This window comes from Janibacter sp. RAF52 (genome assembly GCF_052114035.1).
Lineage (GTDB): Bacteria > Actinomycetota > Actinomycetes > Actinomycetales > Dermatophilaceae > Janibacter > Janibacter hoylei.
Genome location: NZ_JBFRDY010000013.1, coordinates 1 through 55,370, shown reverse-complemented (window position 1 = coordinate 55,370; position 55,370 = coordinate 1). Strand labels below are relative to the sequence as shown.

53 protein-coding genes and 1 tRNA gene are annotated in these 55,370 nt (G+C 71.2%); 25 read left to right on the top strand and 29 right to left on the bottom strand.

Annotated features, from left to right (window positions below):
• Window positions 1-18 precede the first annotated feature (18 nt).
• Both AB4Y78_RS14480 and AB4Y78_RS14475 read left to right on the top strand, forming a co-directional pair.
• Window positions 19-2,124, top strand: coding sequence for an MMPL family transporter (locus AB4Y78_RS14480; RefSeq protein WP_441715225.1), 2,106 nt, complete (start codon window positions 19-21; stop codon window positions 2,122-2,124).
• A gap of 162 nt (window positions 2,125-2,286) precedes the next feature.
• Complete coding sequence (locus AB4Y78_RS14475; protein ID WP_441715223.1) at window positions 2,287-3,366, top strand: SGNH/GDSL hydrolase family protein; 1,080 nt, start codon at window positions 2,287-2,289, stop codon at window positions 3,364-3,366.
• A gap of 19 nt (window positions 3,367-3,385) precedes the next feature.
• Here AB4Y78_RS14475 and purB read toward each other — a convergent pair whose 3' ends face one another.
• The 9 genes from purB to AB4Y78_RS14430 form a co-directional block, all read right to left on the bottom strand.
• Window positions 3,386-4,795, bottom strand: a complete 1,410-nt coding sequence (purB, locus tag AB4Y78_RS14470; RefSeq protein ID WP_007924548.1) for an adenylosuccinate lyase — start codon at window positions 4,793-4,795, stop codon at window positions 3,386-3,388.
• Between the two features lie 71 nt (window positions 4,796-4,866).
• The gene (locus AB4Y78_RS14465; RefSeq protein WP_007924549.1) at window positions 4,867-5,502 is read right to left on the bottom strand and encodes a hypothetical protein; all 636 of its coding nucleotides are present in this window, start codon (window positions 5,500-5,502) and stop codon (window positions 4,867-4,869) included.
• 4 nt (window positions 5,503-5,506) lie between these two features.
• Entirely contained in the window at window positions 5,507-6,007 is a 501-nt protein-coding gene (locus AB4Y78_RS14460; RefSeq protein ID WP_007924551.1) for a low molecular weight protein-tyrosine-phosphatase, read from the bottom strand.
• Entirely contained in the window at window positions 6,004-6,477 is a 474-nt protein-coding gene (locus AB4Y78_RS14455; RefSeq protein WP_128277214.1) for a hypothetical protein, read from the bottom strand. Before AB4Y78_RS14455 ends, AB4Y78_RS14460 begins: the two co-directional genes overlap by 4 nt.
• Window positions 6,474-7,511 (bottom strand): 2-dehydropantoate 2-reductase, encoded by a 1,038-nt coding sequence (locus AB4Y78_RS14450; RefSeq protein WP_202865237.1) that lies wholly within the window; start codon window positions 7,509-7,511, stop codon window positions 6,474-6,476. The genes AB4Y78_RS14455 and AB4Y78_RS14450 overlap by 4 nt, the downstream gene beginning before the upstream one ends.
• Window positions 7,512-7,584: 73 nt before the next feature.
• Entirely contained in the window at window positions 7,585-7,944 is a 360-nt protein-coding gene (locus AB4Y78_RS14445; RefSeq protein ID WP_007924557.1) for a hypothetical protein, read from the bottom strand.
• 133 nt (window positions 7,945-8,077) lie between these two features.
• Complete coding sequence (locus AB4Y78_RS14440) at window positions 8,078-10,381, bottom strand: MMPL family transporter (protein WP_128277213.1); 2,304 nt, start codon at window positions 10,379-10,381, stop codon at window positions 8,078-8,080.
• Between the two features lie 70 nt (window positions 10,382-10,451).
• Window positions 10,452-11,018 (bottom strand): TetR/AcrR family transcriptional regulator, encoded by a 567-nt coding sequence (locus AB4Y78_RS14435; RefSeq protein WP_441715219.1) that lies wholly within the window; start codon window positions 11,016-11,018, stop codon window positions 10,452-10,454.
• A gap of 130 nt (window positions 11,019-11,148) precedes the next feature.
• Window positions 11,149-11,688, bottom strand: coding sequence for an NADPH-dependent FMN reductase (locus AB4Y78_RS14430; RefSeq protein ID WP_007924563.1), 540 nt, complete (start codon window positions 11,686-11,688; stop codon window positions 11,149-11,151).
• 98 nt (window positions 11,689-11,786) lie between these two features.
• Here AB4Y78_RS14430 and AB4Y78_RS14425 point away from each other — a divergent pair, with 98 nt between their 5' ends.
• Window positions 11,787-12,260 carry a MarR family winged helix-turn-helix transcriptional regulator gene (locus AB4Y78_RS14425; RefSeq protein ID WP_128277211.1) on the top strand — a complete coding sequence of 158 codons (474 nt, stop codon included), beginning with the start codon at window positions 11,787-11,789 and terminating at the stop codon, window positions 12,258-12,260.
• Between the two features lie 4 nt (window positions 12,261-12,264).
• Here AB4Y78_RS14425 and bsaP read toward each other — a convergent pair whose 3' ends face one another.
• Window positions 12,265-12,537, bottom strand: coding sequence for a biotin synthase auxiliary protein BsaP (gene bsaP, locus AB4Y78_RS14420; RefSeq protein WP_007924566.1), 273 nt, complete (start codon window positions 12,535-12,537; stop codon window positions 12,265-12,267).
• Window positions 12,538-12,701: 164 nt separating this feature from the next.
• Here bsaP and AB4Y78_RS14415 point away from each other — a divergent pair, with 164 nt between their 5' ends.
• The gene (locus AB4Y78_RS14415; protein ID WP_083853590.1) at window positions 12,702-13,508 is read left to right on the top strand and encodes a L,D-transpeptidase family protein; all 807 of its coding nucleotides are present in this window, start codon (window positions 12,702-12,704) and stop codon (window positions 13,506-13,508) included.
• A gap of 33 nt (window positions 13,509-13,541) precedes the next feature.
• Here AB4Y78_RS14415 and AB4Y78_RS14410 read toward each other — a convergent pair whose 3' ends face one another.
• Both AB4Y78_RS14410 and AB4Y78_RS14405 read right to left on the bottom strand, forming a co-directional pair.
• Window positions 13,542-13,934, bottom strand: coding sequence for a hypothetical protein (locus AB4Y78_RS14410; RefSeq protein ID WP_007924570.1), 393 nt, complete (start codon window positions 13,932-13,934; stop codon window positions 13,542-13,544).
• Complete coding sequence (locus AB4Y78_RS14405; RefSeq protein ID WP_007924571.1) at window positions 13,927-14,652, bottom strand: AIM24 family protein; 726 nt, start codon at window positions 14,650-14,652, stop codon at window positions 13,927-13,929. The genes AB4Y78_RS14410 and AB4Y78_RS14405 overlap by 8 nt, the downstream gene beginning before the upstream one ends.
• A gap of 214 nt (window positions 14,653-14,866) precedes the next feature.
• On the opposite strand from AB4Y78_RS14405, the gene AB4Y78_RS14400 reads away from it, so the two are divergent.
• Window positions 14,867-15,409, top strand: a complete 543-nt coding sequence (locus AB4Y78_RS14400; protein ID WP_040880559.1) for a hypothetical protein — start codon at window positions 14,867-14,869, stop codon at window positions 15,407-15,409.
• A 7-nt stretch (window positions 15,410-15,416) separates the two neighbouring features.
• On the opposite strand, the gene AB4Y78_RS14395 is transcribed toward AB4Y78_RS14400, so the two are convergent.
• The 7 genes from AB4Y78_RS14395 to AB4Y78_RS14365 all read right to left on the bottom strand — a co-directional run bounded on the left by AB4Y78_RS14395 (window position 15,417) and on the right by AB4Y78_RS14365 (window position 22,803).
• Window positions 15,417-16,265, bottom strand: a complete 849-nt coding sequence (locus tag AB4Y78_RS14395) for a M56 family metallopeptidase (RefSeq protein WP_007924573.1) — start codon at window positions 16,263-16,265, stop codon at window positions 15,417-15,419.
• Window positions 16,262-16,684: a BlaI/MecI/CopY family transcriptional regulator gene (locus AB4Y78_RS14390; protein ID WP_007924574.1), complete on the bottom strand. Its 423-nt coding sequence runs from the start codon at window positions 16,682-16,684 to the stop codon at window positions 16,262-16,264. Before AB4Y78_RS14390 ends, AB4Y78_RS14395 begins: the two co-directional genes overlap by 4 nt.
• Entirely contained in the window at window positions 16,659-18,329 is a 1,671-nt protein-coding gene (cydC, locus tag AB4Y78_RS14385; protein ID WP_007924575.1) for a thiol reductant ABC exporter subunit CydC, read from the bottom strand. Before cydC ends, AB4Y78_RS14390 begins: the two co-directional genes overlap by 26 nt.
• Window positions 18,326-19,936, bottom strand: coding sequence for a thiol reductant ABC exporter subunit CydD (cydD, locus tag AB4Y78_RS14380; RefSeq protein WP_007924576.1), 1,611 nt, complete (start codon window positions 19,934-19,936; stop codon window positions 18,326-18,328). The genes cydC and cydD overlap by 4 nt, the downstream gene beginning before the upstream one ends.
• 1 nt (window position 19,937) lies before the next feature.
• Entirely contained in the window at window positions 19,938-21,002 is a 1,065-nt protein-coding gene (gene cydB, locus AB4Y78_RS14375; protein WP_441715210.1) for a cytochrome d ubiquinol oxidase subunit II, read from the bottom strand.
• A gap of 14 nt (window positions 21,003-21,016) precedes the next feature.
• Window positions 21,017-22,456: a cytochrome ubiquinol oxidase subunit I gene (locus AB4Y78_RS14370; RefSeq protein WP_441715208.1), complete on the bottom strand. Its 1,440-nt coding sequence runs from the start codon at window positions 22,454-22,456 to the stop codon at window positions 21,017-21,019.
• Between the two features lie 212 nt (window positions 22,457-22,668).
• Entirely contained in the window at window positions 22,669-22,803 is a 135-nt protein-coding gene (locus AB4Y78_RS14365; protein ID WP_441715206.1) for a hypothetical protein, read from the bottom strand.
• A 305-nt stretch (window positions 22,804-23,108) separates the two neighbouring features.
• Between AB4Y78_RS14365 and AB4Y78_RS14360 the strand changes: the two genes are divergently transcribed.
• Complete coding sequence (locus AB4Y78_RS14360) at window positions 23,109-24,317, top strand: IS110 family transposase (protein ID WP_441715204.1); 1,209 nt, start codon at window positions 23,109-23,111, stop codon at window positions 24,315-24,317.
• 69 nt (window positions 24,318-24,386) lie between these two features.
• Here AB4Y78_RS14360 and AB4Y78_RS14355 read toward each other — a convergent pair whose 3' ends face one another.
• The 5 genes from AB4Y78_RS14355 to AB4Y78_RS14335 all read right to left on the bottom strand — a co-directional run bounded on the left by AB4Y78_RS14355 (window position 24,387) and on the right by AB4Y78_RS14335 (window position 30,984).
• On the bottom strand, window positions 24,387-25,658 hold the full coding sequence (locus tag AB4Y78_RS14355; protein WP_441715202.1) for an MFS transporter: 1,272 nt from the start codon (window positions 25,656-25,658) through the stop codon (window positions 24,387-24,389).
• Window positions 25,659-26,351: 693 nt separating this feature from the next.
• Window positions 26,352-27,170, bottom strand: coding sequence for an amino acid ABC transporter ATP-binding protein (locus tag AB4Y78_RS14350; RefSeq protein WP_306511970.1), 819 nt, complete (start codon window positions 27,168-27,170; stop codon window positions 26,352-26,354).
• Window positions 27,167-28,183, bottom strand: coding sequence for an amino acid ABC transporter permease (locus AB4Y78_RS14345; RefSeq protein ID WP_441737259.1), 1,017 nt, complete (start codon window positions 28,181-28,183; stop codon window positions 27,167-27,169). Before AB4Y78_RS14345 ends, AB4Y78_RS14350 begins: the two co-directional genes overlap by 4 nt.
• Window positions 28,183-29,073, bottom strand: a complete 891-nt coding sequence (locus AB4Y78_RS14340; protein ID WP_441715570.1) for an ABC transporter substrate-binding protein — start codon at window positions 29,071-29,073, stop codon at window positions 28,183-28,185. Before AB4Y78_RS14340 ends, AB4Y78_RS14345 begins: the two co-directional genes overlap by 1 nt.
• Window positions 29,074-29,199: 126 nt before the next feature.
• Window positions 29,200-30,984, bottom strand: coding sequence for a substrate-binding and VWA domain-containing protein (locus tag AB4Y78_RS14335; protein ID WP_128277208.1), 1,785 nt, complete (start codon window positions 30,982-30,984; stop codon window positions 29,200-29,202).
• Between the two features lie 129 nt (window positions 30,985-31,113).
• On the opposite strand from AB4Y78_RS14335, the gene AB4Y78_RS14330 reads away from it, so the two are divergent.
• Window positions 31,114-31,512, top strand: a complete 399-nt coding sequence (locus AB4Y78_RS14330) for a phage holin family protein (RefSeq protein ID WP_040880562.1) — start codon at window positions 31,114-31,116, stop codon at window positions 31,510-31,512.
• 217 nt (window positions 31,513-31,729) lie between these two features.
• Entirely contained in the window at window positions 31,730-32,668 is a 939-nt protein-coding gene (locus tag AB4Y78_RS14325) for a hypothetical protein (protein ID WP_441715567.1), read from the top strand.
• 206 nt (window positions 32,669-32,874) lie between these two features.
• Here the strand turns inward: AB4Y78_RS14325 and hisC are convergent, their stop codons facing one another.
• Window positions 32,875-33,948: a histidinol-phosphate transaminase gene (gene hisC, locus AB4Y78_RS14320; RefSeq protein WP_259912215.1), complete on the bottom strand. Its 1,074-nt coding sequence runs from the start codon at window positions 33,946-33,948 to the stop codon at window positions 32,875-32,877.
• Window positions 33,949-34,143: 195 nt separating this feature from the next.
• Here hisC and pdhA point away from each other — a divergent pair, with 195 nt between their 5' ends.
• Genes pdhA through AB4Y78_RS14305 form a run of 3 tightly spaced genes read left to right on the top strand, consistent with a single transcriptional unit; the run spans window position 34,144 to window position 37,755 of the window.
• Window positions 34,144-35,385: a pyruvate dehydrogenase (acetyl-transferring) E1 component subunit alpha gene (gene pdhA, locus AB4Y78_RS14315; protein WP_387357194.1), complete on the top strand. Its 1,242-nt coding sequence runs from the start codon at window positions 34,144-34,146 to the stop codon at window positions 35,383-35,385.
• On the top strand, window positions 35,382-36,371 hold the full coding sequence (locus AB4Y78_RS14310; protein ID WP_128277207.1) for an alpha-ketoacid dehydrogenase subunit beta: 990 nt from the start codon (window positions 35,382-35,384) through the stop codon (window positions 36,369-36,371). The genes pdhA and AB4Y78_RS14310 overlap by 4 nt, the downstream gene beginning before the upstream one ends.
• A 13-nt stretch (window positions 36,372-36,384) precedes the next feature.
• On the top strand, window positions 36,385-37,755 hold the full coding sequence (locus AB4Y78_RS14305) for a dihydrolipoamide acetyltransferase family protein (protein WP_441737256.1): 1,371 nt from the start codon (window positions 36,385-36,387) through the stop codon (window positions 37,753-37,755).
• A 60-nt stretch (window positions 37,756-37,815) separates the two neighbouring features.
• Here the strand turns inward: AB4Y78_RS14305 and AB4Y78_RS14300 are convergent, their stop codons facing one another.
• Window positions 37,816-39,786 carry an FG-GAP-like repeat-containing protein gene (locus AB4Y78_RS14300; protein WP_441715562.1) on the bottom strand — a complete coding sequence of 657 codons (1,971 nt, stop codon included), beginning with the start codon at window positions 39,784-39,786 and terminating at the stop codon, window positions 37,816-37,818.
• Between the two features lie 78 nt (window positions 39,787-39,864).
• A complete protein-coding gene (locus AB4Y78_RS14295) occupies window positions 39,865-40,308 on the bottom strand; it encodes a MarR family winged helix-turn-helix transcriptional regulator (protein ID WP_007924597.1) in 444 nt (147 codons plus the stop codon).
• Window positions 40,309-40,373: 65 nt separating this feature from the next.
• Here AB4Y78_RS14295 and AB4Y78_RS14290 point away from each other — a divergent pair, with 65 nt between their 5' ends.
• The 3 genes from AB4Y78_RS14290 to AB4Y78_RS14280 are packed head-to-tail and all read left to right on the top strand — an operon-like array spanning window position 40,374 to window position 42,849.
• On the top strand, window positions 40,374-42,371 hold the full coding sequence (locus AB4Y78_RS14290) for a cytochrome c oxidase assembly protein (protein ID WP_441715560.1): 1,998 nt from the start codon (window positions 40,374-40,376) through the stop codon (window positions 42,369-42,371).
• A gap of 51 nt (window positions 42,372-42,422) precedes the next feature.
• Window positions 42,423-42,623 (top strand): hypothetical protein, encoded by a 201-nt coding sequence (locus AB4Y78_RS14285; protein WP_441715558.1) that lies wholly within the window; start codon window positions 42,423-42,425, stop codon window positions 42,621-42,623.
• Window positions 42,624-42,645: 22 nt separating this feature from the next.
• Entirely contained in the window at window positions 42,646-42,849 is a 204-nt protein-coding gene (locus AB4Y78_RS14280; protein WP_007924605.1) for a DUF6458 family protein, read from the top strand.
• A 75-nt stretch (window positions 42,850-42,924) separates the two neighbouring features.
• Here the strand turns inward: AB4Y78_RS14280 and AB4Y78_RS14275 are convergent, their stop codons facing one another.
• Complete coding sequence (locus AB4Y78_RS14275; protein WP_441715556.1) at window positions 42,925-44,796, bottom strand: acyl-CoA dehydrogenase; 1,872 nt, start codon at window positions 44,794-44,796, stop codon at window positions 42,925-42,927.
• A 393-nt stretch (window positions 44,797-45,189) separates the two neighbouring features.
• On the opposite strand from AB4Y78_RS14275, the gene AB4Y78_RS14270 reads away from it, so the two are divergent.
• The 5 genes from AB4Y78_RS14270 (at window position 45,190) to AB4Y78_RS14250 (ending at window position 48,938) form a co-directional block, all read left to right on the top strand.
• Window positions 45,190-45,260, top strand: a tRNA-Gly gene (locus AB4Y78_RS14270).
• A 139-nt stretch (window positions 45,261-45,399) separates the two neighbouring features.
• Window positions 45,400-45,966 carry an RNA polymerase sigma factor gene (locus AB4Y78_RS14265; RefSeq protein ID WP_441715554.1) on the top strand — a complete coding sequence of 189 codons (567 nt, stop codon included), beginning with the start codon at window positions 45,400-45,402 and terminating at the stop codon, window positions 45,964-45,966.
• Window positions 45,956-46,657 (top strand): hypothetical protein, encoded by a 702-nt coding sequence (locus tag AB4Y78_RS14260; protein WP_441715552.1) that lies wholly within the window; start codon window positions 45,956-45,958, stop codon window positions 46,655-46,657. Before AB4Y78_RS14265 ends, AB4Y78_RS14260 begins: the two co-directional genes overlap by 11 nt.
• Window positions 46,658-46,684: 27 nt before the next feature.
• Window positions 46,685-47,260 carry a dCTP deaminase gene (gene dcd / locus AB4Y78_RS14255; protein ID WP_441715550.1) on the top strand — a complete coding sequence of 192 codons (576 nt, stop codon included), beginning with the start codon at window positions 46,685-46,687 and terminating at the stop codon, window positions 47,258-47,260.
• Between the two features lie 202 nt (window positions 47,261-47,462).
• Complete coding sequence (locus AB4Y78_RS14250; protein WP_441715548.1) at window positions 47,463-48,938, top strand: amidase; 1,476 nt, start codon at window positions 47,463-47,465, stop codon at window positions 48,936-48,938.
• Here AB4Y78_RS14250 and AB4Y78_RS14245 read toward each other — a convergent pair whose 3' ends face one another.
• Window positions 48,939-49,901, bottom strand: coding sequence for an endonuclease/exonuclease/phosphatase family protein (locus AB4Y78_RS14245; RefSeq protein WP_441715546.1), 963 nt, complete (start codon window positions 49,899-49,901; stop codon window positions 48,939-48,941).
• Window positions 49,902-49,979: 78 nt separating this feature from the next.
• On the opposite strand from AB4Y78_RS14245, the gene AB4Y78_RS14240 reads away from it, so the two are divergent.
• From AB4Y78_RS14240 to AB4Y78_RS14215, 6 genes are all read left to right on the top strand, one after another.
• The gene (locus AB4Y78_RS14240; protein ID WP_441715544.1) at window positions 49,980-51,011 is read left to right on the top strand and encodes an enoyl-CoA hydratase/isomerase family protein; all 1,032 of its coding nucleotides are present in this window, start codon (window positions 49,980-49,982) and stop codon (window positions 51,009-51,011) included.
• A gap of 45 nt (window positions 51,012-51,056) precedes the next feature.
• Window positions 51,057-52,178, top strand: a complete 1,122-nt coding sequence (locus AB4Y78_RS14235) for an ATP-binding cassette domain-containing protein (RefSeq protein ID WP_441715572.1) — start codon at window positions 51,057-51,059, stop codon at window positions 52,176-52,178.
• Between the two features lies 1 nt (window position 52,179).
• On the top strand, window positions 52,180-52,830 hold the full coding sequence (locus AB4Y78_RS14230; RefSeq protein ID WP_441715542.1) for an ABC transporter permease: 651 nt from the start codon (window positions 52,180-52,182) through the stop codon (window positions 52,828-52,830).
• Window positions 52,827-53,564, top strand: a complete 738-nt coding sequence (locus AB4Y78_RS14225; RefSeq protein ID WP_441737252.1) for an ABC transporter permease — start codon at window positions 52,827-52,829, stop codon at window positions 53,562-53,564. The genes AB4Y78_RS14230 and AB4Y78_RS14225 overlap by 4 nt, the downstream gene beginning before the upstream one ends.
• Window positions 53,561-54,505: an ABC transporter substrate-binding protein gene (locus tag AB4Y78_RS14220; protein ID WP_441715538.1), complete on the top strand. Its 945-nt coding sequence runs from the start codon at window positions 53,561-53,563 to the stop codon at window positions 54,503-54,505. The genes AB4Y78_RS14225 and AB4Y78_RS14220 overlap by 4 nt, the downstream gene beginning before the upstream one ends.
• A 108-nt stretch (window positions 54,506-54,613) precedes the next feature.
• Window positions 54,614-55,018 (top strand): DoxX family protein, encoded by a 405-nt coding sequence (locus AB4Y78_RS14215; RefSeq protein WP_441715536.1) that lies wholly within the window; start codon window positions 54,614-54,616, stop codon window positions 55,016-55,018.
• The last annotated feature ends 352 nt before the right edge of the window (window positions 55,019-55,370 follow it).

Genomic DNA, 55,370 nt, shown 5'->3' with positions numbered 1-55,370 from the left:
CTCGTCTAGGTTTGGGGCATGTCACTCCGCAGACGGCCCACGGCCGTGCCCCGCATCGTCGCGGGCGTCGTCATCGTGCTCTGGTTTGTCGTGGCCGGCGTCGGTGGCCCGCTCGTGGGGCAGCTGAGCAGCGTGCAGGACAACGACCAGGCGTCCTTCCTGCCCGCCGACGCCGAGTCGACGCAGGTGAGCGCGCGACTCGGTGACTTCGGCGCCGACGCGACCTTGCCCCTCCTGCTCGTCGTCGAGGACGACGGCGGCATCGACCGGTCGACGATCGGCCTGCTGCAGGGCTGGGCCGAGCGGTTGCCCGACCAGCAGGTCGACAGCGTGCCCGGCACGCTGGGTGAGCTGCTCGCGTCCGACACCCTGCCGGTGATCCCCGCTGACGACGGGGCGGCCGTCCTCGTCCCGCTCGAGCTCGACGCCGCCGAGGTCGAGGAGCGTGTCGACGGCGAGGCGATCTCGACACGCGTCGTCGACGCACTTCGCGGTGACCTTGCTCTCGACGTGACCGGAGAGGTCTCCGTGACCGGACCGGCCGGCTTCACCGCTGACCTCGGTGAGGCCTTCGCGGGCATCGACGGGATCCTCCTGCTCGTCGCGCTCGCCGTCGTCCTCGTCATCCTCGTGCTCGTCTATCGCAGTCCGGTCCTCCCCTTCGCCGTGCTCGTCACGAGCGTGTGCGGTCTGGCCCTGGCCGCGCTGGTCATCCACCCGATGGCCGAGGCCGGGTGGATCCAGCTGTCGGGACAGAGCCAGGGCATCCTCTTCATCCTCGTCGTCGGGGCCGCGACCGACTACGGGCTGCTGCTCGTCGCCCGCTATCGCGAAGAGCTGCACCGGGCCGACCCGCTGCCCGCGCTGCGCGTGGCCTGGCGGCAGACGCTCGGCCCGGTCATGGCGAGCGGGCTGACGGTCATCGCCGGCCTGCTCTGCCTGCTGTTGTCGGACCTGGGCAACATCTCGGGTCTCGGGCCGGTCGGCGCCCTCGGCATCGTCGGGGCCATGGTGGCCGCGCTCACCCTGCTGCCTGCGGTGCTGGCGCTGCTGGGGCGCGCAGCCTTCTGGCCCTCCCCGCCCCGCCGCGACGACGCGCCGCGGCACCGCCTCTGGCAGGGCGTCGCCGACCGTGTCACCCGACGGCCGCGCCGCACGTGGGTCGTCACCGCCGCCGCGATGTTCGTCGCGGCGGGCGCGGCGACGACTTTTGACGCCTCGGGCATCACGCAGGCGCAGTTCTTCACGACCGAGGTCGAGTCGGTGCGTGGGCAGGAGGTCATCGACAGGCACTTCGACGGCGGTGACCAGCGGCCGGTCCAGGTGATCGTCCCGGCGTCCGCGACGACCGAGGCGAAGGCGGTGCTCGCCGACCACCCGCAGGTGGCCGAGCGCGTCGAGGAGTCGGCCGAGCGGGGCGGCTCCGACGCCCTGCTGAGCGCGCCGCTCACCGTGGGTTCCGAGTCCGACGAGGCGCGCGAGGTCGTGCTCGAGCTGCGTGACGAGGTGCGTGCCGTGAGCCCCGAGGCCCTCGTCGGCGGGGCGACGGCCACGAGCGTCGACACCGACGCCGCGAGCCAGCGCGACTACGTCGTCGTCATCCCGGCGATCCTGCTCGTCGTCACGCTCATCCTTGTCGGTCTGCTGCGATCGGTCGCCGCGGCCGCGTTGCTCGTCGTCGTCAACGTGCTCGGCTTCGCGGCGACGCTTGGGGTCGCCGCGGTGGTCTTCGGCCTGCTCGGGTACCCCGGCGCAGACCCGTCGACCCCTGTCCTCGCCTTCGTCTTCCTCGTGGCGCTCGCGGTCGACTACTCCATCTTCCTCATGACGCGGGCGCGGGAGGAGTCGCTGCAGGTGGGCACGCGCCGCGGCATCGCCCAGGCGGTCGCGGTGACCGGCGGGGTCATCACGAGCGCGGGCGTGGTGCTCGCGGCGACCTTCTCGGCGCTGTGGGTCATCCCGCTGCTCTTCCTCGCGCAGATCGCCTTCATCGTCGCCTTCGGGGTGCTGCTCGACACCATCGTCACGCGCTCGATCCTCGTCCCCTCCCTCGTGGCCGATCTGGGGGACCGCGTTTGGTGGCCGTGGGCAGGGCGGATCGCGGCCGACGAGCCGCGAGAGTGATCGAGGTGGGTCCCTCGGGCCCACGAGGTGCTCCGCAGCGCCGGTACGGGGGCGGGCTGCTCGCGGGGTGAGACGCATCTGGTGCACGCCCCACCTCCTGAAGTTACTCTGGAGTAACCAAGGTCGATCACCGGCGATCGACCCCCTGCCAGGAGGCCTGCCATGCGTCGCCCTCGAGTCCTGTCCACCCTCGCTGCGACCGCGGCACTCCTCGTCGCAGGTGCCTCTGGGGGTGCGTCTGCTGCCCCGGCGCCCACCGCTGCAGCGAAGACCCGACCCCACTACGTGACGCTCGGTGACTCCTACTCTGCCGGCAACGGGGCCGGCGCCTACGTGGAGAAGACCTGCTGGCGCTCACCCAACAACTACGGCCAGCGGGTGGCGACGCGGCAGGGTGCCACGCACACGACGGCCGCGTGCAGCGGCGGCGTCATCGACGACATCCTCTCCCCGCGTGAGCTCGGGTCCCCGACGCTGCGGACCCGGACCTACCGCGTCCCCGTGGGTGCGGTCGACGCACGCGCCCAGTGGCTGCGCCAGGCCAAGGCGGACAAGCTGTGCGGCACGCCGAGCCAGCGCGACTTCTCCTACACCTACTCGATCCGTTCGAGCGCCTCGGCGGGCTCCCTCTTCACCGCCACCGTCCGCTGCCAGCTCGTGGCACGCCCGCAGATCGACTCCGTGACGACCTCGACCGATGCGGTCTTCGTGACGATCGGCGGCAACGACCTGGGGTTCACGACGATCGCCACGCAGTGCATGGCGCTACGGGCGGCGGCCGGCTGCAAGCAGGCCATCGACGCTGCCAATGCCGAGATCGGCACCCTCAAGTCACGCACCAAGACGGTGCTCAAGGCGGTGCACGCCCGCTCCGGTGGTCGCGCAGAGGTCTACCTCCTGGGCTACCCGCACCTCATCAACACTCGGAGCCACAAGCTGAGCTCGACCTACGACTTCGGGCAGGAGCTCGACCGGCTGCAGCGGCGTGGCGACACGGCGCAGCGGGCCGCGATGCTCGAGCTGGACCGATCCACGACCGGGCGGGGCGGCTTCACCTTCGTCGACGTCAAGCCGGACTGGGGTGGCTACACCCACGGCATCGACCCGCGTCCCCTCGCCAGCCAGTCCAATGCCTGGCTGGTGCCGATCTTCGGCACCGGTCGCGAGTTCTCCGAGTGGGTGCACCCCAACGCCGCCGGGTGGGGCGCGAGTGCGCTGGCGCTCTACGCCGCCATGCGCTGAGCCACCCGGCGCCGGCAGATCAGTCGAGCAGGTCGACCAGCTGCGGCGCGATACCGATGTAGGTGGCGGGCGTCATCGCCGCGACCCGCTCCTCGACGTCGGCCGGCAGGCCGAGCCCACGGACGAAGTCGACGAGCTCGGGTTGACCGATGCGGCGCCCGCGGGTCAGCTCCTTGAGCCGCTCGTAGGGCTCGTCCATGCCCTCGACGCCCCGGGCGCCCAGCGCCCGCATCACCGACTGGATCGGCTCGCCGAGCACCTCCCAGTTGGCGTCGAGGTCGGCCGCCATGGCCTCGGGCACGGCGTCGAGACCGGCCAGGCCGCGGCCCGCGTTGTCGATCGCGAGGAGCGAGTGGCCGAGCGCGGTGCCGATGTTGCGCTGCATCGAGCTGTCGGTCAGGTCTCGCTGCAGGCGCGAGGTGACGAGCGTCGTCGCGAGCACGTCGAGGAGGGCATTGCTCACCTCGAGGTTGGCCTCGGCGTTTTCGAAGCGGATCGGGTTGACCTTGTGCGGCATCGTGCTCGAGCCGACGGTGCCCTGTCCACGCACCTGGGCGAAGTAGCCCATGGAGATGTAGCTCCACACGTCGGTGCAGAGGTTGTGCAGCACCCGGTTGTAGCGCGCGATGTCGGCGTAGATCTCGGCCTGCCAGTCGTGCGACTCGATCTGGGTGGTCAGCGGGTTCCACGTCAGGCCGAGACCCTCGACGAAGGACTGCGAGATCTCCAGCCAGTCGGCCTCGGGCACGGCGGCCAGGTGGGCGCCGAAGGTGCCGGTGGCGCCGTTGATCTTTCCGAGGTACTCGTCGGACGAGATGCGCCGCACCTGCCGCAGGAGCCGGTGCGCGAGGACAGCGAGCTCCTTGCCCATCGTGGTCGGCGTGGCCGGCTGTCCGTGCGTGTGGGCGAGCAGCGGCACGTCGCGCAGCTCGTCAGCCAGCGTCGCGACGGCCTCGGCGAGGGCGTCGGCTCGCGGCAGCCAGACCTGCTCGACGGCGCCCTGGACCATGAGCGCGTAGGAGAGGTTGTTGATGTCCTCGCTCGTGCAGCAGAAGTGGATGAGCTCGCACAGCCCGGCGTCCTCGGGCGCCGGCGCGATCTGGCGCAGGCGCTCCTTGAGGTAGTACTCGACGGCCTTGACGTCGTGCTGGGTGACCTTTTCGGTCGCGGCGAGCTCGGCGATGTCCTCGGGGCCGAAGTCCTCGACGACCTGCCGCAGGGCGGCCTGCTCGTCGGTGGTCAGCTGGCGCACGCCGGGCACGACCTGCCGGCTCGTCAGGTGGATGAGCCACTCGACCTCGACGTGCACGCGCATCCGGTTGAGCGCGGGCTCGCTCAGGTGGTCGATGAGCGGTGCGACGGCCGGACGGTAGCGACCGTCGAGCGCGCCGAGGGCGATCTGGGGCGTGGCGTCAGCGAGGCTCTGCATGGCGCCATCCTCCCAGAGACGAAGGGGGGCCCGGTCCCGGCGTCCACTGCAGGCCCGGCCGGTACGGCCGGTCAGGAGGTGTACGCCTGCGCGACGTCCTCGGCGATGGTGGTCAGCTGCTTGTCCGTGCGGTCGCCGTTGAGATCGGCCGCGAGGACCGTCAGGGTGAGTCCCCCGTCGAGCTCGGCGAAGAGGTAGACGTTGCCGCCTGAGGCGCCGGCCGGGTCGAGGGTGACGAGGGTGGCCTTCGTGCCGTCGTCGAGGGTGCGGCTCTCGGTCTTGGCGCCCGTGCCGGCGAACTCGTCGCTGGCGGCAGCGTCCTCGACGCTGGTGCCGTCCTCCGCGAGCCCCCAGCTCAAGGAAAATCCGGTGCCTTCGCCGAGGTCGGCCTCGTCGCCGGGGAGGACGTTGCACTGGCCTGAGAGATCGGAGACCTCGACGGGGAAGCCGACCCACTCCTCGAGCTCGTCGGGGGTCACCGCGCCGCAGTCGAGCCCGCCGCCTGCGCCGGAGGCGGAGGTCTCGCTGCCCTCCGACGACGTCTCGCTGCCCTCGGACGAGGTGCTCGAGCTCGTCGCATCCGTCGGGCTCGACGTGCGGCTCGACGCGGCCGAGCTCGAGGGGCTCTCCTCGGGTGACCCGGAGCAGGCGCCGAGGAGCAGCGCGGTGCCGAGGACGAGGGCGAGGGGGGCGGGGCCACGGGTCATGGGTTCACTCTCCGAGCTCGTGGCGGACGTGCGAGATGATGCCGTCGAGCGCGGCATCGATCTCGGCATAGGTGCGGTCGAAGTCGTTGTCGTCGCCGTACCAGGGGTCGGCGATGGCGAGGTCGTCTCCCTTCGGCCCGCTCGGGTCGTAGGAGCGGATCATCCGGATGCGGTCCTTGGCCTCGCGGGTACCGGCGAGACGTCGCAGCACCGTGTAGTGGCCGTGGTCGGCGGCGAGCACGAGGTCGCGGTCGTCGAACCTCCGCTTGTCGAAGGTGCGGGCCCGGTGGTTCGAGTAGTCGCCGGTGTGCCCGTGACGGTGCATGGCCGCGATGGTGCGCGGGTCGGCGGGGTTGCCCTCCTCCCACGCGGTGGTGCCGGCCGAGTCGACCACGACGCGGTGGCCGAGCCCAGCAGCCTCGAAGCGCTCGCGCAGCAGCCACTCGCCCATCGGCGACCGGCAGATGTTGCCGGTGCACACCACGGTGATCCGGTAGTCGCTCATGCCGTCATCGTCTCCCACTCCTCCGGGAGCAACCACGAGAGACCCTGTGGTCCCGCTGACAGTGCCAACGTCCCGAGCAGCGGCAGCTCGCGGTGTCGCAGCACCTCGCTGTGCAGGGCGACGGCGTGCAGGGTGCCCGGCGTCGTCGGGTCGGCCGCGAGGACGACACCGGTGGAGATCCCCTTGTAGCGAAGGGCGGTCCCCGCGTCGGCGAGGGTGCCACCCCGTGGGTCGAGACGGGCCAGCAGGCCGGGGGCGGTGAGCAGGAGCAGGCCGTCGGTCGCCTCGACGGCCCGCAGGGCGCGCCGGGCGAGCGGGTCGGGGCCGGGCGACAGCGCCATCAGGTGGACCTCACGCCCTTCGTCGCGCAGCGCTGAGGTGCAGGCGGCGGCGGTGTCGGTCACGTTGACGCCCCGGGCGTCGGTGAGGAGGACGACGCGGGGGAGTGCGACCTCGGAGAGCGCGCTCACAGGCCGACAGCCCGGCGCAGCTGGGCCCCGGTCCACCGGTGCCGGTCGGGGCCGGCGGCTTCGGCCTCGCGCACGAGCTCGACGATCCGCACGCAGACGGGCGTGCTCGAGCCGTGGTCGGCACCCAGCTGGACGACGATGCCCTGCAGCTCGTCGATCTCGGTGGCGCGACCGGCGTCGAGGTCGTCGGCCATCGACGAGCGGGCGGTCGGTGCGACCTTGAGCGAGGCGCGGGCGACGTTGGCGAAGACCGGCGTCGGGGTCCGCAGGAGGCGTGGCATCGCGGAGGCGGGGAGCGGGGTGAGCCGGCTGGGCGTGATGCCGAGCCGCCGCGCGAGGGCGAGTGCCTCGTCCTGGCAGGCCGCGAGCACGACGCGGCAGTCACGGTCGCGCAGCTCGACGGCGAGCGGCAGGCCGGTGAGCGCGTTGATCGCGTTGTTGAGGTTGAGCAGGAGCTTGGCGTAGAGCACCGCCCGCATGTCGGGCTCGACGTCGACGCGCAGGCCGGCCCCGTGGGCCGCCTTGACGAAGGGGTCGACCCGGGGGTGGTCCTTGGCGACGAGGTGCCCGCTCGTCGTCTGGGTCCAGTGGGTCTCGCCGGAGCGCACGACGTTGAAGGGCACCATGCCGGAGAGCACGAGTGGTCGTGAGGCCCTGCTGGGGAAGGCGCCGGCGAGTGCCTCGTCGATCGCGCTCGCATTGCGCAGACCGTTTTGGAAGGACAGGACGATGGAGTCGTGACCGAGGTAGGGGGCGATCTGGGCGACGGCGGCCTGCAGGTCGAGGGTCTTCGTCGTCAGCAGCACGATGTCCGCGCCGACGGTGGCGCTCGCCTCCGTGGCGAGGGTCAGGGCGTCAGGTCGCACGACCCGGGTGCGGCCGCGCAGGTCGGTGACGGTGAGGCCGTCGCGCTCGATCGCGTCGACGAGGTGTGGCCGCCCGACGAGCGTGACATCGGCTCCGGCAGCCAGCCAGCCGCCGATGTAGGTGCCGACGCTGCCGGCCCCCATGACCGCCACGCGTGTGCGCTCCACTGTGCTCACCCCTTGCCGAGCCGTCGGCCCCGAGTCCAGCGCCGCTGCGACGATCCTAGTCGCAGGGGTGCGGTCACTCGCGGGTCAGGGAGACCCATCCGTTGGCGTGCTCGCCGCGTGCCGGGTGCGTCGGCACCAGCTCCGCCACGGTGTAGCGGGTGCCGCCGACCGAGAGGGTCTCGTCGAGCCGGATCGTCCGCCGGTCGGACCCCAGGTGCAGGCCCGCCCGGTCGGGGTCGATGTTGAAGGCGATGAGCCGCACGCCGTCGACATCCGTCGGCAGGTTTTGGCGGAGGACGGTCGCGCCGGCCAGTGGGGTCCGCTCGGCCTCGGCCGAGTCGTCCCCGCAGGCGGAGAGGGCGCTCGCGCCCAGCAGGGCCAGGAAGGTCCGCCGACCCAGGGCCGGCCCACGTCGACCGGTGCGTGCATCCATGTCTCATGCCCCCTTCGTCCTGGCGAGCGTAGGCGCGCGGCCGGGGGAGGGCGAGGGGGAGCGCTCCCCGGGGGACGACGAAGCGGCCGGCCCGAGATCGGGCCGGCCGCTCCTGCACTGCGGCGAAGGGAGGTCACCCCACGGTGGCGAGGTCCTCGGCGGGCTCCTCGGCCGACGTGCGTCGGGTGAGGGCCTCGCCCTCGACGTCGACGTTGGGCAGCACCTTGTCCAGCCAGCGCGGCATCGCCCAGGCCTTGTCGCCGAGCAGGTACATCAGCGCGGGGATGAGCACCATGCGCACGACGAAGGCGTCGAGCAGGACGGCGGCCGCGAGCGCGAAGCCCATCGACTTGATGAGGTTGTCCGGCTGGAGCATGAAGGCGGCGAAGACCGAGATCATGATGAGCGCCGCGGCGGTGACGACGCGAGCGCCGTGGCGGAAGCCGTCGACGACGGCCTCGCGGGCCGTGTCGCCGTGGACGTAGGCCTCACGCATCCGGGTGACGAGGAAGACCTGGTAGTCCATCGCCAGCCCGAAGACGATGCCGATCATGAGGATCGGCAGGAAGCTGACGAGCGGTGCCCCGTCGACCAGGCCGAAGGCACCCTCCTGGAAGATCGCCACGGTCGCGCCGAGCGTCGCCAGGGTCGACAGCACGAAGCCGAGCGTCGCGGTGAGCGGCACGAGGATCGAGCGGAAGACGAGCATGAGCAGGACGAAGGCGAGGCCGACGACGACCGCGAGGTACGGCACGAGGGCGTCCTGCAGCTTCTGCGACACGTCGGTCTGGATCGCGGTGAGGCCGGTGACGCCGAGGGTCGTGCCGGTGGCCTCCTCCTGCGCGGGGATGCCGTCACGGATCGTGTGGAGCAGCTCCTCGGTCGCCTCGTCGCTCGCGCCCGCGGCGGGCGTGACCATGACCTGGGCGCCGGTGCCCTCGTCGTTCATCGCGACGACCTGGGCATTGGTCACCCCGTCGAGCTGGCCGAGCCACTGGGCGACCTCGCCGTATGCGGCGGGCGCCTGACGCGGGTCCTCGATGTCGCGGCCGTCGACGACGACGACCATCCGGGCCTCCTGGCCGCGGCCGAAGCCGTCGGCGATGAGGTCGGCGGCATCGCGCTGCGAGGTGCCGGGGGCGGCGGTCGAGTCGCTCGGCAGGGCCAGGTGCAGGTCCTTGGCCGGGATGGCCAGGGCCCCGAGGGCGAGCACGGCCACGAGGGCGGCGAGGACCGGGCGGGCGCCGATGGCCCGGGCCCAGCGCGTGCCGCCGTTGTCGACGTGCTGCCCCTCGTCGACGGCCTTGTCCTTGCGGATCTGGCCGGCGAAGGCGCGGTGCCCGAGGGCCCCGAGCACGGCGGGCAGCAGCGTGAGGGCGACGAGCACGGCGGCGAGCACCGTGGCGGCGGCGGCCAGGCCCATCGCGGTGAGGAAGGGGATGTTGACGACGGCCAGCGCGACGAGCGCGATGATCACCGTCAGGCCGGCGAAGACGACGGCGGACCCGGCGCGGCCGACGGCCAGGCCGATCGCGTGCTCGCGGTCCGTGGTGCGCCGCAGCTCGGTGCGGTAGCGGGAGAGGATGAAGAGGGCGTAGTCGATGCCGACGGCCAGACCGAGCATCGAGGCGAGGATCGGGGTCGTCGTGCCGAGGTCGAAGACCGCGGTCGACGCGGTGATGCCCGTGATGCCGATGCCGACCCCGACGAGGGCAGTGAGGATCGGCAGGCCGGCAGCGACGAGGGAGCCGAAGGTCAGGACGAGGACGACGAGGGCGACGGCGATGCCGATGAGCTCGCTCGTCATGCCCATCTCGGGCATACCCTGCATGCCGGTGCCGGTGGCCTCGACGGTCAGCCCCGCGTCTCGGGCGTCGTCGACGGCCTCGGTGACGGCGTCACGGCTGGTCTGCTCGACGTCGGTGACGGTCTCGACGTCGAAGGTCCACTGGATCAGGCCGGTGCGGCCATCCTCGGTGAGCGGGGAGACCGCGGCGGCGTTGGCCCGCGCCACCTCGGTGGGCTGGCCGCTCTCCTTGGCCTGGTCGAGGTACTGCTGCTCGACCCCCTTCGCCGCGGCGACGGGGTCGACGAACTGCTCCGGGGCGCCGACCTGGGGGGCGGCGCGCAGGTCGGTGAGCAGGTCCTCGACAGCTGCCGCATTGGCCGGGTCGGAGAGCTTTTCGCCTGCCGGTGCCTGGACGACGACGGTGCCGGTGGCCTGGTCGAAGGCGTCCTTGGCGCCGGGGAAGAGCTCCTGCTGCAGGGTCTGCGCCTGCTCCGACTCGATACCGGGGATCGTGAATTTGTCGCTCAGCGGCTTGGAGAGGGTGCCGGCGACGGCGCCGATGCCGATGAGGACGACGAGCCAGCCGATGAGGAAGACCGGCCAGCGCCGGAACGCGGTCCGGCCGAGGCGGTAGAGGGCGTGGGCCATGAGGGTGCCTTTCGAGGCGTCGGGGTGGGCCGGCCGCGTCGTCGAGGCCGATCGTGCTGGACGAAGGGGGTTACGCCTGGTCGGCGAGGATCCCCCGGGCGATGGTGAGGTTGGCTCGGGCCCGGGCGGAGAGCGGGCCCAGGGTGGGGGTGGCAATGCACTGGACCACGGAGTGCTGGATGACGCCGCCGACGATGGCCAGAGCCATCCGGGCCCGGGTGTCGTCGACGCCCTCGCGCTCGGAGAGATGGGTGACGAGTCGCTCGCTCAGGTCCTCGACGTGGGCCTTGACCCGGACGAAGAGGTCGGGGTTGCGCTCGATGACGTCGTGGAGCTGCTGGAAGTCGGCGGGGGTGCCGTCGTCGGCGTGCAGGCGGTCGAGGGTGACGGCGAGCACGTCGTCGACGAGGTGGCCGGTCGGGCCGCCGTCGCGCAGGGTCTGCGCCTGCTCGTCGGTGAGCTCGGGGAGCATGCCGAGGACCGCCTCCTCCTTGGAGGAGACGTGGTTGAAGAGGGTGCGCCGCGAGACCCCGACGGCGCGGGCGAGGTCCTCGACGGTGAAGCCTGAGTAGCCGCAGTCCACGGCGAGCCGCTGAGCGGCGGCGATGATCGCGGAGCGGCGGCTGCCGGCTCGCATGGTTGCACTATCGGTCACACAGTGCACTCTTGCACTCTCGAACCCTTTGTGCAAAACCCTTCTGCTCCGCCGGACGCGACGAAGGGGGTCGACCGTGGCGGTCGACCCCCTCCGGGTGCTGTGAGGAGACTCAGGCGGCGACGGGTGCACCCAAGCGGGCGATGAGCGCCTGCAGTGCGGCATCGGCGTCGCTGTCGACGAGTCTGCCGTCGGCGAAGGCCTCGAAGGAGGAGCCGACGCCGAAGGTCTCCTCGACGACGTCAGCGCCGGCGATCTGCAGCGAGCGGACGGCGTCCTTGCGGGCCCACTCGGCACCGTAGGGGGCGCCGGACGCGGCCAGGACGATGGCGCGCGTGCCGTGGATGCTCGCGGCCTCGCGCGGGCGGGAGGCCCAGTCGATGGTGTTCTTGACGACGCTCGAGAGGGTGCCGTTGTACTCGGGGGTGACGACGACGAGGGCGTCAGCGGCTTCCACGGCCTCGCGCAGCTCGGTGGCGACCTGCGGGACCGAGCCCTCGATGTCGAGGTCCTCGGAGTAGTGCGGCAGGTCGGCGCCGCGGTTGAACCACGTGGCGGTCGTGCCCTCGGGCAGGTGGGCTGCGGCGGCCTCGGCGAGGCTGCGGTTGGTCGAGCCGTCGCGCAGGCTGCCGAGGAGGAAGAGGACGTTCATCAGGGGGGACTCCTGGGGGTTTTGGTCAAGTGCTTGACCATGGTGATCGCGGCCGGCGAGTAAAGTCAAGTCCTTGACCAATGGCTTACCATGGGCGCATGACCCCCGACCTGCCCTCCCCGCTGGCCGGCTCGTGCCCCGGCGAGGGGCAGGCACCGCTCGTCAACCTCCTCGCCCGCGCCCAGGCGAGCTTCGTCGCCGACTTCGAGACGCGGCTGCGTGACTCCGAGATCGAGGGGCTCTCGCTGGCTCACTCGGCCAACGTCCTGCGGCACCTGTCCGAAGGGCCCCGGCGGGCGCGCGAGATCGTCGACCGGTGCGGGGTGACCAAGCAGGCGGTCAGCCAGCAGATCGCCCACCTCGAGCGCAACGGGTACGTCGCCGTCGAGCCGGACGCGCAGGACCAGCGGGCGCGCATCGTCAGCCTCACGGCGAAGGGGGAGTGCGCCCAGGCCGTCGTCGGCCGTCTCTTCGAGGAGGTCGAGCGCGACTGGGCCGAGCGGATCGGGCCGGCGCAGGTGGCCGCTCTCCGGTCAGCGCTCACCGACCTGCTCGGCGGCGGGACCTGCTGAGTCGTCAGGCCTCGCCCGTCGTGCCGCTCGTCTCGCCGTGCTTCTTGCACGTGGCCGTCCACGTCGTGCCCTCGGTGGCGACCGTGAGCTTGCGGCGGCAGGTGGTGCAGTAGGTCGGGGCGTGGGCTGCCAGCTCCTGGCGGCACAGCACGTGGTTGCCCTTGCTGGCGGACGTGCCGCAGTGACCGCAGTAGGTGACCGCGACGACCGGCGGGATGGCGCCGAGCGTGTCGGGGTCGCTCCAGCCGGAGTCGCCGGCGGTGGGGAGGTCAGTCATGTCGACGATTGTGGCGCATGGCTGCTCCCGGGCCTCCGGCGCACCCCGGGAGGTCACGTCTCGGTCACTCCCGGCGCGCGAGGCAACCCGGAGCCCCGGCGGGGCGTCCATGATGTCGATACCGCGCGCAGGGGGCGCGCGGTCGGAGCAGGGGAGCAGGACACATGGCACGAGCACGACTGCCGCTCGCGGCCCTCGTCGCCGGCATCGCACTCGCCGGGTGCGGGTCGCAGACGGCGCCGCAGGCCACACCCACCGGGGCCTCGTCGCCGGAGGCGACCACGAGCTCGCCGACCCGGTCGCCGAGCGCCACGTCGTCCAGCTCGTCCACCTCGGCCGGCCCGACGAGCTCGCCGACCTCGCAGGCGACCTCGAGCCGCCCCCTTCGTCCCGGTGACGAGGGCGCCCGGGTGCGGCGGTTGCAGCAGGACCTCAATGCCGCCGGCTACTGGCTCGGCACCCCCGACGGGACCTACGGTCACCTGACCTCGCAGGCGGTCATGGCCCTGCAGAAGTCGGCCGGGCTGGACCGTGACGGCATCGCCGGCCGCAAGACCCTGGACGCCCTGGCGAAGGGGGTCCTCCCCCCCCTGCCGAGCGGTCCGACCAACCGCGTCGAGATCGACCTGGAGCGGCAGGTGCTCATGGTCGTGCGCGGGGGCGAGCTGAAGTACGTCATCAACACGAGCACCGCATCGGGCGAGACCTACATCTCCCGCGGGCAGCCCGCGGTCGCGGTCACCCCCACGGGCACCTTCACCGTCGGTCGCACCTTCCGCGGGTCGGAGGTCGCGCCGCTCGGCACCCTCTACAGCCCGCGCTACTTCTACGGCGGCTACGCCGTCCACGGGTCCGGCTCGATCCCCGCCTACCCCGCCTCGCACGGCTGCGCGCGCGTGAGCAATGCGGCCATGGACATGATCTGGGACGAGGACCTCATGCCGGTCGGCTCGACCGTCGTCGTGCGCTGAGTCGCCCCACCCAGAGGCCGGAGGGAGCCAGCCTCACCTCGCGTCGCGGTAGACCTCGTCCGGGTAGGTCGCCGACATGCCGGCGTCGTTGCGCAGGGTCACCTCGCCGTCGCCGAAGTCCACCTCGACCTCACCGTCCAGCGGCCACGGGTGCGGCTCGTAACGGATACCGCCGGAGTCGGCGTAGTAGAACTCCACGACGTGCTGGTCGGGCGCGACGACATTGGTGTTGACCCGCTCGCGCGCACAGCGCTCCCGTACGGTCACCGTCGGGTCGTCGGTGAGCTCCTCGCACCACTGCTGCGTCCGCCCGCCGACAAGGTGGGACTCGGCTATGCCGACGGCTCCGGCCAGTGCGAGGACAGCGGTGGCGCCCGTGGCGAGACCCACGAGCGCCACCGGCCACCGCGGTCGCGGGTCAGCCACCGAGCAGGTCGCTCAGCCCGCCGCTGCTGCCACCGGAGCTCTGGTGGCCGCCGTCGGTCACCGACTCGGCCGGCTGGACGAGGACGTAGCCCTGACCTCCGAAGGCCATCTGGAAGGTCTCGCCGGTGCCACCGCGCAGCATCGACTTCATCCCGCCGGTGTCGACCTTGATGTCCATCCGGACGCCGCCGGTCCACATGACGACGGCCTGCGCGTCACCGAAGGTCGGGGCGCTCGCGACGTCGAGGGCGACGGGCTCCCCCTTCGTCGTGATGGCGACGTAGCCGCTGCCGCGGAGGGTGACGTTGTAGAGGCCGCCGGTCATCGCGGCGCCGCGGGCCTGGATGCGCTGGATGTCCCAGTCGATCGAGGCGCTGAAGGCGAGCACGTTGTTGCCGTTCACGGAGATCATGTCGTTTTCGAGGTACATGACCTGGATCTCCTGCGCCTCGTTGGCGACGAAGAGCTCGCCCTGACCGGTGCAGGTCAGCATCTTGACGCCCTCGCCGGTCGCGGCCTGCTTGAGGAACTTGCCGACGCCGCCGGAGCCCTTGTTCTCGAAGCGGACATCGCCCTGGTAGGCGACCATCGACCCGGTGCGCGCCATGACCGGGCCGTGGCCCATCTGGATCTTGAGCAGCTTCTTGTTCTGCAGCGAGAACTGGTCGGAGCTCTGCTCCTCCTTGAAGTCCTGGAAGAGGGAACCGTGAATGGGCATGCGTGGACCTTTCAGCTCGGCCGCCCCCTGCGGGCGTCACGTGACCGTCACTCTAGAGCGATCGGTGCCCGACCCGACAGTGCCGCCGACGGGGAGGTCTCCCCGTCAGATCGCCCTCCGGCCACGGGGCTGCAGCATGACGCGCCGGGCCCGGCGCCCCTAGGGTGAGGAGTCCGTCGGGCCGATCGGGCCCGCCCCGAGCGAAGGGATGACCGTGGGCTTCTTCGACAGGGCGCGGGCCGGCTACGACAGCCTCGCGGGCCGGGCCGACCAGGCCCTCGACGCGGCCACCGCGAGCCGCGGCCAGTCCGAGATCGACCAGCATTACCGCGATCTCGGGCTGCTCACCTATCTCGCGTCGACCGGCCGCCCGGTCGACACCGCGACCCAGCAGCACCTCGTCGCCGTCCTGCGCGCCTACGAGGAGCGCGGCGCGATCCGCGACTTCGGGCTGGCGACCACCGGCCGTCCGCCGGCCGGCATGCCCGACCAGTCGGACCGGCCGGGCGGGTCCGACGGCATCCCGCAGCCGCCTCCCGAGCGGGCCGGGCGCCACGGCGACTTCCTCACCCAGCAGCGGGTCGAAGTGAGTCCGCAGCCTCCGCCCGGCGCCCCTGCTCAAGGTTTCGAGCAGTCCTACGGCGAGTACGAGCCCGGGCCGCAGGACCCGCCGAGCATCGGCGGCACGTGGGGCCCGCCCCAGCAGGACAACGGCGGCCCCACCCGTTGGCGGCCGGTCCGACGCGACGAGGAGTGAGCCCGCCTCAGATCGCGACCATGACCGCGAGCACCGGTGGGGTGACGAAGGCCGCCACGCAGATGCCGTAGAGCACGAGCGTCTGCCACGGGGCCGGGTCGTCGGCGACGAGCAACCGGAGGCGTGCGGCAGCCGCCCCCGCGCCGGCCGAGACGCCGGGTGTCAGCTCGGCCTGCGCCGCCTCGGCGAGGGAGACCAGGGCCCGCCCGAGGGCGACCTCGCCGACCTCCTCGCGAGCGGCCCGGTCGGCGAGCGCCTCGACGAGCAGGGCGACCTCGCGCAGTGCGGCGTCGGTCCGCAGCAGCCTCGGGGTCGCGGTGTGCAGGACGGTGAAGAACTCGAGCACGAGGTCGTGCCGCTCGCGCAGGTGGGCCTCCTCGTGGGCCACGACCGCGGCGAGCTCGTCGTCGGGCAGGGCGATCAGGGCCGCCTCGGTGATGACGAGTCGGGACCCGGCGCCGGGGACGCAGTAGGCGGAGAGCCGCTCCGAGGGGAGGACCCGGGTGTGGTCGCCCTCGTGGCGACCGACGAGGTCGACGAGCTGGCGGTGCTCGGCCCGAGCCGTCCGGATGCGGGTGCCGACGTCGTGCCCGTTGAGCAGCAGCCGCACGAGCACGCCGATCGAGGCGATGCCGGCCACGACGAGCACGGCAACCTCGACGGGGGTCGACTGCGGCCGCGGGTGCACAAGGGCCAGGGGTGCCGCGGTGAGCAGGCACAGGACGGCCGAGAGGGAGAGCGACTGCCAGACGAAGAGCGCCGCCCGCGGGCTGCGGCGCAGCCTCTCGATGCGCACGAGCAGGCGCGGCGCGGTGAGGAGTGCCGCTGCGCAGAGCAGCAGCAGGGCGGCGATCACCCTCGAGAGTCTGCCTGACCCCGTCCTCGACGACGGCGGGGCCGGTCGCCCTGGGCCTCGACCTCGGCCATGGCCTCGCGGACCGCGGCGAGGTCGTCGGCACTCGCCTCCGACAGGAAGTGCAGGATCGCCGCCTGCCGCTCCTGGCTGCTCAGGTCGTGCAGCGGGCTGCGCATCGCCTCCGCGGTGAGCGACTCGCGACTCGCCGCCGGGCGGTATCGCCAGGCTCGGCCGTCGCGCTCGCGGGTGGTCACTCCCTTCGCCTCGAGACGGGAGAGGACCGTCATGACGGTGGTGTAGGCGAGGTCGCGACCGGTGAGCCCGGCCAGCACCTCGCGGACGGTGAGGCCGCTGTCGGTGGACCACAGGACGTCCATGACCGCCTGCTCGAGATCACCGAGCGATGCGTGCTTGGCCATGGTGGGCTCCTCCCTCGGTGATGGTCACGGTCCGGTGCATCCGGTCGAGGCCGGTGCCGTGGTGGGTCACCATGATCACCGACCGGTCACCGGCGTGCTGCAGCAGGTCGGCGATGACGGCTTCGGCCGTCGCGTGGTCGAGGTGGGCGACGGGTTCGTCGAGCAGGATGACCGGCCGCCCGCTGGTGATGGCGCGGGCGATGGACAGGCGAGCGCGCTCGCCGCCGGAGATGCCGCGTCCGCCGGTGCCGAGCCGGGTGTCGAGGCCGTCGGGGAGCGCGGCGTGCCAGCCTCCGAGCCCCGCTCGACGAAGGGAGTCGACGAGCGCCGCGTCGTCGGCCTCGGATGCCGCGAGGGTCAGGTTGGCACGCAGGGTGCCGGCGAAGACGTGCGGCTCGTCGTCGACGACCGCGACGAGGTCGCGCACCTCGTCGAGCGGCAGGGCCGTCACGTCGGTGCCGTCGACGGTGTACGTCCCCGAGCTCGGGTCGAGGTGGCGGGCGAGCACGGCCAGGAGGGTGGACTTGCCGGCGCCGTTGGGGCCGGTGAGGGCGAGGTGCTCGCCCGGCTCGACCGTCAGGTCGACCGGACCCACGTCGGTGCGGCCGGGTAGCCAGCCGGCCGTCAGGCCGCGCAGCTCGAGCCGCGGGGCGCCGCGCCCCCCGGTCCCGGAGTGTGTCCCACGTGCCGCGTGGGCGGTCGCCCCTCGACCGTCTCGAAGGGTCACCACCGGCTGCTGCTCGAGCAGGTCGTCGAGGCGGTCGGCGCTGGCGCGGGCACGAGCCAGCGCCCGGGTCGCCTCCGTGAGCACTCCGAGCGCTTCGCCGGTGGCGACCGGGGCGAGGACGAGCAGGGCACGCACGGGCGCGCTCGCATCCGACGTCGCGGACAGCGCGGCAGCGGTGAGTGTCGCGACCCCGGTGATGACGAGCACCGCTGCGGCAGAGAGGGACCGGCCGCGGGCCTGCCGACGCGTGGCGGCCCGCAGCTGCTCGTGCGCGGAGCGCAGCCAGCCGGCTGCGGTGCCGGTGCCGCCGACGGCGCGCAGCTCGTCGGCCTGGGCGGTGACGAGCTGCGCGACCCGGGCGACCTCGCCCCGGGCGTCGAGCACGGCACCCTGGGCGCGCGACTCGAGCCGGTCGGCGACGACGGCCACGCCCGCGACCGCCAGGAGCATGCCGGCGATGACGAGGCCGACCTGCGGGTCGACGAGGGCGGTGAGTGCCGCGGTGAGCACGCCGGCGGTGAGGGCGGACAGGGCCGGCACGGTGACGCGGACCGAGGCCTCGACGACGTCGGTGAGGTCGTCGACGACGCCGGTGAGCACGTCGGTGCGGCCGCGCCGCCCCAGCCGCGCGGGGGTGAGCGGGATGAGTCGGCGGTAGGTGTCCGTGCGGGCGTCGGCGAGGTCGGCCAGGGCGGTGTCGTGGCTGCGCAGGCGCTCCCAGTAACGAAAGACCGGTCGGGCCAGGCCGAAGGTGCGCACGGCGACGATCGCGGTGAGCAGCAGCATGATCTGCGGCCGCTGGTCGGCGCGGACGATGAGCCAGCCCGACGTCGTCGTGAGGGCGATGCCGGCCGCGGTGGCCACCCCGCCGAGCAGCCCGGCGACGACGAGCCCGCGGCTCAGGTGCAGCGGCCTCATCGGACGACCTCCGGCTGCGTCAGCGCGAGGTGCTCGTCGGCCCGGGCCACGAGGTCGGGCTGGTGGGTGACGGCGATGACGGTGCGTGTGGCGGCGAGCTGCTCGATCACCGCGCCGATGGCGTCGACGGAGCCCGGGTCGACGTGCGCGGTGACCTCGTCGAGGAGCACGACCGGAGCGTTGGAGAGGAGGGCGCGGGCGAGGACGAGGCGGGCCCGCTGACCCGCCGACAGGCCGAAGCCGTCGTCGCCGATGCGCGTCTCGAGGCCCTCGGGCAGCGCGGCGACGAGCTCGTCGAGACCGACCTCGTGCAGCGCCCGCCACACGTCCACCGACTCCTGCGGCCCCCCGATCGTCAGGTTGGCGCGCAGGGTGCCCGCGCCGAGGAAGGGTCGCTGGGTCACCAGGTGCACGTCACCGGCGCGGACCTCGCCCCGGTCGGGTCGGCGGATGCCGGCGACGAGCTCGAGCAGGGTCGTCTTGCCGCAGCCCGAGGCCCCGGTGACCACGGTCAGGCCCGGACCGGCGGTGAGGTCGACGTCGGTGAGCGTCGCTCCCTTCGCCCCGGGGTGGGTGTAGGTGACGCCGGCGAGGGTGACGACTTGGCCGGCCCCGCCGCCGCCAGTCCGCATGTCCCTGGGGAGATGCGGCTCGTCGAGCTCGGCGAGGATGTCGTCGAGGGCGGCCGCGCCGTCGGCGGCGGAGTGGTACTCCGTGCCCACCCGGCGGATCGGCCAGTAGGCCTCCGGCGCGAGCAGGATCGCGGTGAGCCCGACGAGCAGGTCGATCGACCCGTGCGTGAGGCGCAGGCCGACCGCGACGGCGACGATCGCGACCGAGATCGTCGCGAGCAGCTCGAGGGCCGCGGCGGACATGAAGGCCAGCCGCAGCGTGCGCATCGTCGCCCGGCGGTGACGCTGGCTCACCTCGCCGATCGTCGTGACCTGTCGCTCGGCCCGGCCGTAGGCGACGAGGGTGGGCAGCCCGCGCACCACGTCGAGGAAGTGCCCCGACAGGTCACGGAGCGCACCCCAGCGGCGCTCGGTGTCCTCCTGCGTCGTCGCGCCGATGAGGGCGGCAAACAGGGGCAGCAGCGGCACCGTCAGCACGACGATGACCGCGCTCGGCCAGTCGACGACGAGCAGGCAGGCGATGGCGAGCGGCGGCACGACGGCCGCCGAGACCAGGGCGGGCAGGTACCGCGCGACATAGGGCTCGACGGCGCTCGTGCCCTGGGTGGCCAGCGTCAGTGCCGTCGCGGCGAAGGGGGCGTCCCCCTCCCCGCCGTGGCGGCGCCCGTCCGCCGGTCGCCGTGACCAGACCCCGATCAGCTGCTCGCGCAGCTGCGTCGCGACGAGCGCGCCGGCCCGTGCCGCCACCGTCTCGGAGACCGCGCCGAGCAGGGCCCGGGCGGCGAAGAGCGCGCCGGTCCACAGCGCCGGCCCCACGAGGTCGGACCCGCGCACGACCGCCACGACGAGCGCGGCGAGGGCGAAGGCCGTCGCGATCGTCGCGACGCCCTGCGCGACGCCGACGACCGCGAGCGTCGCGACCGGCCTGCGGGTGGCCGGCGCCACCCGCAGGATGCGCGGGTCGAAGGGGCGCACGTCAGCGGGCCCCGGCGTCCACGGCCGGCCGTGCCGGCAGGTGCTCGACCGAGAGGCGGCGCCGGAAGACCCAGTAGGTCCACGCCGTGTACGCGAGCATGATCGGCGTGAAGACGACCGCCGCCCAGGTCATGATCTCCAGGGTCATCGGTGAGCTGGCCGCGGCCTCGAGCGTCAGGTCGGGGCTGTCGCCGCGACCGTTGATGGCGTTGGGCGTCAGCATGAGGAAGTAGCTGACGACGGTCAGGCCGATCGTCGTGGTGGTCCCGACGAAGGCCCAGCCCTCCGCCCCCTTCGCATTGGCGGCGATCGAGGCGAGGAGCGCGACGGCGGCCAGCGCCATCGTCACCCACGCGGCGGTCGTGCCGCGCTGCGCGCCGAGCCAGCCGAAGAGGACCACGGCGAGCACCGCGGTCACGAGGCCGCTGCGGGTGGCGACGGAGCGGGCTCGGGTGCGGACGTCGCCGGTGGTCTTCAGCGCAAGGAAGTGCGCGCCGTGCGTCAGGCAGGCCGCGGTGAGTGTGAGGCCACCGAGGACCGCCACCGGCGTGAAGAGACTGAGCAGGTTGCCGTCGAACTCCGTGTAGACGGTGCTGCCCATCGTGTGCTCGGTCATCGGCAGGCCCGCGACGAGGTTGGTCAGGGCGACGCCGACGACGAAGGGGGCGAGGTAGGACCCGCCGACGATGGCCAGGTCCCAGCGGCGCACCCACTCGCGGTCGTGCCGCTTGTGCCGGTACTCCAGCCCCATGTTGCGCAGGATGAGCGTGACGAGCAGCAGCAGCAGCGCCAGGTACATGCCGGAAAACATCGTGGCGTACCAGTGCGGGAAGGCCGCGAAGGTCGCGCCGCCCGCGGTGAGCAGCCACACCTCGTTGCCGTCCCAGTGCGGGCCGATCGTCGTGAGCATCGTGCGCCGCCGTCCCTCCCGCTCGGGGCCCTCGTCCCCCGGGGCGCGGTCGAGCACGGGCAGGAGCATGCCGACACCGAAGTCGAAGCCCTCGGTGATGAGGTAGCCGGCCCACAGCACGGCCAGCAGGACGAACCAGATGGTGATGAGATCCATGTCAGTGCTCCCGGTCAGTAGGCGAACTCGAGCGGCGCGTCGTCCTCGACGACGCGGGGCTGCTCGAAGGGCTCGGCGCCCTTGCGGATGGTGGCGAGCAGGAGCCGGACCTCGACGACGGCCAGGCCGCCGTAGAGGAGGGTGAAGACGATCATCGACGTCCACACGTCGGCGGTCCCGACCGACGGGGAGACGGCCGTGTGCGTGGCCATCTCGCCGAAGACGACCCAGGGCTGGCGGCCGACCTCGGTGAAGATCCACCCGAAGCTGTGGCCGAGGACGGTGGCGATGGGCGTGAGGACGATCGGTGCCGCCACCCACCGCTGCATCGGGACGCGGTCCTTGCGGGTGGCCCACAGGACCCAGGCGCCGACGGCCATGGCGAAGAAGCCGGTGGCCATCATCAGGCGGAAGTTCCAGTAGGTCATCGCGATCGGCGGGACGTAGTTGTCCGCTTGGGTGAGCTCGCCGTCGGCGAAGGTGGCGCGGTACTCGTTCTCCAGGTCGACGATGCCGCGGACCTCCCCGTCCCACGTGCCGGTGCCGAGGAAGGAGAGCAGGCACGGGATCTCGATGACGTGCGTGGGGTCCTCGCCGCCGAGGCCGGCGACGGTCAGCACGGAGAAGGGGGCGCACTCGCCCTTCGGCGGGGTGTCGTAGAGGGCCTCGGCCGCGGCCATCTTCATCGGCTGGACCTCGGTCATGACCTTGCCCTGCAGGTCGCCGCTGATGGCGACGCCGAGGCCGGCGACCAGGACGACGACGGCACCCAGGCGCGTCGCGTGCCGGTACATCCTGCGGTCGGTGGCGTCGCCTCCCTTCGTCGTGTGCCGGCGCAGCTGGAAGAGGCCGACGGACATGACCATGGCGCCGCCGACGAGGTAGCAGGCGGTGATGACGTGGGGGAAGGCGACGAGCTGCACCGGGTTGGTGAGGATCGCGACGAAGTCGGCCATCTCGGCGCGGCCGGTCTCCTCGTTGATCCGGTAGCCGACGGGGTGCTGCATGAAGGAGTTGGCGGCGAGGATGAAGTACGCCGACAGCAGGGTGCCGACGTGCACGATCCACATGCAGGCCGCGTGGAGTCGCTCGGGGATGCGGCCCCAGCCGAAGATCCACAGGCCGAGGAAGGTCGACTCGAGGAAGAAGGCGAGCAGGGCCTCCAGGGCCAGCGGAGCGCCGAAGATGTCGCCGACGAAGCGGCTGTAGGTCGACCAGTTCATCCCGAACTGGAACTCTTGCACGATGCCGGTGACCAGGCCGAGGGCGAAGTTGATCGTGAAGAGCTTGCCGAGGAACTTCGCCATCCGCAGGTGGCCCTCGTCCCGCGTGCGGATCCACCGCGAGTGGTACCAGGCGACGATCGCGGACAGCCCGATCGTGATCGGCACGAAGAAGAAGTGGTAGACGGTGGTGATCGCGAACTGCCACCGTGCGAGGTCGAGGACGTCCATCCCGGCTCCTACTACGTCGATGAATACGACATGACGTAGTAGATGCTACACCCGTCCCCGGTCCCTGAGTGGCCGCCGCATGCCAAGACCCCGGTCCCTGAGGAGCTTGCAGGCCCAGACCCGGTCCCTGAGGAGCTTGCAGGCCCAGACCCGGTCCCTGAGGAGCTTGCTCTGCAAGCGTCTCGAAGGGCCGGGGTCCCGGTGGAGGCGACTCAGCGCACGCGGTGCAGTCCCCGCTCGCGGTCGACGATCTCGAAGCTCGCCTGCGTGTAGGCCCGGGAGCCGCGGGTCGTCACCTTGTCGAGCGAGCGGAAGTCCCGTCGGTGTGAACCCGGCTGCCCCCGCACGTGATCCGGGCGTGAAGAGCAGGTCAGTGGATGGTCAGGTCCGCCCGACGGCTCGCGCAGTCAAGGCCCGTTACCTTCTTCGTGCCCTCGATGATGGGGGTGTTGGTCGCTGGGTCCGGCATGACTTACTGCCCCTGTTGCATGGATGATCCGGGCGGTGTTGTCACCGGGACTGGTGGCGTCGGTCTGACCGCTGATAGGGACACGGCCCCCGCTTGGGTGGTCTCTTCGTAACGTGGCTGCCGGCTGCTGACGCCTGACCGCGGCCAGCGCGACCACTGTCTGCGTGGGCAAGGAGGCCCGTCATGCAAGAGCCATCAGCAGATCGCGGGTACGCGGTGTTCCTCGGGTTGGACGTCGGCAAGGGCGAGCACCACGCCACCGCCCTCGACCACGGCGGACATCGGTTGCACGACCGACCGCTGCCTCAGGACGAACACGCACTGCGGGCCCTGTACGAGCAGCTGAGCGGCCACGGGCCGGTGCTCGTCGTGGTCGACCAGCCCGCCTCGATCGGCGCGCTGCCCGTGGCTGTCGCACGCGATGTGGGTGTGGACGTGGCCTATCTGCCCGGGCTGGCCATGCGCCGCATCGCCGACCTGCACCCGGGCAACGCCAAGACCGACGCCCGCGATGCGTACGTCATCGCTGAAGCAGCACGGACCTTGCCGCACGCACTGCGGCGGGTCGACACCGGCGACGAAGCGTTGGCCGATCTGGACGTCATCGTCGGCTTCGACGACGACCTCGCGTCCGAGGTCACCCGGGTGACCAATCGCATCCACGGGCTGCTCACCCAGATCCACCCGGCCTTGGAACGGGCCATCGGCGGCAAGCTGCACCACAAGGCAGTCCTGGAACTGCTCCACCGCTACGGCGGCCCCACCGGGCTACGTACAGCCGGCAAGAAGCGCATCGCCAACGTCGTCAGGCCAAGGGCTCCACGCAGCCACCACGCCATCGTCGAAGCCGTCATGGCTGCCCTGGACGAGCAGAGCGTGACCGTTCCCGGCACCCGGGCCGCTGAACTGGTGCTACTCCAGCTGGCCGACCAGCTGACCTCGCTACTGGCTCAACGCGAGCAGGCCGCGACCCAGGTCGAGGAGATGCTCGATGCACACCCTCTTGCCGCGGTCCTGACCTCGATGCCCGGCATCGGGGTCAGGACCGGAGCACGGATCCTGCTCGAAGTCGGCGACGGGACCACCTTCCCCACACCCGGGCACCTGGCCGCCTACGCCGGCCTAGCCCCAGTCACCCGACGCTCCGGATCCTCCATCCGCGGCGAACACCCCTCACGCGGAGGCAACAAGAACCTCAAACGCGCGATGTTCCTGTCCGCGTTCGCCGCGCTGTCGGACCCGACCTCACGCGCCTACTACGACCGCAAGCGAGCCCAAGGCAAGAAGCACAACGCCGCCCTGATCTGCCTGGCCCGACGCCGCTGCGACGTCATCTACGCCATGCTCCGCGACGGCACCCCCTACCAACCCCGCCCAGCCACAGCCGCTTGACGAAACCCATAGGGACACCCCCCGTTCCCCGAGGAGCTCGCGCAGCGAGCGTCTCGAGGGGACCCCGCCTCAGGCCCGCGGGAGCCGGTACCTGGCGAAGGCCGGGACGGCTGCGGAGGCGAGCAGGGTCAGCACGATGACGAGCACGCCGCCGGCGATGGTCGTCGCGGCCGCACCGAGCTGGCCGGCGGCCAGGCCGTGGAGCACGTCTGCGACGCGCGGACCGCCGGCGACGACGACGATGAAGACTCCCTGGAGCCGACCGCGCATCGCGTCGGTCGCGGCCGTCTGCAGCATCGACGAGCGGAAGGCCGCCGAGGCGACATCCGCCGCACCGCCCGCGGCGAAGAAGATCACGGCGACCGCGAGCCACAGCCCGGCGCTCCCGTCGGCGAGGGCGACGGCGATGCCGAAGCCGGCGATCGCGCCACCCCACACGAGGATCGCGACGATGACGGCCAGGCCCTGACGCTCCACCCGCGAGACCCACCCCGACATCACCCCACCGAGGAAGGCTCCGGCCGGCATGGCCGCGAAGAGCAGGGCGAAGGCCACGCCCCCTTCGGCCGGGCCACCGAAGTCGAGGTGCGCCATCTCGGGGATCAGCGCACGCGGCATGCCGAAGACCATCGCGATGAGGTCGACGACGAAGGACATGAGGAGCACCGGCTGGGTCGCCAGATAGACGAAGCCGTCGACCACCGACCGCAGACCGGGGGTGGACCCGGCCGCTCGCTCCACGGGCAGCGGCGGCAGCGAGATGACCGCCCACAGGGTCGCGAAGAGGCAGATCGTGTCGACGAGGTAGAGCCACGAAAACCCGAGCAGCGGGATGAGCGCACCACCGACGAGGGGCCCGGCGATGGCACCCCCGGTGAAGACCGTCATCCCGAGCGTGTTGGCGGCGGGCAGCAGCTCGGGCGGCAGGATGCGCGGGTAGACGGCCGATCGGGTCGGCTGGTTGACGGCGAAGAAGGCCTGCTGCAGGGCGAAGATCGTGAGCAGCAGCCAGACGTTGGTGTTGCCGAGCGCCGCCTGTGCGAAGAAGAGCGCTGACGTGATGATCAGGCCCCACGTCGTCACCGTGAGGATCCGCCGCCGGTCGAAGTGGTCGGCGAGCGAGCCGCCGTAGAGCCCGAAGACGACGAGCGGCACGAGCCCGAAGACGCCGGTGAGCCCGACGTAGGCGCTCGACCCGGTCATCGAGTAGATCTGCGCGGGCACCGTGACGACCGTCAGCTGCGCCCCGATGACGGTGACGATCTGCGCGGTGAAGAGCCGTCGGTATGCCGGGACCTTCAGGGGGCGGGTGTCGGCCAGCAGGCCCTGGAGGCGGCGCACCGCGTCACCCTACGCCAGGTGTTAGCCCCGCTCGCCGGGCGCTTCCGTATGCCAAGCGAAGGTGTCGTCGCTTGGAAGTGGGGCAGCCTGGGGACGCTCATTGCGGAGCAGGGATAGCTTGCCGTTCTTCAGGCGCCGCAATCGGACACTTTGAGGTGGACTGATTCCGGCAGCCAAGGCCTCGTGCAATAGATCGCCAATCAACCAGATCACTTCCTTCTCAACTGACCGGGAGCAGCGACCCAAGCCGTTGAGAGGATCGCACATCACTTGGTCGATCCATTCCTCGACGAACCCTTCTGGAAGTTCGAGCGAAACGCTCTGTGGGGAAGTGGCCTCCTCCACCGGAACATCAACAATGAAGGAGCCATCCCTCTCGGCAGGGCGCCAATGAAGCCCGGTCGCGTCGAGAATTCTACCGGAGGCGCTCATTGTTTTGGGCAGTGAGTCGATGCCGGGAAAACCGTTGTTACCCGTCGTGTTTTCATTATTGTAAGAAAGTCGGGTCGAAGTGCATCGGCGGCGCCGGCCCCGAACAGGGTGATTCCAATCGCGACCATTGCCGACAGGGGCGACCTGAAAATCATGGTGTTTTTGCGCCGAAGGCCCGCGGCGTCCATTGTTCCCAGCGTCATGTGAAAACCATGCTGCTCGCCAACTGATTCTGTCATGGGTTACACGGGTTTGACCCTGTCAGCCGAGCTCGGCGACCGCCTCGGCGACCTTCTCGTGCTCGGCCCGCAGCCGCTTGAGGAAGTCCTTGGTCCGCGCGTGCTGCGGGTTGTTGATGACCTCCCTGGGCGCGCCCTGCTCGACGACGACGCCGCCGTCCATGAAGACGACCCGGTCGGCGACGTCGCGGGCGAAGGCCATCTCGTGGGTGACGACGATCATCGTCATGCCCTGGGCGGCCAGGTCGCGCATGACCTCGAGGACCTCGCCGACGAGCTCGGGGTCGAGCGCCGAGGTCGGCTCGTCGAAGAGCATGAGCTTGGGCTGCATCGCCAGGGCCCGGGCGATGGCGACCCGCTGCTGCTGGCCGCCGGAGAGCTGCCCCGGGTAGGCGCTCGACTTGTCGCCCAGGCCCACCTTGTCGAGCAGCTCGAGCGCCTCGGCGCGCACCTCGGCCTTCGACCGTCCCTGCACCCGGACGGGCGCCTCCATGACGTTCTCGAGCGCAGTCATGTGCGGGAAGAGGTTGAACCGCTGGAAGACCATGCCGATCTCCCGGCGCTGGGCGGCGATCTCCTTGTCCTTCAGGCGAAAGAGCTTGCGGCCCCCCTTCGCCTGCTTCTCCCGGTAGCCCATGAGCTCGTCGTCGACGAAGATCCGTCCGGCCTGGATGTCCTCGAGCTGGTTGATGCACCGCAGGAAGGTCGTCTTGCCCGAGCCGGAGGGCCCGAGCAGGCAGACGACCTCGCCGGGGGAGACCTCCATGTCGATGCCCTTGAGCACCTCGTTGCTGCCGTAGGACTTGCGCACCTGGACCGCGCGCACGACTGGCCGGCTCACTTGCCGCCTCCGATCGTCAGACCCATGAGGCGGGTCCGGTTGGTGTCGGTCTTCGCCTGCTTCGACGTGTTGCCGTAGCCGCGGCCGAAGTGCCGCTCGAGGAAGTACTGCCCGATCATGAGGACCGACGTGATGACGAGGTACCAGAGGCACGCGGCCATGAGCGTCGGCATGATCTTCAGCGTCCGGTTGCCGATGGCCTGGGCCTGGAAGAAGAGCTCGGTGCTCAGCGGTAGCGCCATGAGCAGCGAGGTGTCCTTGAGCATCGCGATGGTCTCGTTGCCCGTCGGCGGGATGATGACGCGCATCGCCTGCGGCAGGATGACGCGCCGCATCGACAGGCTCGGCTTCATGCCGAGCGCGGCCGCGGCCTCACGCTGCCCCTCGTCGACCGACATGATGCCGGCGCGGGCGATCTCGGCCATGTAGGCGGCCTCGGACAGGCCCATCGCGATGATGCCCCAGATGAGGGTGCTGCTGATCTGGTTGACGTTGAAGGTGAAGAGCGTCAGGTCGTTGCTCATCCCGAGCCAGCCGGCGAGCTGCTGGCTGAAGGGGAAGGGCCCGATGTCGAACCTCGGGTAGAGGTAGCCGATGCCGGTGCCGAAGAGGACGACGAGCACCAGGCGCGGGATGCCGCGGAAGAACCACGTGTAGAGGAAGCCGACGAACTTCAGCACCGGGTTGTCCGACAGTCGCATGACGCCGATGACGATGCCGAGCGTCACGCCGATGAGCATGGACCCGATCGTCGCGATGATCGTGCCCTTGACGAGCCCCTCGAGCACCGGGCTGTAGTTCATCACCTGGAAGGCGAAGGGCCAGTCCCACCGCGGGTTGGTGACGAAGCTGGAGATGATCATCGCGAAGACGATCGCGATGACGACCAGGGCGACCCAGCGCCCCGGGTGACGGACCGGGGCGGCGTCGATGGGGCCGGCGTCCTCGGACACGGGGGCGGTCCCCCCTTCGCCTGCCGAAGGGGGGACCGCCGCGTCGCTCGTGCTGGACATCAGGGGTTGACGGCGAACTCGTCGATGCCGCCGGACTCGTTGCCCCAGTTCTTGAGGATGGCCTCGTAGGAGCCGTCCTCCTTCATGCTCGTGAAGGCGGCGGCGATGGCCTCGCCGAACTCCTTCTGGTCCTTCGGGATGACGATGCCGTAGGGGGCGGAGTCGTAGATGTCGCCGAGGGCCTCGAGCTCCTCGCCCTGCTGCTTGACGGCGTAGAGGCTGATCGGGGAGTCGGCGGACATGGCCTCGGTCTTGCCGGAGACGAGGCTCGCGGTGACCTTGGACTGCTCCTGCTCGACGACGATCTTGATCTTGTCGTCGCACTTCTTGTTGAGCGCCTCGAGCTCGTCGAACTGGACGGTGCCCTTCTGGACGCCGACGGTCGCGCCGCACGGGTCCTTCGGGTCGACCTTGCCCGGGTTGCCCTTCGTCGTGACCCACTGCGTGCCGGCGTCGAAGTAGCTGATCATGTTGACCTGCTTCTTGCGCTCGTCGTTGATCGTGAAGGAGCTGACCGCGACGTCGTACTTCTCGGAGGTCACGCCGAGGATCAGCGAGTCGAAGGAGGCATTGCTCCACTTCGTCTCCAGGCCCATCTTGGCGGCGGCCGCGTTGAAGAGGTCGACGTCCATGCCCTCGACGGTCTTGCCGTCGTCACCGAGGAACTCGTTGGGCGCGTAGGAGGCGTCGGAGCCGATGTTGAGCGTGCCCGCGCTCTTGACGTCCTCCGGGACGAGCTTGGCCACCTCCTCGTCCACGGTGACCTCCTGGGCGGACGAAGATTCGCCGCCGCCGGCGTCGGTGCCCTCGAGGCTGTCGGACCCGCAGGCGGTCAGGGCGCTCGCGCCGAGCGCGAGCGTGGCGAAGAGAGCGACGTGGGCACGGCGCATGGTCATCCTCCAGGTGTGCAGAAGGGGCACTGGATGCGTGCCCGGTGCCGGTCATCGTGCCACCGAGCCGGTCGCGGCGGGGAGCACCCCGCCGCGACCTTGACCCAGTCGTGACTCGTGCGCCGCTCAGCGTCCGCTGCGGGCCAGGAGGGCCTGGACGAAGACCCGCTCGATGTCGTCCGGCGTCTCGGCGATGTAGCTCGTGCCGCCGGTCTCGTCGGAGATCTTCTGCAGGGCCGTCGGGCTGGCCTCGCCCATGCCGATGGTGATGACCCGGACCGGGCGCTTGGCGTCGTAGGAGTCGTCGAGCCGCGACAGCAGCTGGTTGAGCGACAGGCCGCCGTTGGGGTCGTCGTTCTCGCCGTCGGTGAAGACGACGAGCGAGTTGACGTAGTCGGGGTCGTACTCCTTGACCATCTTCTGGTAGGCCGCCCAGATCGAGTCGTAGAGCGCCGTGTCGCCACCGATGTACTTGTCGCCGCCGTCGATGAGCTTGCGGAGCGACTCGCGGTGGGTGGTGCCCCCCTTCGTGCTGTCGAGGCGCTTGATCGGCGCGAGCACGCGGTGGTCCTTGCCCTTGGACAGGTCGCTGCTGAAGACCCAGCCGCCGACCTGGCTGCCGGCGGGCAGGATGCCGACACCCTTGGTGAGCGACCCCTTCGTGACGTCCCAGCGGGTCATCCCGGCAGTGGGGCTGTCCCACTCCATCGAGCCGGAGACGTCGATGACCGCGAGCATCCGCATGTCGGTGCGCATGCGGTCCCACGTCTCGACGGCGGCGACCCGCTCGTTGCGGTCGAGGGGCTCGAGGGTCGTGACGTCGGGGGCGGCGCTGCCGGCCACCTCCGGGCCGCCGGCACCATTGGGGTCGCGGAAGCCGGCCTCGGTGAGCGCCTCGCGCATGTCGAGCGTGCCGAGCTCGGTCCGGGCGGAGTCGGCGTGCTGGAGCAGCTCGCCGCTCAGCTCGGGGTTCATGATCCACGGGTAGTCGAGCGAGAGCGTCCCCTTCTCCGGCACGACGGCGCGAAGGGGGGTGACGTCGGGGTTGTCCTCGTTGTACGTCGCGATCTGCTGCTCCGACGCGGGGAAGGGCTGGGTCCCCTTCTGGTCGGAGGTGTAGTCGGCGAAGAGCTTGTTGAGCGAGGGCGCGGCGAAGCGCGACATGAAGATCAGCCGCTCACCGGTCTGCAGGCCGATCCGCTCGGGCTGGCCGATGCGGCTGGCGTGGAAGGCCAGCCGGCTCGAGGTGTCGGTGTCGGGGTTGGCCATCCGCAGCCCGCCCTCGTTGTTGAGCAGCGACCCCCACGACGAAAACTTCGTGACCTTGGCCTTCTGATCGTCGCCCGACGCGAGGACGACGGGGGAGGAGGCGATCGACTGCCCCTCGAGCCACTGTCCGGTGGTCTTGCTCGCGTCGACGGCGTCGATCCACGTCGAGCTGTCGGGGATCCACACGTCGGGGGCCTGGCCCTCGTTGATGTTGCGGGCCGTGTCGGCGGCGGAGGCCGAGGTGACGTCGAAGTCGGCGCACGCGTCGCTCTCCTTGACCTTGGCCAGCGCGTCCTCGAGGGGCTCGGCGATCTCGGGGGTCGCGGCGACCGTGAGCTTGCGGCCGCCGCAGGCGGAGTCGTCGCCACCGCCGCGCAGGGCGGCGAAGGCGCCGCCGCCGCACAGCGCGAGCACGAGCAGGACGGCGACCGGCAGCAGCCATGCAGGGCGTCGCGTCGCGCGGTCGTCCTCGCTGCGGTGGCTGCGGCGGGGCTGCTCGTCGGCCGGGGTGCTGGGCTCTCCGGCAGCCGCCGGGGCGGGCTCCGGAGAGGTCGAGTCGTCCCGCGCCGGGGTCGACTCCGGGCCGGTCTCGTCGTCGTCCCACAGGTCGTGTCGCCGGGTGGGGCGGCCGTCGCCACTCATCGTGCTCTCCTTCGTCGCCGGCACACCCTCGTTACCGGCCGGTCAAGTATGACCCACTAGGTGACCACAGGTGGGCGGCGATCGCGCTGGGCTGTGCCGATGATCACCGCGGCCTGCCATGCTGGCCCCATGACCAACTTCCTCATTCGGACCGGCGTCAACGCCGTGGCGCTGTGGGTCGCCGCGTGGCTCATCGACGGGATCCACCTGGCCGACGGTGACGCGACCTTCGCCTCCAAGTTCGCGACCATCGTGCTCGTCGCGCTGATCTTCGGTGTCGTCAACGCGGTCGTGAAGCCGATCGCCAAGGTGCTGACCTTCCCCTTCATCGTCCTGACGCTGGGGCTGTTCACCTTCGTCGTCAACGCCTTCCTACTCCAACTCACCGAGTGGATCTCCTCGCCGCTGGGCCTCGACTTCGAGATCACCGAGTTCTGGTGGGACGCGGTCATCGGCGCCCTCGTCATCACGATCGTCTCGATGATCCTCAACTGGGTCCTGCCGGAGAAGGAAGACCTCGACGACTGACCCCGCATCTCCCTAGGCAAATACCCACCCCCGACCGCATTTCCCTAGGCAAATACCCACCCCAGGCCACATTTCCCTAGGGAAATGGCCACCCCAGACCGCATCTCCCTAGGCAAATGACAGCCTGGGTGGTCCAGAGGCCGCATTTCCCTAGGGAGATGCGGCCTCTTGTGGATAACTGGAAGGGTGGCGGTGGCCGGCTGGGCAGGGTGGATGCATGTCAGCGCCACCACTTCGCGTCGCCCCGTCCGAGCTCGGCGACATGCCGCTCTTCACCACTGCAGAGGCCGAAGGGAGAGGCATCTCCCGTCGCGATCTGGCCGTCTTCGTCCGCCGCGGCCTGTTCTGGCAGCCGGCCCGCGGGTGGTACTCGAGTCGCACGGATGCGCAGATCGAGGAGCGGCACCGGATCCGCGCGGCCGCCGTCCTCAGGTCGCAGGCCGAGGGTGCGGTCGCCATCCGCCACACCGCGGCCGTCGTCCTCGGTCTGCCGTTGGTGCGGGCCGATCTCGGCCGGGTCGAGATCGGCACGGCAGGTGGTGCTCACGGCCGGACGACGAAGGGGGTGCGGGTCACCGGGGTCGACCTCGACCAGCTGGCCTGCGTCGAGGTGCAGGTGCCGGGCCTCGGCACCCTCCGCAGCGCTTCGCCCGCCTGGGCCGTCGTCGGTACGGCCATGAGCAACAACCCGCTGGCCGCGCTCGCGGCCGGCGATCACGCCCTTCGTCATGGGCTGTGCACCCGGGGCGAGATCGCCGCGGCTCTCGATGCGGCCCGAGGGGCCACGGGCGTGGGGCAGGCCAGAGAGGCCCTGGTGCACCTGGAGCCGAAGCACGAGTCGCCGGGGGAGACGCTCACCGCGGCCGTGCTGCGCGGCAGCCGTTGGGACTTCGAGCCACAGGTCTGGCAGACCGTGGCGGGCCGCAGCTACCGGATGGACTTCGCCAACGAGGAGCTCATGCTGGCCGTGGAGTTCGACGGGCAGGTCAAGTACGTCTCGCCGGAGGTCAAGGAGGACGAGCTGGCCCGTGAGGAGGATCTGCGCTCCATCGGGTGGGACTTCGTCCGGGTCGTCTGGGACGACTTCGAGGACGAGCGCCAGATCCAGCGGGAGGTCGACGACAAGGCGACCGCGCGAGCCCGCGGCCTCACCTGACGCCCGCTCGTCCATGCCCTGGCCTGACGAATTTCCCTAGGCAAATACCCAGGGGGTCGGGTATTTGCCTAGGGAAATGTGGAAGGGGTGGTGATTTGCCTAGGGAAATGTGGAGTGGGTGGGTATTTCCCTAGGGAAATGTGGAGTGGGTGGGTATTTCCCTAGGGAAATGTGGAGGGGTTTGGTGATGTGCCCAGGGAGATGCGTCAGGCGGGTCCGAAGGCCCGGGCCACCTCGATGAGCCGGTCGTTGGCCTCGGTCTCGCCGATGCTCACCCGCACGCCCTCGGTGCCGTAGGGGCGCACCGACAGGCCCGCCTCCGTGCACGCCGCGACGAAGTCACCCGTGCGCTCGCCGAGCGGGAACCACACGAAGTTGGCCTGGCTGTCGGTCATCTGCCAGCCCGCCTCACGCAGCGCGGCCAGCACCCGCTCGCGCTCGGCGACGATGCCCTTGACCCGCACGTCGAGCTCGTCCTTGGCCTCGAGCGAGGCGATCGCGGCGGCCTGGGCGAGCAGGTTGACGCCGAAGGGGGTTGCCGTCTTGCGCAGCGCCTCGGCCACCGGCTCCGGCGCGACCGCGTACCCGACGCGCAGGCCGGCCAGCCCGTAGGCCTTGGAAAAGGTGCGCAGCAGCATGACGTTGTCGTGCTCGCGCCGCAGCGCGAGGCCGTCGACCTCCCCTTCGCCCTCGACGAACTCGAGGTAGGCCTCGTCGACGACGACGAGGACGTCACGGGGGACCTTGGCGATGAAGGCCTCCAGCTCCGCGTGGGTCACCGACGGGCCGGTCGGGTTGTTGGGCGTGCACACGAGGACGACGCGGGTGCGGTCGGTGATCGCCGCGGCCATGGCGTCGAGGTCGTGGCGCTGGTCGGCGGTGAGCGGCACCTGGACCGACACGGCGCCGGCGATCGCCACGACGATCGGGTAGGCCTCGAAGGAGCGCCAGGCGTAGACGACCTCGTCGCCCGGGTCGCACGTCGACTGGATGATCTGCGCGAGCACACCCACCGACCCGGTGCCGGTCGCGATCTGCTCGCGTGGCACCTCGAGGTGCGCGGCGAGGGCGTCGGTGAGCGCGGTGACCCCCATGTCGGGGTAGCGGTTGACCTCGGTCGCCGCGGCCGCGATGACGTCGACGACCGAAGGGAGCGGAGGGTTCGGGTTCTCGTTCGAGGAGACCTTGTAGACCGTCAGCCCCTCGCGTGCGGCGGGCGGCTTGCCGGCCACGTAGGCAGGGACCTGGTCGAGGGCGGAGCGCAGCCGCGGGGTGTCCATGCGCGCACCCTAGCCCCCTCCGCCCAGTGGCCCGGACCCGGTTTGGGTGTCCACCTGCTGAGACGCTAGGTTGGCTCACGCCAATGAACTGTGGCTCGGGTCACACGCCCGCCGCAGCCGATCGAGGCGTCGACGACGACGTCCTCACGTGGCCGCGGCGAGGTGACCCCTCGAGCCGGGCCGAAGGGAGCAGCAGTGAGCGACAGCGACGTCGCCGGCCACGCCGGGACCCGAGGACACGTGGCAGGGGCCTTCGAGCCCTCGCCGGAGATGGGGCCGACGCCCCCCTCCCAGATCACCGGGCACTTCTCCGACGACAACCCGGAGATGGTCCAGTTCGTCGACGCTGACGGCAACCGCCTGGAGACCAATGCGACCAATGCGCCCTACGCGCAGATCGTCGAAGAGATGACGAGCGAGGACGCGCGCACGATCTACCGCGACCTCGTCCTCGTGCGCCGCATCGACGCAGAGGGCTTCGCCCTCCAGCGTCAGGGCGAGCTCGGTCTGTGGCCGAGCCTCTTCGGCCAGGAGGCCGCCCAGGTCGGCGCCGGTCGCGCCCTGCGCCCCCACGACTACGCCTTCCCCGGCTACCGCGAGCACGGCGTCGCCTGGTGCCGCGGCGTCGACCCGGTGAGCCTCTTCGGCATGTTTCGCGGCGTCAACCACGGCGGGTGGGACTCCAACGAAAACAACTTCCACCTCTACACGATCGTCATCGGCAACCAGATGCTCCACGCGGTCGGCTACGCCATGGGCATCACGGCCGACGGGGCCATGGGCACCGGCGACCCCGAGCGGGACGCAGCGGTCATGGCCTTCACCGGTGACGGCGGCACGAGCCAGGGCGACTTCAACGAGGCGCTCGTCTTCGCGGCCGTGACCAACGCGCCGGTCGTCTTCTTCGTGCAAAACAACCAGTGGGCGATCTCGGAGCCCAACGACAAGCAGTTCATCATCCCGCCGTACCAGCGCGCCCGAGGCTTCGGCTTCCCCGGCGTCCTCGTCGACGGCAACGACCCCCTCGCCACCTACGCCGTGGCCAAGGACGCGCTCGACAAGGCGCGCAGCGGCCAGGGACCGACGCTCATCGAGGCCTACACCTACCGGATGGGCGCGCACACGACCTCCGACGACCCGACGAAGTACCGCAGCGACGCCGAGGTCGAGATCTGGAAGCACAAGGACCCGATCAAGCGCATGCGCGGCTTCATGGAGGAGCGCGGGCACGCCGAGGCGGAGTTCTTCGGCGCCGTCGACGCCGAGGCCGACGAGATCGCGGCGCGGGTGCGCAAGGCCTGCCAGGAGATGCCCGACCCGGAGCTACCGACGATGTTCGACCACCAGTACACCGAGCCCCACCCCGTCGTGGACGCCGAGCGCGAGGAGTTCCTCGCTTACCACGCCGGCTTCGCCGAGGAAGGAGACGCCCGATGAGCGGCCAGCGCCTCTCCCTCGCCAAGGGCCTCAACGCCGGCCTGCGTCGCGCCTTGGAGCGCGACCCCAAGGTCGTCCTCATGGGTGAGGACGTCGGCAAGCTCGGCGGCGTCTTCCGCATCACCGAAGGCTTGCAGAAGGACTTCGGCGAGCACCGCGTGCTCGACACCCCGCTCGCCGAGTCCGGCATCGTCGGCACGGCGGTCGGGCTCGCCCTGCGCGGCTACCGCCCGGTCGTCGAGATCCAGTTCGACGGCTTCGTCTACCCGGCCTTCGACCAGATCGTCAGCCAGGTCGCCAAGATGCACGCCCGCTCCCTCGGCCACCTCAAGGTGCCGATGGTCATCCGCATCCCCTGCGGTGGCGGCATCGGTGCGGTCGAGCACCACAGCGAGTCAAACGAGGCCTACTTCGCGCACACCGCCGGTCTGCGGGTCGTCTCGTGCAGCAACGCGGCCGATGCCTACTGGATGATCCAGCAGGCGATCGAGACCGACGACCCCGTGATCTTCTTCGAGCCCAAGCGCCGCTACCACGAGCGCGGCGAGACCGAGATCGACGAAGGGGGTGCCCCGGACCTCGGTCTCTACGACGCCCGCGTGGCCAAGGAGGGCAGCGACCTGACGCTGCTGTGCTACGGCCCGATGGTCAAGACCTGCCTGCAGGCGGCAGCCGCCGCCGAGGAGGAGGGCCGCAGCCTCGAGGTCATCGACCTGCGCTCGCTCAGCCCGCTCGACCTGCCGACGATCACCGCGTCGGTGCGCAAGACCGGCCGCGCCGTCATCGTCCACGAGGCCCAGACCTTCGTCGGCCTCGGTGCCGAGATCGCCGCCCGGGTCCAGGAGGAGTGCTTCTACCACCTCGAGGCACCGGTGCTGCGGGTCGGCGGGTACAACATCCCCTACCCGCCGAGCCGCTTCGAGGAGGAGTTCCTCCCGACTCTCGACCGTGTCCTCGACGCCGTCGATCGTTCGTTCGAGCACTGACCAGGAGACCACTGTGGCCGTCAAGAACTTCAACCTGCCCGACCCCGGTGAGGGCCTCACCGAGGCCGAGGTGACCACCTGGAAGGTCAAGGTCGGCGACGAGGTCGCCGTCAACGACATCGTCATCGAGGTCGAGACCGCCAAGTCGCTCGTCGAGCTGCCGATCCCCTTCGCGGGCACGGTCGTCGAGCTGCTCGCCGCCGAGGGCGACACCGTCGACGTCGGTGCCCCGATCATCGCCGTCGAGGTCGGCGGCGCCGACCCGGAGCCGGCTGCCCCCGTGTCCGGCGAGGCGGAGGAGGCTGCTGGCCCGAACCTCGTCGGCTACGGCGCCAAAGCCGGCAGCACGCGACGTCGAGCCCGCACGTCCCGTCGAGTCGACTCGGCCGCGGACGGCCTCGCCCCTCAGGGGTCGGCGGCACCGGCGCCGGCTGCGGGAGGCCCACCTCCGGTCCCTGCCCTTCGAGACGCTCGACCGCCGCGTGCCCTGGCCAAGCCGCCGGTGCGCAAGCTCGCCAAGGACCTCGGCGTCGACCTGCAGGCGGTCGCGCCGTCGGGTGACGGTGGGATCGTCACCCGGGCTGACGTCGAGGGCGCGGCCTCGGCCCTTCGAGACGGGCGCGGGGCGCCCTCCTCAGGGACCGGTGGGACTCTCGCTGGGACGCCGGGCGAGGAGGTGCGCATCCCCATCAAGGGGGTGCGCAAGGCGACGGCCGGGGCGATGGTCGCGTCCGCCTTCACCGCCCCGCACGTCACGGAGTTCATCACCGTGGACGTCACGGCGATGATGGACCTCGTCGACCGGCTCAAGCGCGACCGGGCCTTCGCCGACGTCAAGGTGACGCCGCTGCTCGTCGTCGCCAAGGCGCTCTCCCTGGCCCTGAGCCGTCACCCCGAGGCCAATGCCAGCTGGGACGAGGCCGCGCAGGAGATCGTGCTGCACGGCTCGGTCAACCTCGGCATCGCCGCGGCAACCCCGCGCGGGCTCCTCGTGCCCAACATCAAGGGCGCCGACCAGCGCTCCCTGCACGACCTGGCCGCTGCGCTTGGCGACCTCGTCGGCACCGCCCGCGAGGGCCGCACGCCGCCGGCCGACCKGGCCGGCGGCACGGCGACGATCACCAATGTCGGCGTCTTCGGCGTCGACACGGGCACGCCGATCCTCAACCCGGGCGAAGCGGTGATCCTCGCCTTCGGTGCGGTGCGCCGCACGCCGTGGGTCGTCACGGCCGCCGACGGCAGCGAGTCGATCGAGCCGCGCTGGGTGACCCAGCTGGCGCTCTCCTTCGACCACCGCCTCGTCGACGGCGAGCTGGGCTCCAAGCTGCTCGCCGACGTGGCCGCCCTGCTCCACGACCCGGGGACGGCCTTCCTCTGGGCCTGACCGGCTGCTGGGCACGACGAAGGGGGCGCACCCGGTGCGCCCCCTTCGTCGTGCCGGCCGTCAGAAGACGATGGGCAGCACGTCCATGCTCGGCGTGATGTCGCGCGGGTAGTTGGTGTGGCTGCCGCCCTTGCCGGCGAAGTAGAGCAGGGAGTCGCCGTTCGGGCGGACCGCGACGATGTCGCCCTGCTTGTTGTCGGCGCCGCCGGCGTCACCCGGCACGGCGACGGTCCGGTAGCGGTCCCAGCCGGTCGACGTCTTCGTCGTCATCGTCCAGTCGGTGCCGGTCGAGGTCCACGTGCGCATCCGGCCACCGGAGGAGACGCCGCGCAGGTCGTCGCGGCCGTCGCCGTTGACGTCGGGGACGAGCTCGATGTTCTGGTACCACTTCGCCGGGACACCGTAGCGGCGCACGAAGCGCAGCGTGCCGGAGTCGGAGAGCTCGTACTGGTCGGTGGAGCCGCTGGCGCGACGGTTGATGACGTCGAGTCGGCCGTTGCCGTCGACGTCCCCGCCCGAGGCGAGGTCGGTGTAGGCGTCCCAGCCGGTCGCGATCGTCTTGGGGGTGCCGAGCTGGCCGGAGGCGGTCGTGAGCATCAGCTGGAGGCGGCCGTCGCCGCGACGGACGAGGACGTCGGACCTGCCGTCGCGGTTGACGTCGCCGGCGTGGCCGAACCAGTCGGCGTCGGCGAAGCCGGTGCCGACCGAGCGGCGGGCCGCGAAGTCGCCGTTGCCGTCGCCGTTGTGGACGTAGACGCGTCCGCTCTGGTTGCGCCCCATGAGATCGACCTTGCCGTCGCCGGTGAAGTCACCGGAGCGGCCGCGCGGGTCGGGCTGCGGGGGGGTGGGGGCCTTGAGCTGGGCGCGGTTCTTGTAGACGATCCGCGAGACGCCCTCGATGGTGGAGATCTCGGTGCTCATGGCGCCCGGGTTGTCGTGGGTGAGGACCGCGATCGTGTAGTCGGTCGAGCTGACCTTGGCCCAACCGATGCTGTTGACGTGCCAGCCGTCGGTGCGCGGGAGCCAGCCGTTCTTCAGGGCCACCGAGCCGGAGGGCGCACCGGCCGTGACGCCCCAGTCCTGAGAGGAGTTGATGTTGCGCATCTGGGTGAGGCCGTACATCCGGTTGGTGTAGCTGAGCGCCTTGGAGGGGCGGGCGTAGTGCTCCATGAGCTCGGCCTGGTCGGCGGCCGTCGTGCTCGTCAGGCCCCAGTGGTTGTAGGGGTCGGCGTAGGTCTGGTCGAGACCGAGACGGTCGGCGGCCCGGTCGAGCCCGCTGCGGCCGCCGATGTGGTTGAAGAGCGCCGTCGTCGCGTTGTTGTCGCTGTTGCGGATCATCGGCACGATCTGGGACTTCTCCCAGGAGGTGAGGCCGCGACCGGCGTCCTGCGCCTTCATCATCACGGCGGACATGATGTGCACCTTGACGATGCTCGCCGTGACATTGCGCGAGGAGGTCTTGGTGTAGGTCCACGAGCGACCCGAGCCGGGGACGCGCACGGCGACCCCGACGGCGCCGGGGCGGGAGTTGAGGTAGCTGCGCAGCTCCGACTCGAAGGGGAGGCTGGCGGCGGCGGCGTAGGGCTCGGCGGAGCGCTGCGCGGCGGGCGGCGGGGTGTCGTCCACCTCGACGGTGAAGGTGAGCCGGCCGGTGACCTTGCCGGTCGTCTGGGCCTTGAGGGCCTGGGTGGCGGGCAGCAGCTTGGTGATGTCCGTGGAGACGGAGTCGGTGGTCGCCGTGCACGTCGCGCCGGTGCCACTCGGCTCGATCCTCACCTGGTGGCCGGAGGCGTCCTGGCCGGTGAAGCCGGGGCGGCCGACGACCGTCAGCGGGCCGTCGGTGATCTCGGCGGTCCCTCCGCGGGACAGGTCGCCGGTGACCGTCACCGTGTCGGCACCGATGCCATCGCAGATGACGTCGATCTCGGTGGGTGCGGACGGCTGGGCCGGCGCAGCGAGGGCCGGGGCGGCCGCGAGAGCGGCGGTCGTGGTGAGGACGAGTGCCGTGAGTGCGGTGCGACGGTGCGACATTGCGGGTTCCCCCAGAGCGTGGCGTAGGACGCTGGTCATCCTTGCAGACGCCCGGACGGAGTGCCGGGTTGCCTCAGGTCAGGGCCGGTGACGCTCGTCGGCCGCCACGGCATCGCAGAAGCGGTCGACGTAGGCGATGAAGGCGCTGATGTCGCCCTCGCTCCAGTCGCCGAGCAGGTCGGCGAACCACGCCTCGCGGCGGGCGACGAGCTCATCGAGGAGGGCGGCCCCCTCGTCGGTGAGCGCGACGAGCTGGGCCCGGCCGTCCGCGGGGTCCGGGACCTTGGCGAGGAGCCCGAGGCCGGTGAGGTGGCTGACCTGCCGGCTCACGGTCGAGGCATCCGTGAGGTTGCGCTCGGCGATGTCGCCGACGCGGCTCGGGTGCTCACGCACGGCGACGAGCACCGAGTGGTGACTGGGCTCGACGCTCGGGTGGACCCGTGGGGCCCGGGCACGGGTCGCGTGCAGCATGCGCAGCATGCGGATGACGCTCGTGCTGAGCTCGTCGGATGAGGCGGGCACGATCGCTCCCTTCGTCGTGGTGGGCGGTGCCGGGCGGGTGGGGCCAGTTGCCTAGATTAGAGGGCATGTCTTCCTCCCCGGGCACCGCTCGCACCACGACGTCACCGCTCGGGATCCTCGGGGTCGTCTCGATCGTCGCCGTCGTCGCGGCCACCGCCTTCGGTGGTGGCGCCGCGCCGCTCGAGCTCGGTGACCCGGGCGCCTTCGTCCGGTGGTCCCTGCCGGTGCTGCGGGTCGTGCACGACGCCGCGGCCGCGGTGACCGTCGGCGCCCTCGTCGTCGGGGCCTTCCTCGTCCCGGAGACGACCCGGACCTCGCGCCGCGAGACGCTCGCCCAGGTCGCGGGTGGGGCGGCGATCGTCTGGTTCCTCGCCGGCGTCGGGCGGATGCTCACGGACTTCGCCTCGCTCGCCGGCATCCCGCTCACCGACGGCACCTACCTCTCCCAGCTGACCGCCTTCGTCTGGGAGCTCGACAGCACCCGCACAGCGGTCATCTCCTCCGCGATCGTCGCCGTCGTCGCGGTCGCTGCTCCGCTGGCCCGGACGAAGGGGGCGCTGGCCTGGGCCGCCGCCGGCTCCGTCCTCGCGCTGCTGCCGCTCGCCCTCTCCGGGCACTCCGCGGCCAGCCTCGACCACATGAGCGGGGTCAACGCGCTCGCCTTCCACCTCGTCTCGGCGACGGTGTGGATCGGTGGGCTCGTCGCGCTGCTCGTGGTGCGTCCCTCCCTTCGGCCGCCTCAGGGAGCGGGCGGGTCGCACCTGGCGGTCACCACGAGGCGCTACTCGAGCATCGCGGCCTGGTGCTTCGCCCTGCTCGTCGGCTCCGGTCTGCTCGCGACGTGGATCAACATCGGCGGTCTCGGGGGGCTCGACTCGCGCTACGGCGTGCTGCTCATCCTCAAGGCCGTCGCCGCGATCATCCTCGGGGTCATCGGGTGGTGGCACCGCTCCCGCACCATCGCGGCACTCGAGGCCGGCGCCGAGGGGGTCGCCCCCTTCGTCCGGCTGGCGACCGGTGAGGTCGTCGTCATGGCTGCCGCCATGGGGCTGGGTGTCGCCGTCGGGCGCACCCCGACGCCGGAGACGGCGCAGGAGGCGCCGGCCAATGCCATCGTCTACGACCTCTCGGGCTACCCCGACCCGGGGCCGCCGTCGTCGACGAGCTGGCTCACGTCGTGGCAGGTGGACTGGCTGTGGTTCACCGTCTCGGTCATCGCGGTCCTCGTCTACGTCCGGTGGGTGCTGCGGCTGCGTGCCCGCGGTGACGAGTGGCCGGTGCTCCGCACGATCAGCTGGGTGCTCGGCTGGGCGGTCTTCTTCTACTTCACGTCGGCCGGGCCGGGGGTCTACGGCAAGGTGCTCTTCAGCTGGCACATGGTCGAGCACATGGGTGTGGCGATGATCGCGCCGCTCCTCATGGTGCCGGGGGCGCCGATCACCCTCGCCCTGCGGGCACTGCCGGCGCGCCGGGACAAGACGCTCGGGCCCCGCGAGCTCATCCTCGCGTCGGTCCACTCGCCCTACCTGCGGGTGCTGGCCAACCCGGCGGTCGCGGCCTCGCTCTTCTTCTTCAGCCTGGCGATCTTCTACTACAGCCCGCTCTTCGAGCTGGCGATGAGCACCCACACCGGGCACGTGCTGATGATGGCCCACTTCGTCATGTCGGGGTACCTCTTCGTCTGGGTGCTCATCGGCATCGACCCCGGGCCGAAGCGGTGGCCCCCGATCGCGCTCTTCGTCGTGCTGCTCGCGACGATCAGCTTCCACGCCTTCTTCGGCGTGATCCTCACGCAGTCGACCGACCTGCTCGCGCCGGACTACTTCGGGCGGCTCAACCTGCCGTGGATGACCGACCCGCTCGCCGACCAGCGCACCGGGGGCGCCATCGCCTGGGGCGTCGGCGAGGCGCCGACTCTCGTGCTGGCCATCGGCGTCGCCTGGCAGTGGATGCGCAGCGACGCCCGGGAGTCGACCCGCCGTGACCGACGCGCCGACCGCGACGGTGACGCCGAGCTCGAGGCCTACAACCGGCACCTCGCCGAGCTCAGCCGCGACGACTGACCCGGACGTGCCGCGCTACTGTGGGCGCACCGTCGATCGAAGGAGTGGCCCATGGGGGGCGAAGCGCTGTTCTGGATCTTCATCGTGGTCTTCAGCCTGCTCATGCTCGTGGGCTTCTTCCTCGTCGACCGCCCGCGCAAGTCCACGCGCGTCGCGACGCGGCACGCCGTCCGCACCGACACCCATGACCCGCGCGGCCGGCACCTGCCGGCCGATCGTGTCGACCCCACCGAAACCACCAACCGGCTGTGAGCCCGGAGGACAGGAGTACCACATGTACATCGGAGTCGGGATCTTCCTGCTGCTCGTGGGACTCGTCATCGTCTTCGCCTACAACGGCGACATGTCGATCGCGGGTCTCGACGTCGGCGCCCTGGGGTGGATCGCCATCGCTCTGGGCGTCCTCGCGATCATCTTGAGCTTCCTGCTCACCAACCGTCGTCGCGAGACGGTGGTCCGGGACGAGCGTCGCTACTGACCAGCGCGAGCACGACGAAGGGGGAGGTCCCGCCGAGTTGGCGGGACCTCCCCCTTCGTCATGGGACGACCTCGATCAGAAGGCCGACTCCGGCACGTCCATGAGGGTGTTGTCCGTGGCCTCGGCGATGGCGCGCTCGCCGGCCAGGAGCGGGAGGACGTTCTTGGCGAAGAAGCTCGCCGCGGCGACCTTGCCCGTGTAGAAGTCCTTGTCCTTGCCCTGCGCGCCGGCCTCGAGGGCCTCGGTGGCGACGGCGGCCTGGCGCAGCAGCAGCCAGCCGACGACGAGGTCACCGGCCGCGAGCAGCAGACGCGAGGTGTTCTGACCCACCTTGTAGATGTTGGTGATGTCCGAGCCCTCCTGCTTGGGGTCGGAGGCCATGAGCGCCTGGAACATCGCGCCGAGGATGCCCTGGACGTTTTCCAGGCCCTGGCCGAGCAGCTCGCGCTCGTGCTTGAGCGCACCACCCTGCGCGTCGACGTCCTGGGCGAACTCCTGGATCTGCATCGCGATGTGACCCAGCGCCTGGCCGTTGTCACGCACGATCTTGCGGAAGAAGAAGTCCTGTCCCTGGATGGCCGTCGTGCCCTCGTAGAGGGTGTCGATCTTGGCGTCGCGGACGTACTGCTCGATCGGGTACTCCTGCAGGAAGCCGGAGCCACCGAAGGTCTGCAGCGACTCGGTACCGAGCAGGGTCCATGCCCGCTCGGAGCCCAAGCCCTTGACGATCGGCAGGAGCAGGTCGTTGACCCGGTTGGCCATCGCGGCGGGGGAGTCGTCGGCGATTGCCTCGGAGCCGGTGGCGAGCTGCTCGATGTCGACGGTGTCCTGCTGGCTCGAGGTGAGCGTGACGAGCGCACGCAGGCCCTCGGCGTAGGCCTTCTGCAGCATGAGGCTGCGGCGCACGTCGGGGTGGTGGGTGATCGTCACGCGCGGGGCGTCCTTGGCCGGCGTCGTCAGGTCGGCGCCCTGGACGCGCTCCTTGGCGTACTCGAGCGCGTTGAGGTAGCCGGTCGAGAGGGTGGCGATGGCCTTGGTGCCGACCATCATCCGGGCATTCTCGATGACGCGGAACATCTGGGCGATGCCGTCGTGGACGTCGCCGAAGAGGGTGCCGACCGCGGCGTGCTTCTCGCCGAAGGTGACCTCGCAGGTCGTGGAGACCTTCAGGCCCATCTTCTTCTCGACGTTGGTGACGTAGACGCCGTTGCGCTCGCCGAGCTCACCGGTCTCGAGGTCGACGTCGTACTTGGTGAGGATGAAGAGGCTCAGGCCCTTGGTGCCCGGGCCGGCGCCCTCGGGGCGGGCGAGGACGAAGTGGACGACGTTGTCGGTCATGTCCGACTCGGCCGAGGTGATGAACCGCTTGACGCCCTCGATGTTCCAGGTGCCGTCACCGTTGTCCGTGGCCTTGGTCCGGCCGGCGCCGACGTCCGAGCCGGCGTCGGGCTCGGTGAGCACCATGGTGCAGTGCCAGCCCTTCTCGGCGATCCACTTCGCGAGCTTCTTCTGCTCGTCGTTGCCGAGGAGGAAGAGCAGCTTGGCGAAGGAGTAGCTCGCGCCGAACATGCCGATGGCCGGGTTGGCGCCGAGGACGAGCTCGTTCATCGCCCAGCGCAGGGACGGCGGGGCGACGGTGCCGTCGAGCTCGGCGGGCAGGTCGAGGGACCAGAAGCCGGCGTCCTGGAAGGCCTTGTAGGACTTCTTGAAGGCCTCGGGCATCTGCACCGAGGAGGTCTCCGGGTCGAAGACCGGGGGGTTGCGGTCGGCGTCGGCGAAGGACTCGGCCAGCTCGTTCTCCGCAAGGCGCGCGTACTCCTTGAGCATCTCGCGCGCGGTGTCGGCGTCGACGGCCTCGTAGGGGCCCTGGCCCAGGACCTCGTCGCGACCGAAGACCTCGAAGAGGTTGAACTCGATGTCGCGCAGGTTGCTCTTGTAGTGACCCATGGGATGTCTCTCCTGGTCGAAGGGGGTGACGCCGGCGGGGACCGGCTCCAGCGTTGTAAGCAAGCGCTTACTGATGTTTGGACCATCATCACCCTCGTCTGCTTGCGGGAGCAAGCGCGGGATGAGGTGACGCGACCCACACGTGCCGCCCGCTCCCTGAGGAGGCGCGCCAGGTTCACGCCCTGCCTGCTCCCTGAGGAGGCGCGCCAGGTCCACGCCCTGCCCGCTCCCTGAGGAGGCGCGCTAGTTTCACGCCCTGCCCGCTCCCTGAGGAGGCGCGCCAGCGCCGTCTCGAAGGGAGAGGATTCCGGCGGCAACAGGAGGACGAGGGCCTCGCGAAGGGGGCGGCGGCGTGGGTTACGATGTCCGCGCTGCACGCTCAGGAGCGTGCTCGCCGGTGTAGCTCAATGGTAGAGCGCCAGCTTCCCAAGCTGGACACGCGGGTTCGATTCCCGTCACCGGCTCCGCATGACTGGAGGGCCGCACCCGGTGGGGTGCGGCCCTTCTGCGTCCCGGCCCGCCGAAGGGGGGCGTGAACCCCCCTTCGCCCTGCGGGCAAGTACAGGTGTGAGCACACTGGGGACGGAGACGAGGAGGCCGCCGATGGGGCAGGTCACGGCGCTGCGGCAGCCGCCGAACATCGGGGGAGTGCCGGCCGCGGAGGTCTTCGACCGGCACCACGCCGACGTCTACCGCTACCTCGCCCGACGGGTGCCCGCCGACATCGCGGACGATCTCGCGAGCGAGACCTTCGTCCAGGCCGTGACCCGCGCGCACACCTTCGACCCGGAGCGGGGAGTGCTGCGGGGATGGATCTTCGGCATCGCGAGCAACCTGCTCTCACGGCACCACCGCGACGAGGTGCTGGCCTACCGGGCCTGGGCCCGGACCGGGGCCGACCCGCACGTCACCGGTGCGGACGAGACCGATCGCGTCATCGACCGCGTCGACTCGCAGTCCCGGCAGCCGGCGCTCGCCGCCGCCCTCGCCGAGCTCTCCGACGGCGACCGCGACGTGCTGCTGCTCGTCGCCCACGCCGAGCTCACCTACGCCGAGGTCGCCCAGGCCCTCGATCTGCCGGTCGGGACGGTGCGCTCCCGGCTCAACCGCGCCCGCCGCATCGTGCGGGCCGCACTCGACGACACCAGGGGGACCCACGATGACCACTGACGAGATCGGCCTGCTCGACGGGCCGGAGATGGACGCGCTGCGTGAGCTGCGGGCCGACGTGCCCGGGCCGACGGACGCGCAGCGGCAGGCTGCCTGGGAGCGGGTGCAGGGGGCCCGCTCCCAGGCCGGGACCCGGGGGAGGAGGGGCGGCCGCGCCTGGCTCCTGGCCGGCGCGGCCGCGGTGGCCGTGGGGGTCGTCGCCGGCGGCATCGCCCTCTCGGTGGGCGCCGACCACCCCACGCCCCCGGCGAGCCGCTCGGACCAGAGCGCGGCGACGCCGACCAACCCCAACCCCACCCCCTTCGCCACCGGCAGCGTGTGGGAGCCCTCGGCCGGGCGCGAGCGCCAGATCGTCGACGCCTACCGCGAGGGCGTCGTGCTGACACCCAAGGGCGGGGTGCGCATCGAGATCCCCGGTCAGATGGACTGGGAGGCGATGACCAAGGCGACCAATGCCGAGGGCGTCCCCGTCCGCTTCTGGGCGGTTGAGGGTGAGCCCAACGCCTGGGAGACCGGACCCCGGGTCGCCATCGACCCCGAGGACGGCATCGACATGAGCCAGGAGGGGCTGCCGGCCTACCCCATGGACGGCATCACCTTCGAGCGGTCCGGCGGGGCCGGCTCGCCGGTCACGGCCGTCGTCATCGACCACGTCCCGACCGAGCCGGTCGACATCACCTTCACCCAGTGAGGCCCGGCGCGCTCTAGTCTCGGGGCCATGCTGCTCTCCGACAGGGACATCCGGGCCGAGATCGACGCGGGGCGGGTCGTGCTCGACCCGTGGGACCCGACGATGGTCCAGCCCAGCAGTGTCGACGTCCGGCTCGACAAGTTCTTCCGGCTCTTCGACAACCACAAGTACCCGGTCATCGACCCGGCGGCCGACCAGCCCGATCTCACCCGGCTCATCGAGGTCGAGCCGGACGAGGGCTTCGTGCTCCACCCGGGGGAGTTCGTCCTGGGCTCGACGCTCGAGACGGTCTCGCTGGCGGACGACCTGGCAGCGCGCGTCGAGGGCAAGTCGTCGCTCGGCCGGCTCGGCCTGCTGACGCACGCGACGGCCGGCTTCGTCGACCCGGGCTTCTCCGGTCACGTGACGCTCGAGCTCAGCAACGTCGCGACCCTGCCGATCCGCTTGTGGCCCGGCATGAAGATCGGGCAGCTGTGCTTCTTCCGGCTCTCCTCGCCGGCGGAGCACCCGTACGGCTCCGCGGCCTTCGGCTCGCACTACCAGGGGCAGCGCGGCCCGACGGCCAGCCGGTCCTTCGCCAACTTCCACCGGTCGGACGTCTGACCCTTCGAGACGGCCGCGGGCGGCCTCCTCAGGGCGCGGGTCTTCGAGACGGCCGCGGGCGGCCTCCTCAGGGCGCGGGTCTTCGAGACGGCCGCGAGCGGCCTCCTCACGGCGCGGGTCTTTGAGACGGCCGCGGGCGGCCTCCTCAGGGCACGAAGGGGGACACCACCCCCGGTCGTGACCTGCGAGTAACATCGTGGAGATGACGACGGAGACCCACCCCACGCCCGCCCACGAGGAGATCCGCGAGAGCCACGAGTCCCGGCGGGTCAGTGCCTTCACCGACGACGCGCTCGGCACGCTCGACGCGACCGGGGTGGCCGCGGCGATCCGAGCGGGTGAGATCAGTGCGGGCGAGGCGGTCGAGGCCGCCATCGCCCGGGTCGCCCAGGTCGACCCGGTGCTCGGCGCGACGACCGTGGACGACCACGACCGTGCTCGCCGCCGGGCGGCGCACGTGCCGCAGGGGACGCCCGCCCCCTTCACCGGGGTGCCGACCGCCTTCAAGGACAATGTCACTGTCGAGGGCCTGCCCATGCGCATGGGGTCGGACGCGCTGCCGGACCGGCCCGGCCGTGCGGACGGCCCCTTCGTCCGGCAGTACCTGTCCACCGGTGTCGTGCCCATCGCGACGACGACCTGCCCGCCCTTCGGCTGGACGGCGACGACCGAGCGCCCCGGCGGGCGCATCACCCGCAACCCCTGGGCCACGGGCTACTCCTCGGGCGGGTCCTCCGGCGGCACGGCCGCGCTCGTCGCCTCCGGAGCGCTGCCCATCGCCCACGGCAACGACGGCGGTGGCTCGATCCGCATCCCCGCGGCGGCCTGCGGTCTCGTGGGGCTCAAGGTCACCCGGGGTCGGCTGCTCGGTGACCCGAGCACCGACAAGCTCCCGGTCCAGCTCGTCGTCAACGGCGTGCTCACCCGCACCGTGCGCGACACCGCGACCTTCCTCGCCGCCGCCGAGCAGCACCAGCCGGCCCGCAAGCTCCCGCCGGTCGGTCTCGTCGAGGGCCCCGGCGCGCGTCGGCTGCGCATCGGCATGATGGTCGACTCGCCGCTCGCCCGGGCCACCGACCCGCAGACCCGGGAAGCAGTCGAGGCCGCCGCCCGCCTGCTCGACGGGCTCGGCCACACGGTCGACGACACGCTGCAGGTGCCGGTGCCGCAGTTCTTCAAGACCGACTTCGAGGACTACTGGAGCCTGCTCGCGATGGCCTCCTCCCGGCAGGGCAAGCAGCTCTACGGGCCCGACTTCGACCCCGACGAGCTCGACCCCTTCACCCGCGGTCTCGCCGACCGCGCGCTGCGCCGCCTGCACCGGGCCCCGCTGTACCTCGCCCGCCTGCGCGCGACCGGGTTCGCCGCTGACCGACTCTTCCCGGCCGAGGCAGACCTCGTGCTCACGCCGACGCTGAGCCACACCACGCCGCGCATCGGTCACCTCTCGGGCGACCTGGACTTCGACACCCACTTCGCCCGGTTGCTCGACTACGTCGGCTTCACGCCGCTGCACAATGCGAGCGGTCAGCCGGCGATCTCCCTGCCACTCGGGCGGACCGACGACGGCCGCCCCATCGGCGTCATGCTGTCGGCGCGCAGCGGGCAGGAGCGGCTGCTGCTCGAGCTCGCCTTCGAGCTGGAGGCCGCGGCTCCCTTCGCCAGCCTCGCCGGCTGATCAGGGCAGGGCGACCGTCGCGACGAGCGCGGCGTGGTCGCTGCCGGGCCGTCGGGTGATCACGAGGTCCGTGCACACCGCGCCACGCGTCATGACGTGGTCGATCGGCACCGGCGCCACCGCGGACCCAGGGGTGCGTCCCCACGTGCCGGGGAAGCCCATGCCCAGCTGCGCGGTGCAGTCCCGCAGCCCCGACTGCCGCGCGAAACGACGGAAGGCCACCGCACTCGGTGGCGCGTTGAGATCACCCATGACGATGACGTGGCCGGTGCTGCCGGCCGCCGCCAGCCGAAGGGAGTCCAGCCCCGCCCCCCACAGGTCGGCCGCGAAGAAGGCCGGGTTCTGCAGCCGGGTGCCGATGACCGTCACCTCTGTGCCGTCGCGTTCGAGCCGCACGGCTCGCCCCGGTTGGCGGCCGGGGAGGTGCGGGGCCTCGAGCACGGTCCAGGAGCGTCGCACCCACACCGCGACCTGGGCCGCGATGTAGTCGTCGTTGTCGCTCGCGACGAGCTGCCAGTCCGGGCCGAGCGCTGCGGTGAGCCCACTGGTGCGCGAGGCACTCCACTCCTGGAGGGCCAGGACGTCGACATCCTGGGCGAGCTCGACGAGCGCGGCGTCGGTGGGGCGCGAGTGCAGGGTGTTGAGCGTCGCCACCCGGATCGTCTGGCTCCCCGTCGGGGCAGGGGCGCGGTCAGGCACGACGTGGTCGAGCAGCGGTGCCTGGCTGAGCAGCAGGGCGCCGACGAGGGCGAGTCGCCACCGCGGGTGGTGCCACCACGGCAGCAGGGCGGCAGCGATCGCGACGAGCAGGACGAAGGGCAGGCCGGCAGCGACGACGACGCCGACGCTCGTGCGGCCACCGCGCGCGTACATGGTGACGACGGCGACGACGCACAGCGCGAGCACGACGAAGGTGAACCACGCCTCCGGCGTCCCCCGACGCGCCCCCGCCCGACCACTCATCGCGGGATCAGTCTGCCAGCACGGCCCGGCGCGCAGACACCCCCCGGCGCGCCGGCGCGGGTGTGCCAAGGTGACGACATGGCTGACTTCACTCCGGGCCCCACCGGCACCGACGAGGTGCTCTTCGCGGTCGACGGGTCCCTCGGTCGGGTCCTGCTCAACCGACCTCGCGCGATCAACTCGCTGACCCGCGACATGGTCGTCGCGATGCGTGCCCAGCTGGAGGCGTGGGCCGACGACCCGCAGGTGCAGACCGTCTCGATCGAGGGCGCCGGGGAGCGGGGTCTGTGCGCCGGTGGCGACGTCCGCGCGGTGCGCGAGGCCCACCTGGCGGGCACCTCCGGAGGGGTGGACTTCTGGGCCGACGAGTACGTGCTTGACGCGCAGATCGCGGAGTACCCCAAGCCCGTCGTCGCCGTGATGGACGGCATCGTCATGGGCGGCGGGCTGGGCATCTCGATGTTTGCCACCGCCCGCTGGGCCACCGAGCGCTCGCGGATCGCCATGCCCGAGACGATCATCGGCTTCTTCCCCGACGTCGCCGCGACCTACCTGCTCTCCCGGGCCCCGGGCGAGACCGGCACCCACGTCGCCCTCACCGGGACGACCATCACGGGAGCCGACGCCATCGCCCTGGGTCTCGCCGACGCCGTGGTCGACTCCGCGCGCCTGCCCGATCTGCTCGCCGGCATCGCGGCGGGTAACCCGGTGGAGCCCGTGCCCGACGACGCCACGACGAAGGGGGACACCCTCACCTCCGCCCGTGGCTGGATCGACGAGTGCTACGCCGGCGACGACGCCGCGGCGATCGTCGAGCGGCTGCGCGCCCACGACGCACCCGAGGCCCGTGCGGCAGCCGAGGAGATCTCCCTTCGCTCGCCGTTGTCGGTGGCCGTCACCCTCGAGGCACTGCGACGGGCCGCGACGGCCGGGTCGGTGCGCGAGGTGCTCGAGACGGACACGGTCGTGGCGCGGGGCCTGCTGCAGCGGGCGGACTTCGCCGAAGGGGTGCGCGCTCAGCTCGTCGACAAGGACCGCTCGCCCCGGTGGGAGCACGAGAGCGTGTCCGACGTCACGCGGGCAGAGGTGCTCGCCGTCTTCTCGGGATAGGTTGGAAGACCACGAGGAGGCCATCTCCCGGACAGAGGGGACGTGCTGATTCGTCTCGACGGCGTCACCAAGCAGTACCCGGGCGGCACGGTAGCCGTCGACGACCTCAGCCTCACCGCACCGGACCGAGCCATCACCGTGCTCGTCGGGCCCTCGGGCTGCGGCAAGACGACGACGCTGCGGATGATCAACAGGATGATCGAGCCCACCTCCGGGTCGGTGACCATCGACGGCCGGGACGTGCTCGGCATGGACGCGGCGGAGCTGCGTCGAGGCATCGGCTACGTCATCCAGCACGGCGGGCTCTTCCCCCACCACACGGTCGAGCGCAACGTCGCGACCGTCCCCCTGCTGCTCGGCACGTCGCGACGCGAGGCGGTCGCCCGGGCGCGCGAGCTGCTCGAGCTCGTCGGCCTCGACCCGGCACTCGGCCGCCGCTACCCCAGCCAGCTGTCCGGGGGCCAGCAGCCGCGCGTCGGGGTCGCCCGCGCGCTCGCAGCGGACCCGCCGGTCATGCTCATGGACGAGCCCTTCTCGGCCGTCGACCCGGTCGTGCGCGAGCAGCTGCAGGACGAGTTCCTGCGCCTGCAGGGCGAGCTCGGCAAGACGATCGTCATGGTCACCCACGACATCGACGAGGCGATCAAGCTCGGCGACCACGTGGCCGTGCTCCGGGTCGGTGGACGCATCGCCCAGATGGCTCGGCCGGCAGAGCTGCTCGCCCACCCCGCAGACGAGTTCGTCGCCGACTTCATCGGCCGCGACCGCGGCTACCGGGCCCTCGGCTTCGAGCACGCGCGCATCCCTCTGCACGACGAGTCGACGCTCTCCCTCGGCAGCCAGCCGAGGGAGGCCGGCGGCACCGCAGGCGACGGGTGGGCGCTCGTCGTCGACGACGAGCGGCGGCCACTCGGCTGGGTCCGCCCGGCTGACCTGGCCCAGGAGGAGCCCGTCGACACCTCGGCGCTGGCGCTCGGGGGCACCCTGGCGCGGGTCGACGGGCCGCTGCGGGCCGCGCTCGACGCCGCGCTGTCCTCCCCGAGCCGACGCGGTGTCGTCGTCGACGGCGACGGGCGCCTCGTCGGCACGTGCCGCGCCACCGAGGTGCTCGCGGTCATCGAGTCCCAGGAGCGCCCCCGCGACCCCGCCGCCACCCGATCGGCCTGACATGGACTGGATGCTCGAGCACCTCGACGACATCGGGTCCCTGACCCTGCAGCACACGTGGCTCGCGGGCCTGCCTCTCGTCGTCGGGCTGCTCGTCTCCCTCCCGCTCGGTTGGCTGGCCCACCGCCAGCCGCGCCTGCGGGGGATCGTCGTCGTCTCCGCGGGTTTGCTCTACACGGTCCCCTCGCTGGCGCTCTTCGTCCTCATGCCCCTCGTCCTCGGCACCGGCATCCTCGACCCGGTCAACGTGGTCGTCGCCATGACGATCTACACCGTGGCGCTCCTCGTCCGCTCGGTCGTCGACGGGCTCGGCTCGGTGCCCGACGAGGTCACCCGGTCCGCCGTCGCCATGGGGTACACGCCCGTGCGCCGCTTCGTCGGGGTCGACCTGCCGCTGGCCGTCCCGGTCATCGCCGCGGGACTGCGGGTGGCCGCCGTCAGCAACGTCTCGATCGTCTCGATCGCCTCGCTCATCGGAGTCAGCCAGCTCGGCGACCTGCTCGTCGACGGGTACAACCGGGCCATCAGCGGCGAGCTCGCGGCCGGGATCCTCGGGTGCGTCTTCCTCGCGGTCGTCCTCGACCTCGCCATCCGGCTCGTCGAGCGGCTGCTCACCCCCTGGCGCCGCGCCGGGCAGGAGGGGTCGGCATGATCGGCGAGATCATCCGGTGGCTCACGTCGGGCGCCAGCTGGGCCGGCGCCGACGGCATCGGCGCGCGCCTGCTTGAGCACATCGGCTACACCCTGGTCGTCCTCGTCATCGCCGCACTCGTCGCCGTCCCCGTCGGGCTGTGGATCGGTCACACCGGGCGCGGGCGCTGGCTCGTCACCGCGGCCAACGCCCTGCGGGCGGTCCCGACGCTCGGGCTGCTCTTCGCGCTGACCCTCGTGCTGCTCCCGCGGCTGCCCGGTGACGCCGCCTTCCTCGTGCCGAGCGTCATCGTGCTCGTCCTGCTCGCGATCCCGTCGATCCTCTCCGGCACCTACGCAGGCGTCGAGTCCGTGCCGCTTGCCGCACGCGATGCCGCCCGCGGCATCGGCATGACCGGCAGCCAGGTGCTGTGGCGCGTCGAGGTGCCCATCGCCCTGCCTCTACTCATCTCCGGGCTGCGGGCCGCCGTCCTCCAGGTCGTCGCCACCGCCACCGTCGCAGCCTATGTCGGTCTCGGCGGGCTCGGCCGATTCCTCATCGACGGGCTGGCCACGCAGGACTACGCGAGCACGGCGGGTGGTGCCCTCCTCGTGGCACTGCTCGCGCTCGCCCTCGACGCCCCCTTCGCCCTGCTGGGGCGTCTCGTCGGCTCGCCCGGTCTCACCGGACGCAGCCGCTCCCTTCGACCCACAACCGATCACAACCGCACCGCGACCGCTGGAGGAACCCCATGACACCCACCGTCCCCGCATCCCGCCGACGTGTCCGCACCGCAGCGGTCGTGCTCGCCACGGCCGGCGCCCTCGGCCTAACCGCCTGCGGCGGCGGTGGCGACCCGCTCGCCAGCTCGTCGAGCAGCGCCGATGACGCCGGCGGCTCGGGCGAGATCGTCGTCGGGTCGGCCGACTTCTCCGAGTCGATCCTGCTCGCCCACATCTACGCCGGTGCGCTCAAGGCCGACGGCATCAATGCCTCGACCAAGACCGGGATCGGGTCTCGGGAGGTCTATCTCAAGGCGCTCGACGAGGGCTCGGTCGACGTCATGCCGGAGTACACCGGCGGACTGGCGCTCTACTACGACAAGGACTTCGCCGAGACCGACCCGGACAAGACGTACGAGGCCCTCGAGGACCTGCTGCCCGAGGGCACGGCCGTCCTCGAGAAGTCGGCGGCAGAGGACAAGGACTCGATCGTCGTCACCCGCGAGACCGCTGAGGGCAAGTCCCTGAAGACCATGGACGACCTGTCCGAGGTCGCGGGGGAGCTCACCCTCGGGGCGCCGTCAGAGTTCAAGACCCGCTCCCAGGGCATCCCCGGGCTCAAGGAGTCCTACGGCATCGAGTTCAAGACCTTCCGCCCCCTCAAGGCGGGGCAGGCGACGAGTGGCGCGCTCAAGAACGGTCAGATCGACGCGGCCAACATCTTCAGCACCGACCCGTCGATCGCGGCGAACGACTTCGTCGTGCTCGAGGACACCAAGAAGCTCTTCGGCAGTCAGAACGTCGTGCCCCTCGTCCGCTCGGACGTCCAGGAGGAGGTCCAGTCCTCGCTCGACGAGGTGTCGGCGAAGCTGACGACCGACAAGCTCGCGGAGCTGCTCAAGCGCACTGACATCGACAAGGAGGACCCGGACCAGGTGGCCGCGGACTTCCTGACGGAGGAGGGGCTCGCCTGACCTGCGCCGCACTGTGGCCGAAGTCACATCCGGGCCGGGAAGAACTCGGGGCTGCTGACGCTTGAGACCCTCGATAGTTAAACAAACAACTACCTCGGAGGTTCTCCCATGGACGTCATCGTCCTCATCGCCCGCATCCTCTTCGCCGCGATCTTCATCGCGTCCGGCATCGGCCACCTGACCCAGAGCGAGGCGATGGCGGGCTATGCCAAGTCCGTGGGTGTCCCGGCCGCCAAACTCAGCGTCATCGTCTCCGGCGTGCTCATGGTCGTCGGCTCCCTATCGGTCATCCTCGGCGTCTGGGGCGACCTCGGCTCTCTGATGATCCTCGTCGCTGTGGCGCCGATCGCCTTCCTCATGCACCGGTTCTGGACGGCCGATGGTGAGGCCCGTATGAACGAGCAGATGCAGTTCAACAAGACCATCTCGCTCGCCGGTGGGGCGCTCGCCCTCTTCGCGCTCTTCGTCCTGGTGCCCGAGCTCGGCCTGACGGTCACCGGTCCGCTCCTCTGAGTGACCCTCGCCTGACGTCGGCCCCGGCCAWCCGGCCGGGGCCGACGCATGTCCGGATGGGTTGGTGGGCCACCGCGACGAGCGCAGTTGGCAGCGTTGATGTCGCCTGTCGTCGTTGGCGTCACCCGGTTGCCCCTCTCCGGGCAGCCGGGTGGCGTCAACGCTGGCGGGTGGCGCCAACGCTGCCGGGGTCAAGTCCCAGGTAGTGGATGCTCCTATTGGTGTCAAGCTGTGGAATCCGCCCCGAGCTGGGCTAGTAGAGCTGTTGCGCGTTGCTCGAGTTCGGGGTCTGTTCGGGTGCCGATCTCGAGGCGGCGCAGGCGCTGGTATGGGACGTCGAGGGTTGCTGCCA

Bases quoted from the DNA above. Each gene is read 5' to 3' on its own strand.
- AB4Y78_RS14480 (WP_441715225.1), top strand. From the start codon at position 19: ATGTCACTCCGCAGACGGCCCACGGCCGTGCCCCGCATCGTCGCGGGC.
- AB4Y78_RS14475 (WP_441715223.1), top strand. From the start codon at position 2,287: ATGCGTCGCCCTCGAGTCCTGTCCACCCTCGCTGCGACCGCGGCACTC.
- purB (WP_007924548.1), bottom strand. From the start codon at position 4,795: ATGCAGAGCCTCGCTGACGCCACGCCCCAGATCGCCCTCGGCGCGCTC.
- AB4Y78_RS14465 (WP_007924549.1), bottom strand. From the start codon at position 5,502: ATGACCCGTGGCCCCGCCCCCCTCGCCCTCGTCCTCGGCACCGCGCTG.
- AB4Y78_RS14460 (WP_007924551.1), bottom strand. From the start codon at position 6,007: ATGAGCGACTACCGGATCACCGTGGTGTGCACCGGCAACATCTGCCGG.
- AB4Y78_RS14445 (WP_007924557.1), bottom strand. From the start codon at position 7,944: ATGGATGCACGCACCGGTCGACGTGGGCCGGCCCTGGGTCGGCGGACC.
- AB4Y78_RS14440 (WP_128277213.1), bottom strand. From the start codon at position 10,381: ATGGCCCACGCCCTCTACCGCCTCGGCCGGACCGCGTTCCGGCGCTGG.
- AB4Y78_RS14435 (WP_441715219.1), bottom strand. From the start codon at position 11,018: ATGCGAGCCGGCAGCCGCCGCTCCGCGATCATCGCCGCCGCTCAGCGG.
- AB4Y78_RS14430 (WP_007924563.1), bottom strand. From the start codon at position 11,688: ATGAACGTCCTCTTCCTCCTCGGCAGCCTGCGCGACGGCTCGACCAAC.
- AB4Y78_RS14425 (WP_128277211.1), top strand. From the start codon at position 11,787: ATGACCCCCGACCTGCCCTCCCCGCTGGCCGGCTCGTGCCCCGGCGAG.
- bsaP (WP_007924566.1), bottom strand. From the start codon at position 12,537: ATGACTGACCTCCCCACCGCCGGCGACTCCGGCTGGAGCGACCCCGAC.
- AB4Y78_RS14415 (WP_083853590.1), top strand. From the start codon at position 12,702: ATGGCACGAGCACGACTGCCGCTCGCGGCCCTCGTCGCCGGCATCGCA.
- AB4Y78_RS14405 (WP_007924571.1), bottom strand. From the start codon at position 14,652: ATGCCCATTCACGGTTCCCTCTTCCAGGACTTCAAGGAGGAGCAGAGC.
- AB4Y78_RS14390 (WP_007924574.1), bottom strand. From the start codon at position 16,684: ATGGCCAAGCACGCATCGCTCGGTGATCTCGAGCAGGCGGTCATGGAC.
- cydC (WP_007924575.1), bottom strand. From the start codon at position 18,329: ATGAGGCCGCTGCACCTGAGCCGCGGGCTCGTCGTCGCCGGGCTGCTC.
- cydB (WP_441715210.1), bottom strand. From the start codon at position 21,002: ATGGATCTCATCACCATCTGGTTCGTCCTGCTGGCCGTGCTGTGGGCC.
- AB4Y78_RS14370 (WP_441715208.1), bottom strand. From the start codon at position 22,456: ATGGACGTCCTCGACCTCGCACGGTGGCAGTTCGCGATCACCACCGTC.
- AB4Y78_RS14360 (WP_441715204.1), top strand. From the start codon at position 23,109: ATGCAAGAGCCATCAGCAGATCGCGGGTACGCGGTGTTCCTCGGGTTG.
- AB4Y78_RS14345 (WP_441737259.1), bottom strand. From the start codon at position 28,183: ATGTCCAGCACGAGCGACGCGGCGGTCCCCCCTTCGGCAGGCGAAGGG.
- AB4Y78_RS14340 (WP_441715570.1), bottom strand. From the start codon at position 29,073: ATGCGCCGTGCCCACGTCGCTCTCTTCGCCACGCTCGCGCTCGGCGCG.
- AB4Y78_RS14335 (WP_128277208.1), bottom strand. From the start codon at position 30,984: ATGAGTGGCGACGGCCGCCCCACCCGGCGACACGACCTGTGGGACGAC.
- AB4Y78_RS14330 (WP_040880562.1), top strand. From the start codon at position 31,114: ATGACCAACTTCCTCATTCGGACCGGCGTCAACGCCGTGGCGCTGTGG.
- AB4Y78_RS14325 (WP_441715567.1), top strand. From the start codon at position 31,730: ATGTCAGCGCCACCACTTCGCGTCGCCCCGTCCGAGCTCGGCGACATG.
- hisC (WP_259912215.1), bottom strand. From the start codon at position 33,948: ATGGACACCCCGCGGCTGCGCTCCGCCCTCGACCAGGTCCCTGCCTAC.
- AB4Y78_RS14310 (WP_128277207.1), top strand. From the start codon at position 35,382: ATGAGCGGCCAGCGCCTCTCCCTCGCCAAGGGCCTCAACGCCGGCCTG.
- AB4Y78_RS14300 (WP_441715562.1), bottom strand. From the start codon at position 39,786: ATGTCGCACCGTCGCACCGCACTCACGGCACTCGTCCTCACCACGACC.
- AB4Y78_RS14290 (WP_441715560.1), top strand. From the start codon at position 40,374: ATGTCTTCCTCCCCGGGCACCGCTCGCACCACGACGTCACCGCTCGGG.
- AB4Y78_RS14285 (WP_441715558.1), top strand. From the start codon at position 42,423: ATGGGGGGCGAAGCGCTGTTCTGGATCTTCATCGTGGTCTTCAGCCTG.
- AB4Y78_RS14280 (WP_007924605.1), top strand. From the start codon at position 42,646: ATGTACATCGGAGTCGGGATCTTCCTGCTGCTCGTGGGACTCGTCATC.
- AB4Y78_RS14275 (WP_441715556.1), bottom strand. From the start codon at position 44,796: ATGGGTCACTACAAGAGCAACCTGCGCGACATCGAGTTCAACCTCTTC.
- AB4Y78_RS14265 (WP_441715554.1), top strand. From the start codon at position 45,400: ATGGGGCAGGTCACGGCGCTGCGGCAGCCGCCGAACATCGGGGGAGTG.
- AB4Y78_RS14260 (WP_441715552.1), top strand. From the start codon at position 45,956: ATGACCACTGACGAGATCGGCCTGCTCGACGGGCCGGAGATGGACGCG.
- dcd (WP_441715550.1), top strand. From the start codon at position 46,685: ATGCTGCTCTCCGACAGGGACATCCGGGCCGAGATCGACGCGGGGCGG.
- AB4Y78_RS14250 (WP_441715548.1), top strand. From the start codon at position 47,463: ATGACGACGGAGACCCACCCCACGCCCGCCCACGAGGAGATCCGCGAG.
- AB4Y78_RS14245 (WP_441715546.1), bottom strand. From the start codon at position 49,901: ATGAGTGGTCGGGCGGGGGCGCGTCGGGGGACGCCGGAGGCGTGGTTC.
- AB4Y78_RS14240 (WP_441715544.1), top strand. From the start codon at position 49,980: ATGGCTGACTTCACTCCGGGCCCCACCGGCACCGACGAGGTGCTCTTC.
- AB4Y78_RS14230 (WP_441715542.1), top strand. From the start codon at position 52,180: ATGGACTGGATGCTCGAGCACCTCGACGACATCGGGTCCCTGACCCTG.
- AB4Y78_RS14225 (WP_441737252.1), top strand. From the start codon at position 52,827: ATGATCGGCGAGATCATCCGGTGGCTCACGTCGGGCGCCAGCTGGGCC.
- AB4Y78_RS14220 (WP_441715538.1), top strand. From the start codon at position 53,561: ATGACACCCACCGTCCCCGCATCCCGCCGACGTGTCCGCACCGCAGCG.
- AB4Y78_RS14215 (WP_441715536.1), top strand. From the start codon at position 54,614: ATGGACGTCATCGTCCTCATCGCCCGCATCCTCTTCGCCGCGATCTTC.